Annotated in this window: 54 protein-coding genes (2 of these 54 cut by a window edge); 15 read left to right on the top strand and 39 right to left on the bottom strand. The window is 69.5% G+C overall.

The window, feature by feature from the left end; genetic code table 11:
* The 6 genes from IWH25_RS15210 to IWH25_RS15235 form a co-directional block, all read right to left on the bottom strand.
* A protein-coding gene (locus IWH25_RS15210) for an ATP-binding protein (protein ID WP_203386608.1) crosses the window boundary here: on the bottom strand, window positions 1-197 show its beginning. It extends 2,095 nt beyond the left edge of the window; the window shows 197 of its 2,292 coding nt (coding positions 1-197); it begins with the start codon at window positions 195-197; its stop codon lies beyond the left edge, outside the window.
* Window positions 198-325: 128 nt separating this feature from the next.
* Complete coding sequence (locus tag IWH25_RS15215; RefSeq protein WP_203386609.1) at window positions 326-1,090, bottom strand: DUF2894 domain-containing protein; 765 nt, start codon at window positions 1,088-1,090, stop codon at window positions 326-328.
* Complete coding sequence (locus IWH25_RS15220) at window positions 1,083-1,727, bottom strand: OmpA family protein (protein ID WP_203386610.1); 645 nt, start codon at window positions 1,725-1,727, stop codon at window positions 1,083-1,085. Before IWH25_RS15220 ends, IWH25_RS15215 begins: the two co-directional genes overlap by 8 nt.
* Complete coding sequence (locus IWH25_RS15225) at window positions 1,727-3,913, bottom strand: DUF802 domain-containing protein (protein WP_238998923.1); 2,187 nt, start codon at window positions 3,911-3,913, stop codon at window positions 1,727-1,729. Before IWH25_RS15225 ends, IWH25_RS15220 begins: the two co-directional genes overlap by 1 nt.
* Before the next feature lie 38 nt (window positions 3,914-3,951).
* A complete protein-coding gene (locus IWH25_RS15230; RefSeq protein WP_203386612.1) occupies window positions 3,952-4,725 on the bottom strand; it encodes a DUF3348 family protein in 774 nt (257 codons plus the stop codon).
* 93 nt (window positions 4,726-4,818) lie between these two features.
* On the bottom strand, window positions 4,819-6,705 hold the full coding sequence (locus tag IWH25_RS15235; protein WP_203386613.1) for a sigma-54-dependent Fis family transcriptional regulator: 1,887 nt from the start codon (window positions 6,703-6,705) through the stop codon (window positions 4,819-4,821).
* Window positions 6,706-7,020: 315 nt separating this feature from the next.
* Here IWH25_RS15235 and adh point away from each other — a divergent pair, with 315 nt between their 5' ends.
* The 3 genes from adh (at window position 7,021) to IWH25_RS15250 (ending at window position 9,367) form a co-directional block, all read left to right on the top strand.
* Complete coding sequence (gene adh, locus IWH25_RS15240; RefSeq protein WP_203386614.1) at window positions 7,021-8,541, top strand: aldehyde dehydrogenase; 1,521 nt, start codon at window positions 7,021-7,023, stop codon at window positions 8,539-8,541.
* A 123-nt stretch (window positions 8,542-8,664) separates the two neighbouring features.
* Window positions 8,665-9,024 (top strand): DUF779 domain-containing protein, encoded by a 360-nt coding sequence (locus IWH25_RS15245; protein ID WP_203386615.1) that lies wholly within the window; start codon window positions 8,665-8,667, stop codon window positions 9,022-9,024.
* A gap of 25 nt (window positions 9,025-9,049) precedes the next feature.
* Window positions 9,050-9,367, top strand: a complete 318-nt coding sequence (locus tag IWH25_RS15250) for a c-type cytochrome (RefSeq protein WP_203386616.1) — start codon at window positions 9,050-9,052, stop codon at window positions 9,365-9,367.
* A gap of 80 nt (window positions 9,368-9,447) precedes the next feature.
* On the opposite strand, the gene IWH25_RS15255 is transcribed toward IWH25_RS15250, so the two are convergent.
* Window positions 9,448-9,897: a hypothetical protein gene (locus IWH25_RS15255; protein ID WP_203386617.1), complete on the bottom strand. Its 450-nt coding sequence runs from the start codon at window positions 9,895-9,897 to the stop codon at window positions 9,448-9,450.
* A 226-nt stretch (window positions 9,898-10,123) separates the two neighbouring features.
* Between IWH25_RS15255 and IWH25_RS15260 the strand changes: the two genes are divergently transcribed.
* The 4 genes from IWH25_RS15260 to IWH25_RS15275 all read left to right on the top strand — a co-directional run bounded on the left by IWH25_RS15260 (window position 10,124) and on the right by IWH25_RS15275 (window position 14,700).
* Window positions 10,124-11,119, top strand: coding sequence for a hypothetical protein (locus IWH25_RS15260; RefSeq protein ID WP_203386618.1), 996 nt, complete (start codon window positions 10,124-10,126; stop codon window positions 11,117-11,119).
* Window positions 11,120-11,301: 182 nt separating this feature from the next.
* Window positions 11,302-12,417, top strand: a complete 1,116-nt coding sequence (locus IWH25_RS15265; protein ID WP_203386619.1) for a WD40/YVTN/BNR-like repeat-containing protein — start codon at window positions 11,302-11,304, stop codon at window positions 12,415-12,417.
* Window positions 12,414-12,722: a MoaD/ThiS family protein gene (locus IWH25_RS15270; RefSeq protein WP_203386620.1), complete on the top strand. Its 309-nt coding sequence runs from the start codon at window positions 12,414-12,416 to the stop codon at window positions 12,720-12,722. The genes IWH25_RS15265 and IWH25_RS15270 overlap by 4 nt, the downstream gene beginning before the upstream one ends.
* Before the next feature lie 115 nt (window positions 12,723-12,837).
* Entirely contained in the window at window positions 12,838-14,700 is a 1,863-nt protein-coding gene (locus IWH25_RS15275) for an ATP-binding protein (RefSeq protein ID WP_203386621.1), read from the top strand.
* A gap of 30 nt (window positions 14,701-14,730) precedes the next feature.
* On the opposite strand, the gene IWH25_RS15280 is transcribed toward IWH25_RS15275, so the two are convergent.
* The 4 genes from IWH25_RS15280 to pedF all read right to left on the bottom strand — a co-directional run bounded on the left by IWH25_RS15280 (window position 14,731) and on the right by pedF (window position 17,572).
* The gene (locus IWH25_RS15280) at window positions 14,731-15,276 is read right to left on the bottom strand and encodes a cytochrome b (RefSeq protein ID WP_203386622.1); all 546 of its coding nucleotides are present in this window, start codon (window positions 15,274-15,276) and stop codon (window positions 14,731-14,733) included.
* A gap of 71 nt (window positions 15,277-15,347) precedes the next feature.
* The gene (locus IWH25_RS15285; RefSeq protein WP_203386623.1) at window positions 15,348-16,298 is read right to left on the bottom strand and encodes a cytochrome D1 domain-containing protein; all 951 of its coding nucleotides are present in this window, start codon (window positions 16,296-16,298) and stop codon (window positions 15,348-15,350) included.
* Window positions 16,299-16,308: 10 nt separating this feature from the next.
* Window positions 16,309-17,154, bottom strand: a complete 846-nt coding sequence (locus IWH25_RS15290; RefSeq protein ID WP_203386624.1) for a substrate-binding periplasmic protein — start codon at window positions 17,152-17,154, stop codon at window positions 16,309-16,311.
* A complete protein-coding gene (gene pedF / locus IWH25_RS15295) occupies window positions 17,144-17,572 on the bottom strand; it encodes a cytochrome c-550 PedF (protein ID WP_203386625.1) in 429 nt (142 codons plus the stop codon). Before pedF ends, IWH25_RS15290 begins: the two co-directional genes overlap by 11 nt.
* Before the next feature lie 255 nt (window positions 17,573-17,827).
* Between pedF and IWH25_RS15300 the strand changes: the two genes are divergently transcribed.
* Together IWH25_RS15300 and IWH25_RS15305 are read left to right on the top strand one after the other, a co-directional pair.
* Window positions 17,828-19,828, top strand: a complete 2,001-nt coding sequence (locus tag IWH25_RS15300; RefSeq protein WP_203386626.1) for a sigma-54-dependent Fis family transcriptional regulator — start codon at window positions 17,828-17,830, stop codon at window positions 19,826-19,828.
* Between the two features lie 83 nt (window positions 19,829-19,911).
* Window positions 19,912-20,418 (top strand): DUF3617 domain-containing protein, encoded by a 507-nt coding sequence (locus IWH25_RS15305; protein ID WP_203386627.1) that lies wholly within the window; start codon window positions 19,912-19,914, stop codon window positions 20,416-20,418.
* A gap of 65 nt (window positions 20,419-20,483) precedes the next feature.
* Here IWH25_RS15305 and IWH25_RS15310 read toward each other — a convergent pair whose 3' ends face one another.
* Window positions 20,484-21,311, bottom strand: a complete 828-nt coding sequence (locus IWH25_RS15310) for a crotonase/enoyl-CoA hydratase family protein (RefSeq protein WP_203386628.1) — start codon at window positions 21,309-21,311, stop codon at window positions 20,484-20,486.
* A gap of 143 nt (window positions 21,312-21,454) precedes the next feature.
* Here IWH25_RS15310 and IWH25_RS15315 point away from each other — a divergent pair, with 143 nt between their 5' ends.
* Window positions 21,455-22,207: an SDR family NAD(P)-dependent oxidoreductase gene (locus tag IWH25_RS15315; protein ID WP_203386629.1), complete on the top strand. Its 753-nt coding sequence runs from the start codon at window positions 21,455-21,457 to the stop codon at window positions 22,205-22,207.
* Between the two features lie 71 nt (window positions 22,208-22,278).
* On the opposite strand, the gene IWH25_RS15320 is transcribed toward IWH25_RS15315, so the two are convergent.
* The 10 genes from IWH25_RS15320 to IWH25_RS15365 all read right to left on the bottom strand — a co-directional run bounded on the left by IWH25_RS15320 (window position 22,279) and on the right by IWH25_RS15365 (window position 31,326).
* Window positions 22,279-23,217 carry a hypothetical protein gene (locus tag IWH25_RS15320; protein ID WP_203386630.1) on the bottom strand — a complete coding sequence of 313 codons (939 nt, stop codon included), beginning with the start codon at window positions 23,215-23,217 and terminating at the stop codon, window positions 22,279-22,281.
* Between the two features lie 18 nt (window positions 23,218-23,235).
* A complete protein-coding gene (locus IWH25_RS15325; RefSeq protein ID WP_203386631.1) occupies window positions 23,236-23,646 on the bottom strand; it encodes a DUF3568 family protein in 411 nt (136 codons plus the stop codon).
* Window positions 23,647-23,902: 256 nt separating this feature from the next.
* On the bottom strand, window positions 23,903-24,673 hold the full coding sequence (locus IWH25_RS15330) for a LamB/YcsF family protein (protein ID WP_203386632.1): 771 nt from the start codon (window positions 24,671-24,673) through the stop codon (window positions 23,903-23,905).
* 26 nt (window positions 24,674-24,699) lie between these two features.
* Window positions 24,700-25,752, bottom strand: a complete 1,053-nt coding sequence (locus IWH25_RS15335; protein ID WP_203386633.1) for a 5-oxoprolinase subunit C family protein — start codon at window positions 25,750-25,752, stop codon at window positions 24,700-24,702.
* The gene (gene pxpB / locus IWH25_RS15340; protein ID WP_203386634.1) at window positions 25,749-26,516 is read right to left on the bottom strand and encodes a 5-oxoprolinase subunit PxpB; all 768 of its coding nucleotides are present in this window, start codon (window positions 26,514-26,516) and stop codon (window positions 25,749-25,751) included. Before pxpB ends, IWH25_RS15335 begins: the two co-directional genes overlap by 4 nt.
* Before the next feature lie 44 nt (window positions 26,517-26,560).
* A complete protein-coding gene (locus IWH25_RS15345; protein WP_203386635.1) occupies window positions 26,561-27,307 on the bottom strand; it encodes a hypothetical protein in 747 nt (248 codons plus the stop codon).
* A 12-nt stretch (window positions 27,308-27,319) separates the two neighbouring features.
* On the bottom strand, window positions 27,320-28,612 hold the full coding sequence (locus IWH25_RS15350; protein ID WP_203386636.1) for a TRAP transporter large permease: 1,293 nt from the start codon (window positions 28,610-28,612) through the stop codon (window positions 27,320-27,322).
* 1 nt (window position 28,613) lies between these two features.
* A complete protein-coding gene (locus tag IWH25_RS15355; RefSeq protein ID WP_203386637.1) occupies window positions 28,614-29,276 on the bottom strand; it encodes a TRAP transporter small permease subunit in 663 nt (220 codons plus the stop codon).
* Window positions 29,277-29,391: 115 nt separating this feature from the next.
* Window positions 29,392-30,456: a TRAP transporter substrate-binding protein gene (locus IWH25_RS15360; RefSeq protein ID WP_203386638.1), complete on the bottom strand. Its 1,065-nt coding sequence runs from the start codon at window positions 30,454-30,456 to the stop codon at window positions 29,392-29,394.
* A 45-nt stretch (window positions 30,457-30,501) separates the two neighbouring features.
* Window positions 30,502-31,326: a putative hydro-lyase gene (locus IWH25_RS15365; protein ID WP_203386639.1), complete on the bottom strand. Its 825-nt coding sequence runs from the start codon at window positions 31,324-31,326 to the stop codon at window positions 30,502-30,504.
* 225 nt (window positions 31,327-31,551) lie between these two features.
* Between IWH25_RS15365 and IWH25_RS15370 the strand changes: the two genes are divergently transcribed.
* The gene (locus IWH25_RS15370) at window positions 31,552-32,436 is read left to right on the top strand and encodes a LysR family transcriptional regulator (RefSeq protein ID WP_203386640.1); all 885 of its coding nucleotides are present in this window, start codon (window positions 31,552-31,554) and stop codon (window positions 32,434-32,436) included.
* 67 nt (window positions 32,437-32,503) lie between these two features.
* On the opposite strand, the gene htpG is transcribed toward IWH25_RS15370, so the two are convergent.
* The 7 genes from htpG to ilvA form a co-directional block, all read right to left on the bottom strand.
* Window positions 32,504-34,399 (bottom strand): molecular chaperone HtpG, encoded by a 1,896-nt coding sequence (gene htpG, locus IWH25_RS15375; RefSeq protein ID WP_203386641.1) that lies wholly within the window; start codon window positions 34,397-34,399, stop codon window positions 32,504-32,506.
* Between the two features lie 81 nt (window positions 34,400-34,480).
* Window positions 34,481-35,941 (bottom strand): TrkH family potassium uptake protein, encoded by a 1,461-nt coding sequence (locus IWH25_RS15380; RefSeq protein ID WP_203386642.1) that lies wholly within the window; start codon window positions 35,939-35,941, stop codon window positions 34,481-34,483.
* The gene (trkA, locus tag IWH25_RS15385) at window positions 35,941-37,368 is read right to left on the bottom strand and encodes a Trk system potassium transporter TrkA (RefSeq protein WP_203386643.1); all 1,428 of its coding nucleotides are present in this window, start codon (window positions 37,366-37,368) and stop codon (window positions 35,941-35,943) included. The genes IWH25_RS15380 and trkA overlap by 1 nt, the downstream gene beginning before the upstream one ends.
* 20 nt (window positions 37,369-37,388) lie before the next feature.
* Window positions 37,389-38,063 carry a response regulator gene (locus IWH25_RS15390; RefSeq protein ID WP_238998924.1) on the bottom strand — a complete coding sequence of 225 codons (675 nt, stop codon included), beginning with the start codon at window positions 38,061-38,063 and terminating at the stop codon, window positions 37,389-37,391.
* Between the two features lie 11 nt (window positions 38,064-38,074).
* Window positions 38,075-39,577, bottom strand: a complete 1,503-nt coding sequence (locus IWH25_RS15395) for a DUF4118 domain-containing protein (RefSeq protein WP_203386645.1) — start codon at window positions 39,575-39,577, stop codon at window positions 38,075-38,077.
* Window positions 39,578-39,659: 82 nt separating this feature from the next.
* Complete coding sequence (greB, locus tag IWH25_RS15400; RefSeq protein WP_203386646.1) at window positions 39,660-40,223, bottom strand: transcription elongation factor GreB; 564 nt, start codon at window positions 40,221-40,223, stop codon at window positions 39,660-39,662.
* 250 nt (window positions 40,224-40,473) lie between these two features.
* Window positions 40,474-41,712 carry a threonine ammonia-lyase gene (ilvA, locus tag IWH25_RS15405; protein WP_203386647.1) on the bottom strand — a complete coding sequence of 413 codons (1,239 nt, stop codon included), beginning with the start codon at window positions 41,710-41,712 and terminating at the stop codon, window positions 40,474-40,476.
* A gap of 219 nt (window positions 41,713-41,931) precedes the next feature.
* Here ilvA and IWH25_RS15410 point away from each other — a divergent pair, with 219 nt between their 5' ends.
* Window positions 41,932-43,200 carry a diguanylate cyclase domain-containing protein gene (locus tag IWH25_RS15410; protein ID WP_203386648.1) on the top strand — a complete coding sequence of 423 codons (1,269 nt, stop codon included), beginning with the start codon at window positions 41,932-41,934 and terminating at the stop codon, window positions 43,198-43,200.
* Window positions 43,201-43,255: 55 nt separating this feature from the next.
* Here IWH25_RS15410 and IWH25_RS15415 read toward each other — a convergent pair whose 3' ends face one another.
* Window positions 43,256-43,654, bottom strand: coding sequence for a VOC family protein (locus IWH25_RS15415; protein ID WP_203386649.1), 399 nt, complete (start codon window positions 43,652-43,654; stop codon window positions 43,256-43,258).
* A gap of 271 nt (window positions 43,655-43,925) precedes the next feature.
* Between IWH25_RS15415 and IWH25_RS15420 the strand changes: the two genes are divergently transcribed.
* A complete protein-coding gene (locus IWH25_RS15420; RefSeq protein WP_203386650.1) occupies window positions 43,926-45,962 on the top strand; it encodes a fused MFS/spermidine synthase in 2,037 nt (678 codons plus the stop codon).
* Window positions 45,963-46,108: 146 nt separating this feature from the next.
* On the opposite strand, the gene hybE is transcribed toward IWH25_RS15420, so the two are convergent.
* The 8 genes from hybE to IWH25_RS15460 form a co-directional block, all read right to left on the bottom strand.
* Window positions 46,109-46,708, bottom strand: a complete 600-nt coding sequence (gene hybE / locus IWH25_RS15425; protein ID WP_203386651.1) for a [NiFe]-hydrogenase assembly chaperone HybE — start codon at window positions 46,706-46,708, stop codon at window positions 46,109-46,111.
* A gap of 4 nt (window positions 46,709-46,712) precedes the next feature.
* Window positions 46,713-47,000 carry a HypC/HybG/HupF family hydrogenase formation chaperone gene (locus IWH25_RS15430; RefSeq protein WP_203386652.1) on the bottom strand — a complete coding sequence of 96 codons (288 nt, stop codon included), beginning with the start codon at window positions 46,998-47,000 and terminating at the stop codon, window positions 46,713-46,715.
* The gene (locus tag IWH25_RS15435) at window positions 47,000-47,479 is read right to left on the bottom strand and encodes a HyaD/HybD family hydrogenase maturation endopeptidase (RefSeq protein ID WP_203386653.1); all 480 of its coding nucleotides are present in this window, start codon (window positions 47,477-47,479) and stop codon (window positions 47,000-47,002) included. Before IWH25_RS15435 ends, IWH25_RS15430 begins: the two co-directional genes overlap by 1 nt.
* Before the next feature lie 131 nt (window positions 47,480-47,610).
* Window positions 47,611-49,323, bottom strand: a complete 1,713-nt coding sequence (locus IWH25_RS15440) for a nickel-dependent hydrogenase large subunit (RefSeq protein ID WP_203386654.1) — start codon at window positions 49,321-49,323, stop codon at window positions 47,611-47,613.
* A 21-nt stretch (window positions 49,324-49,344) separates the two neighbouring features.
* The gene (gene hybB, locus IWH25_RS15445) at window positions 49,345-50,523 is read right to left on the bottom strand and encodes a Ni/Fe-hydrogenase cytochrome b subunit (RefSeq protein ID WP_203386655.1); all 1,179 of its coding nucleotides are present in this window, start codon (window positions 50,521-50,523) and stop codon (window positions 49,345-49,347) included.
* A gap of 1 nt (window position 50,524) precedes the next feature.
* Window positions 50,525-51,511: a hydrogenase 2 operon protein HybA gene (gene hybA / locus IWH25_RS15450; protein WP_203386656.1), complete on the bottom strand. Its 987-nt coding sequence runs from the start codon at window positions 51,509-51,511 to the stop codon at window positions 50,525-50,527.
* Window positions 51,512-51,513: 2 nt separating this feature from the next.
* Window positions 51,514-52,689: a hydrogenase small subunit gene (locus tag IWH25_RS15455; protein ID WP_203386657.1), complete on the bottom strand. Its 1,176-nt coding sequence runs from the start codon at window positions 52,687-52,689 to the stop codon at window positions 51,514-51,516.
* A gap of 281 nt (window positions 52,690-52,970) precedes the next feature.
* Window positions 52,971-53,291 (bottom strand): hypothetical protein, encoded by a 321-nt coding sequence (locus tag IWH25_RS15460; RefSeq protein ID WP_203386658.1) that lies wholly within the window; start codon window positions 53,289-53,291, stop codon window positions 52,971-52,973.
* Window positions 53,292-53,522: 231 nt separating this feature from the next.
* On the opposite strand from IWH25_RS15460, the gene IWH25_RS15465 reads away from it, so the two are divergent.
* Both IWH25_RS15465 and IWH25_RS15470 read left to right on the top strand, forming a co-directional pair.
* The gene (locus tag IWH25_RS15465; protein ID WP_203386659.1) at window positions 53,523-53,735 is read left to right on the top strand and encodes a YdcH family protein; all 213 of its coding nucleotides are present in this window, start codon (window positions 53,523-53,525) and stop codon (window positions 53,733-53,735) included.
* A gap of 2 nt (window positions 53,736-53,737) precedes the next feature.
* Window positions 53,738-54,529, top strand: a complete 792-nt coding sequence (locus tag IWH25_RS15470) for an alpha/beta fold hydrolase (protein WP_203386660.1) — start codon at window positions 53,738-53,740, stop codon at window positions 54,527-54,529.
* Window positions 54,530-54,553: 24 nt separating this feature from the next.
* Here IWH25_RS15470 and IWH25_RS15475 read toward each other — a convergent pair whose 3' ends face one another.
* Window positions 54,554-55,110: the 3' portion of an inorganic phosphate transporter gene (locus tag IWH25_RS15475; protein ID WP_203386661.1), read on the bottom strand. The gene runs 451 nt beyond the window's last position; the window shows 557 of its 1,008 coding nt (coding positions 452-1,008); its start codon lies beyond the right edge, outside the window; the stop codon is at window positions 54,554-54,556.

Below are 55,110 nucleotides of genomic sequence, written 5' to 3' on the forward strand. Positions count from 1 at the left end.
GCATCGCGGTTCACGTCCCACAGCGGCGAAGCGAGGCTGCTGGCAAGGCGGCGCACGGTCGCCTGCTGCATCGCGGCGAAGTTCTCGCCCAGCTCGGCCGTCAGCCGGACCTGGCCGAGCAAGCCGAAGGCCGCGAGCGTCGCCGTCGTCAGCGCGACGAAGAGCATGGAAAGGCGGAATTGCAGCGAGCGGGCCATGGCGGGGCGGGCGGTCTCCAGATCGACGTGGCGCCGGGGCCGGCCCCGGCTGCTGCGGCAATTATCGGCGATTCAGCCCTCGCGCGAGCGCATTTTCTCGCGCCCGCCGCGGAGAACGGAGCGGCGCCTCAGCGGCCGGGCTTGGCGCCGCGGCCCTTCCGGCGCTCGCCGTCGCCGACGGCGGCGCCCCGCTCGGCCGGCAGGTCGATCCCGTCCGCCTGCGCCAGCCACAGCAGCGCGTCGGCGTAGGCCATGAAGCGGCTCAGGTAGTCGGGCGACACGTCGCGCATGCGTTCCAGCGCGCGCAGCACGAGCAGGTGCGAGTTGAGCGGGCCGGCATTCTCCGGCGCCTGCGCCAGCGCCTCGGCCAGCTGCTGCTCGACGCTGAGTTTCGACCAGGTGTTGCGGAAATAGCGCAGCGACTTCAGTTCGGCGGGGGCGGCGACGGCGGCGGAATGCGCTTCGGAAGCGGCGCCGGGGTCGGCCGCAGCCGGCGTGTGCTGCGCCAGGCGGGCGGCCAGTCCGGCGAGCGGCGTCGGCACGGCCGGGTCGGCCAGCGCGGCGAGGCGGCGGTGCAGCGCGGCGAAGTCGCCGGCGTCGAACAAGGACTGCAGGGCCGCGGCGGCCTCGGGATGACGCCCGGCTGCCGCGGCCAGCGCAGCGCCGGCGCGATCGCTTGCCGCGTCGAGATGTGCGGCGAAGTCGGCGAGCGCCTGCGCCAGCCGCGCATCGAGCAGGCGGCGCGCGGCGCCCTGCTGCGCCGCGGCGCGGCGGGCCAGCGCTTCGAGGAAGCGGAAGCGGACCGGGTCGGCGCGTCCGGCGCCGCGCGCGCGCAGCGCGGCGAGCGGGTCGTCGGCCGTCGGCGCCGGGACGGCCGCGGCGGACTCAGCCATGGCTGTCCGGTTGTGCGCGGGTGCTCTTCGGCACCGGCGCCATCTCGACGCGCCGGTTCTGCGCGCGCCCCTTGGCATCGGCGTTGGAGGCGACCGGCTGCTCGGCGCCGAAGGCGGCGGCGAAGACCGCGGCGGACGGCATGCCCTCCTCGATCAACGTACGCGTGACGGTCAGCGCGCGCTGCGCGGAGAGCTCCCAGTTGTCGGCGAACTGGTGGTTGCTGTCGCGCACCGGGCGGTCGTCGGTGAAGCCGCTGACCATCAACAGTTCGTCGCGCGCGGCGAGGTAGGCGGCGAGCGGCCCGGCGAGGCTCTTCAACAGCTGCCGGCCTTCCGGCTGCAGCTGGTCGGAATTGAGCGCGAAGAGCACGCTGCCGCTGATGCCGATCCGGCCGTTGTTCAGGGTCACGCGGCCGGAGGCAAGCGGGCCGGCGAGCGCCTTCTCCAGCGCCATGCGCCGCTGTTCCTCCTGCTGCCGCTTGTGGATCTCGGCTTCCAGCGTGCTGACCAGTTCCATCTGCACGCCGAGCACGCCGACCAGGATGATGACGAAGGCGCCGAGCAGACCCGCCATCAGGTCGCCGAAGACGGCCCACACCGGCGCCGTCTGCTCGATGCTGCCGTCGATCTCCTCCATCACGCCACCTCGGCGGCGCGCGCCCTGCCCGAGAGCTGCTGCAGGTCATCGACGACGCGCTGCTGCGACATGATGCTGAGGTCGATCAGCTCGCGCGCCTGCGCCACGTAGTAGGCGAGCTGCTCGTCGCTGCGCGCCAGCGATTTCTCCAGCGCGCCCTCGATGCGGGCGAGGCCGTCGACCATCTTCGCGCTGGTCTCGCCGAACTGCTGCACGGCGCCGGCGAAGGCCTCCGCCAGGCTGGCCACCTCGACCGCGCCGCCGGCCGTCTGCGCGGCGGCCTCGACCAGCTTCGCCGACTCGGCGCCGGCTTCCTCGGCGAAGCGGCTGCCGGTGCGCTCGAGCGCGGCGGCGGCGGTGGCCACCAGCGATTCGATGACGTTGCGCTGTTCGACGGTGGCGGCGTTGATCGCGGCGAGCAGCGTGCCCAGGCCTTCCATGATGCGGCTGCGCTCGTCGAGCAGCGCGTTGTCCTTGGCGACGCTGTCCGAGAGTTGCTGGCGCAGCGCGCCGATCACCTCGGCGGCGACGCGCGGCGCTTCCGCGGCGGTCTGCATCAGGCGGGCGATCTCGTCGATGGTCTTGCCGGCCTGCGCCTCGGCATGCGCGGCGATGCCCTGCGCGGTGCTTTCCAGCGTGCGGCAGATCTGTTGCTGCTGCGCCAGCGTCTGCTCGCCGGCCTGCCGCCACTCGTCGCGCAGCGTCGCGGCCATGCCGTCGAGCGACTGCGCCAGCGCCGCCTGCCGTTCGCCGTCGCGCGCGGCGAGCTCGCCCTGCAGCGCGCGCAGTTCGCCGATCACCGCGGCGGCGGCGCGCGGCGCCTCGGCGGCGTGCTGCGCGAGGCGGGCGATCTCGGCCAGCGTCTGGCCGGCCTGCGCCTGCGCCTCGGCGACGACGCCCTGCGCGCTCGTCTCCAGCGTGCGGCAGATCGCCTGCTGCTGCGCCAGCGACTGCTCGCCAGCCTGCCGCCATTCCTCGCGCAGCGCCGCGGCCATCCCGGCGAGGGACTGCGCCAGTGCCGCCTGGCGCTCGCCGTCGCGCGCGGCGAGGTCCGCCTGCAGCGCCGCCTGCGCGGCGCCGACGCGCTCGACCAGCGCCGTCGAGCGCTGTTCGAAGCCCTGCGCGAAGCCGTCGAGCGCCTGCCCGAGGCGGACGCTCAGCGCCTCGTCGCGCTGCTCGTGGCGAGCGAGCGCGCCGCTCCAGGCAGCGGCGACGGCGGCGGCGTTCGCCTCGACGCGGACGGCGAGGCCGTCGAGCTGGGCGGCGGCGGTCGCCGCCATCCGTTCGTGCAGCATCGTCGTCTCGCGTGCAAGCCCGGCCAGCGTCGCCTCGACCGCCGGCTGGATCGCCGCGCCGGCAACGCGGGCGGCGTCGCCGAGGCTCGCCTGCAGCGAGCGGTCGACCGACCGCGCGAGCTCGCCATAGGCCGCCTGCGCCTCGCGGTGGAAGCGCTCCTGATCGGCGAGCAGGCGTTCGTTGAGCTGCGCGTTCTGCTTCTCCAGCTGCGCCATCAGCGTCGCCAGCTGGCCGGCGACGTCGGGCAGCGACTGGCTCTGCGCCTGCAGCGCCTTGAAGGTTTCCTGGCGTTGGTGCACCAGCGAGAAGGCGCGCAGCTCGCCGGCGATCTTCGCGTCCAGCAGCTGCCCGGCCTGCAGCCGCTCGCGGCGACACAGCGAGGAGATCAGGCCGAGCATCGCCGAGGCGGCGACGCCGGCGACCGAGGTGCCGAAGGCCAGCCCGAGGCCCTTCACCGGCGCCGCCAGCGCGGCGCGGATGGTCGGCAGGTCGGTGGTCGTCTCCAGTGCGAGCACGGCGCCGTTCAGCGTGACGACCATGCCGAGGAAGGTGCCGAGCATGCCGAGCATGACCAGCAGGCCGACCAGGTAGGGCGTCACCGCCGGCCCGGGCAGCCCGGCGCGCTCGCCTTCGACGCGCAGGCGCACCGCATTCTGCAGCGAGGGATGCAGCGGCGCCAGCCAGTCGTCGAGGCGGGCGAGCTGGTCCGGGATCGCGGCGAGCGCCGCGGTCAGCGAAGTCGTCGCGTCGTGGAAGCGCTTCAGCTCGAGCGCGCCGACGACGTAGACGGCACCGATCAGCGCCGTCATCGCCAGCGCCAGCGGATGCGAGCCGAGATAGCCGGCGCCGACCCAGAGGACGGCGACGAGGCCGGCCGCGAAGGCGGCCATGCAGAGATTCCTGTTCATTGTTGCTTCGTTACCTCTCATCAAAACGCTGCCGCGGCGGCATCGCCGCCGCCGGCCTCGACCAGCCCGAGCAGCGGCTGCAGGCGCAACTCCAGCTCGGCGTGCAGCAGCTGGCGCAGGTCGCCGCAGAAGCGCGCCAGCCAGCCGCCGGGCTGCAGCCAGCGCGCCGGGTCGTCGCCCGGCGGCGACGCCGCCACGGCCTGCCGCTGCGCCTCGTGCAGGCGCTTGAAATGCTTCTCGAGCAGGAAGGGCACCGCCCCCAGCTGCTGGCGCTCGCGCTCGGCCAGCGCCTGCTCGAGCGCCGCGTCGAGTGCGGCCAGGCCCGCCAGCGCCGGCGAGCGCGCCGCCAACAGCGCCCGCGCCCGCGCGCGCAGCGGACCGATCGCCGCCTCCATGTCGCGCTGGTGGGCGACGTAGTAGCGGCGGTAGGGCAGGAAATCGGCCGCCGTGGCTAGCGTCGCGCCCGGCCCGGGAACGGGCAGGCGAACGCGCGGCCGGCCGGGCTGGCCGGCGCCGTCGGCGGTGTCGGCGGCGATCGCCGCGGCGAGCGCGGCGCGCACGCGCGCGACCTCGTCCGCCAGCGCGCCGCCCGCCGGCGGACGAGCGCCGGCCGCGTCCGCCGCGCCGGCGGCGAGCGCGCCGGACAGCGCGATGGCGTCGCTGAGCTCCAGCCACTGGCCCAGTCTTTCCGCAAGGAATTGTTTCGACTCGGGAACTTCTGCGATGGTCAGTCCGGCGAGGAAGCGGACGAGCGGCGGACGGTTGAAACCGGTGCGCGGCAGGAATGTATTCATGCCGTGATGTACTGCAAATAACCCTAGAGGGCGCGCAGGCTACACCAAAGTGGCGCTCAGGTCAGCACTTTTTTTCATGCCGAACGCATGAAGTCAGCCGCCGCCGGCCCCGCCGCCGTCCGGCGCCGCGCCGCGCTCGCCGCGGCCCTCGGCCAGCTTGCGGTAGAGCGTGGTGCGCGTGATGCCCAGCTCGCGCGCGGCGGCGGAGATGTTGCCGCCGTGGCGCTCGACGGTTTCCTGGACGAGGCGGATCTGCACGGCGCGCAGCCCGGATTCGCCGTGCCCGCGGCAGCCGGCGTCGAGGAGCTCGGCCGGCAGGAAGTCCGGGGTCAGCAGGCGCTCGTCGCCGAGCAGCGCGACCGCCAGACGCAGCACGTTGCGCAGCTGGCGCAGGTTGCCCGGCCAGTCGTGGCGGCGCAGCAGGTCGAGCGCCGCCGGCGCGACGCGCGGCTCGCGGCCCGGCGCCTCCTCGGCGAGGATGCGCCGCACCACCCGGTCGAAGTCCTGGCGCTCCCTGAGCGGCGGCAGCGACACGGTCATCCCGGACAGGCGGAAGAAGAGGTCGGCGCGGAACTGGCCGTGGTCGACCAGCGCACGCAGCGGCTGGTGGCTGGCGCAGACCAGCGCGAAGTCGACCGGCTCCTCGCCGTGCCCGCCGAGCGGCGCCACGCGCCGCGTCTCGAGCACGCGCAAGAGCACCGCCTGCAGCGCCAGCGGCATGTCGCCGATCTCGTCGAGGAACAGCGTGCCGCCGTCGGCCTCGCGGATCTTGCCGCGCGCGCCGCTGCGCCGGGCGCCGGTGAAGGCGCCCTCGACGTGGCCGAACAGCTCGGCCTCGATCAGCGTCGCCGGGATCGCCGCGCAATTGACCGCGACGAAGGGCGCGGCGCGGCGCGCGCCGCTCTTGTGGAAGGCCTGCGCGAACCATTCCTTGCCGCTGCCGGTCTCGCCCTGGATCAAGAGCGGGATGTCGCATTCGGCGATGCGCTTGGCGCGGCGGATCGCCTCGGCCATGCGCGGGTCCTCGCTGCCCAGCTCGTCGAGCGGGCAGCGGGCGGGCGCGGCCGGCGGCGCGGCGACGGCGAAGCTGCGCACGCCGGCGCGCAGGCCGATGCGCGCGAGCAGTTCGCCGCCGTGCCGCAGGCGCACCGCCAGCGGCTCCTCGCCGCGCCGGCAGGCGTGCTCGAGCAGCGCCGGCCACGGCGTCGCGAACAGCTCGGCGAAGCCGGCGCCGGCCGGCGACCAGCCGGCGGGGCGCCCGAACAGGCGCGGCAGGCGGCGGTTGCCGGCGAGGCAGCGGCCGTCGTCGGCGAGCGCGAGCAGGCCGTCGAGGTGCGAGCCGAGTCCTTCGGCGGTGGCGTGCAGGCGGAGCACGACGGCGGCGTCGGGCAGCGTCTCGAGCAGACGGTTCTCGATGATGCCGGCGTTGATCTCGACCAGCGCCGCGCCGTGCACCTGCGCGACGCGCGCGTCGCCGGAGATGTCGAGCACGCCGAGGACGCCGCCGCCGGGGGCGAGAATCGGCGCCGAGATGCAGGTCAGGAAGCGGTTGCGGTCGAGGAAGTGCTCGCGGCCGACGACGGCGACGGTGCAGCGCTCGACCAGCGCGGTGCCGATCGCGTTGGTGCCCATCTCCGCCTCCGACCAGACGGCGCCCGGCTGCAGGTGGCAGCGCGCGGCGCGGGCGATGAAGTCGGCGTCGCCGACCGCGCGCAGGATCATGCCGGCGTTGTCGGCGAGCAGCACCATCGACGACGAGCGCGCCAGATGCTGGTAGAGCCCCTCGAGCATCGGCTGCGCGTAGGCCACCAGGCGGGCGTTGGCCTCCAGCCGGTCGGCCAGCGTCTTCGGCGGCGTGGCCGGCACCGGCAGCGCCTGCGCGGCGTCGAGGCCGGCGTCGCGGCAGCGCTGCCAGGAGCGGGCGATCAGGTCGCTGGCATCGCCGGCGGGAGCGGGGAGTTCGTCGTCTTCGTTCTTCACGGAGCCCGCCCACGCACATTCCATGCCCGTGAAAAGCCGCTGCCCGCGGGCCTTTGCGATGCGCCGACCGCTCCATCGCGGAGCAGTTGTTGCGCAATTGATCAACAGCGCAACGGCATAAACGCCGGCCGGGGCGCCGCGAATTCCGCCCAATCCCTTGCGCCGCAAGCCTTTGCGGCCGACCGCCCGGGGCCTGGCACGGGCCGTGCCTGCAGAGGCGTGAGTCGTCCGGGTCGTCGCCGGGTGGTAGCGGCGGCGGCTCGGCGACCCTGAACGCGGGTAATGCCCACCATCACAGAGTAACGAGGAGACGACATGCTCTACGCATCCCCCGGCGCCGCCGGCGCCAAGATCGCCTACAAGGCCAAGTACGACAACTTCATCGGCGGCAAGTGGGTCGCCCCGGTCAAGGGCGAATACTTCAACGTGATCACGCCGATCACCGGCAAACCCTACACGATGGCCGCGCGCTCCACCGCCGAGGACGTCGAGCTGGCGCTCGACGCCGCGCACGCCGCCGCCGACAAGTGGGCCCGCACCTCGCCGGCCGAGCGTTCGAACCTGCTCTTGAAGATCGCCGACCGCATCGAGCAGAACCTCGAAGTGCTGGCCTACGCCGAGACCGTCGACAACGGCAAGCCGATGCGCGAGACGCTGAACGCCGACGTGCCGCTGTCCGCCGACCACTTCCGCTACTTCGCCGGCTGCCTGCGCGCGCAGGAAGGCGGCATTTCCGAAATCGACGAGACCACCGTTGCCTATCACTTCCACGAGCCGCTCGGCGTCGTCGGCCAGATCATCCCGTGGAACTTCCCGCTGCTGATGGCCGCGTGGAAGCTCGCCCCGGCGCTCGGCGCCGGCAACTGCGTGGTACTGAAGCCGGCCGAGTCGACCCCGATCTCGATCCTGGTGCTGGTCGAGCTGATCGCCGACCTACTGCCGCCGGGCGTGCTGAACGTGATCAACGGCTTCGGCCGCGAAGCCGGCATGCCGCTCGCGACCTCGAAGCGCATCGCCAAGATCGCCTTCACCGGCTCGACCTCGACCGGCCGCGTGATCGCGCAGGCCGCCGCCAACAACCTGATTCCGGCGACGCTGGAGCTGGGCGGCAAGTCGCCGAACATCTTCTTCGACGACGTGATGGCCGCCGACGACGGCTTCCTCGACAAGGCGGTCGAGGGCCTGGTGCTGTTCGCGTTCAACCAGGGCGAGGTGTGCACCTGCCCGTCGCGCGCGCTGATTTCCGAGAAGATCTACGACAAGTTCATGGAGCGCTGCCTGAAGCGCATCGCCGCGATCAAGCAGGGCAGCCCGCTCGACACCGAGACGATGATCGGCGCGCAGGCGTCGATGGAGCAGATCACCAAGATCAGCTCCTACCTCGACCTCGGCAAGCAGGAAGGCGCCCAGGTACTGATCGGCGGCAACCGCGCCAAGCTGTCCGGCGAGCTGGCCGAGGGCTACTACATCGAGCCGACGGTGTTCAAGGGCCACAACAAGATGCGCATCTTCCAGGAAGAGATCTTCGGGCCGGTGCTGGCCGTGACCACCTTCAAGGACGAGGCGGAAGCGCTGGCGATCGCCAACGACACGCTGTACGGCCTCGGCGCCGGCGTCTGGAGCCGCAACGGCAACGTCGCCTACCGCATGGGCCGCGCGATCAAGGCCGGCCGCGTGTGGACCAACTGCTACCACGCCTACCCGGCGCACGCCGCCTTCGGCGGCTACAAGGAGTCCGGCATCGGCCGCGAGACGCACAAGATGATGCTCGACCACTACCAGCAGACGAAGAACCTGCTGGTCAGCTACAGCGAGCAGAAACTGGGCTTCTTCTGACTTTTGTGCAGCGGGCGGCGGCCCTCGTTGCTGGGGCCGGCCGCCATCTCCTCCTCTTGCTTACTGCGAGCAAGTTCGGGGCGGAAAGCCCGCTTTCCGCCCCCGTTTTTTCCGGAGCCGATCATGGTCGATAAGGTCGTCGCCACGCCCGCCGCGCTGGAACTGATCGAACGCCTGAAGGCGAAGCACGGCCCGCTCTTCTTCCACCAGTCCGGCGGCTGCTGCGACAACAGCGCGGCCAACTGCTACCTGCCCGGCGAACTGACCATCGGCACCGGCGACGAATACCTCGGCGACATCGGCGGCTGCCCGTTCTACATCAGCAAGTCGCAGTACGCCTACTGGAAGCACACGCAGCTGATCATCGACGTGATCGACGGCCACGGCGGCACCTTCTCGCTCGAAGGCCCGGAAGGCAAGGCCTTCCACACCCGCTCGCGGCTCTTTACCGACGCCGAACTCGCCGAGCTCGGCTTCCTCTGACCTCTACCGCAACCAAGGATTTGCCATGCACTACCGTACCGCCCTCCCCCTCCTCCTCGCCGCCGCCGTCGTCGCACTGCCGGCACAGGCGTCCGAAGCGATCGCCAAGAAGGCGCGCTGCATCGCCTGCCACGCGGTCGACAAGAAGATGGTCGGCCCCGCCTACCGCGAAGTCGCCGCCAAGTACCGCGGCGACGCGAGCGCCCCCGCGCGCCTCGCGGACAAGGTGCGCCAGGGCGGCGGTGGCGTCTGGGGGCAGGTGCCGATGATGCCGCACCCGGCCGACAAGATCGGCGACGAGGACCTGAAGGCGGTGATCGCGTGGGTGCTGGCGCTGGAGTGAGCCCGGCGCCGCAGCGGATGTGAGCGGGGGCGCGCCGCTAGCGCAGCGGCGCATGCCCTCCGTTCAACGGTGACAGGAAATCAGGACCCGCTGTAGCGTTCCAGCCATTCGCGGTCGCTCTGCTGCTGACCCATCGGCTTGTCTTCGAGCGTCGTCGGCGTCGTCCGGATCGGACCTTCGGCGCCGCGGACCTTGCCCGAATCATCGAAGGTCTGGCCGGTATACAACTCGAGCGGCTGATCCTGGCGGAAGCTTTCCTGCTTCTTCGGCTTGTCGGCCGACATCGCGCTGTCGTCGCGGATCGGGCCCTGCGCGCCGCTGGCGTCGCTGGTCTTGATCGACTTCACGTCGCCCGGGAAGACGCTCGCCCGCTCGGCCGCGACTTCGTTGGTGTAGGGATCGTTCAGGTAGCCGTTGATGTAGCGGTCGGCCAGTTCATCGGCGGCCTGCGCCGAGACAAACGGTGCCAGCGCACCGGCGACCCCGATCGCGAGGCCGCATACCTGCGTAGAGAAACCTTGTTTTTTCATGACTTTCTCCTTCAGTTGGTTGCCTCCCTGAAAGTGACGGTCATTCGTTCAACGTGACTGTGACTGGCGCTTCGGCGATTGGTTCGGAAAAAATCCGTGCCAGCCGCCGCGCCGGGAACGCGGCCCGCCTGACGACGGTCCACCTGCGAACAGAGGCGTCGGCCGGAAGCAGGCTGCCGGCGCGATCGCCGGGGACAGCCGGCCGCCGAGCCACGGGAGAACGGACATGAAGAGCAAGCGGGAAGAACGGCGCCGCGGCACGCCGCGCGCCTGGATCATGCGCCAGATGCGCCTGCCGCTGATCATCGCCTCGATCGCCTGTTCGCTGGCGCATGCCGACAGCGGCCGGGAAGCGCCGGCGAAGCCGGGCGTCAGCAGCCGCCAGCTGGGGCTGGACATCCGCGTCGAGCCCGGCGGCTGGGGCGACGCGAACCCGCGCATGATCGAAACGGTGCTCTACGCGGTCGCCGACGAGCTGATGTCGCGGATGCCGGAAAAACTGACGGTACCGATCGTCGTCAGCCACACCGACCGCGCGCCGGTCGCGCTGTACGAGCGCGGCTCCGGCGGCGAATACCGCGTGCACCTGCACGCCAAGGGCGAGAAGTGGCACCTGTACGTCTACGAGTTCGCCCACGAGCTGTGCCACATCCTGTCGAACTACGAGCACAACGTCGGCCCGCAGACGGTCAAGCACAACCAGTGGTTCGAGGAAACGCTGTGCGAGACGGCGTCGTTGTTCACGCTGACCAGCCTCGCCAGGAACTGGGAACAGTCGCCGCCGGAACCGCAGTGGGCGGACGAGGCGCGCAAGTTGCGGCGCTTCTTCGACCACCTGATCGCCGAGGGCCATCGCCAGCTGCCGGCGCACGCACCGCTGTCGGCCTGGCTGCACGAGAACGAGGCGGAGCTGCGCGAGAATCCCTATCTGCGGCAGAAGAACGAAGTCCTCGCCAACCTGCTGCTGCCGCTGTTCAGCGCCAATCCGCAGAACTGGGATGCGCTCGGCTACCTCAACCCGAACCCGGCCGACGCGCGCAACACGCTCGAGGAATACCTGCGCAACTGGTACAACAACGCGCCGCTCGAGCACAAGCGCTTCATCGCCAGCGTGCTCGCGCTGCTGTGGGAGCGTGAGGCACCGCCGGCGGTCGCCGACCTCGTCTCGCCGGCGAGCCGCTCGCCGCTCGCCGCGGCGGCCGGCGGCGCGACGCTGCGCTGAGCCACGCTCGCCGCCTCGGGCGCCGCACGCGGCGGCGTCGCTGCGCCGGCCCGCCCTGCCCGCGCCACGTCCATCCCTGCCGCTCCCCGTTCCGGTCGCCGGAACTCGCTTCCCGCCCGGAAGTCCATTCCAGTTCCGAGGCCGCATCCGGCCGATCGTAGAAGAAAACGAAGGAGACGACGATGAGCGGAATCAGGCTGCTGGTCGGCACGCGCAAGGGCGCCTTCATCCTCCGCGCCGACGGCCGGCGCGACCACTGGGAAGTCAGCGGTCCGCACTTCGGCGGCTGGGAGATCTACCACCTGAAGGGCTCGCCGGCCGACCCCAAGCGCATCTACGTATCGCAGACGAGCAGCTGGTTCGGGCAGACGATCCAGCGTTCGGACGACGGCGGAAAAACCTGGAACGCGGTCGGCAACCAGTTCGCCTACGCCGGCGACACCGGCACGCACCAGTGGTACGACGGCTCGTCGCGACCGTGGGAGTTCAAGCGCGTCTGGCACCTCGAACCGGCGCTCGACGACCCGGACACGGTCTATGCCGGGGTCGAGGATGCCGCGCTGTTCCGGAGCGACGACGGCGGCGGCAGCTGGCGGGAATTGCCCGGCCTGCGCGGCCACGGTTCCGGACCGGCCTGGCAGCCGGGCGCCGGCGGCCTGTGCCTGCACACCATCCTGCTCGACCCGAGCGACGCGCAGCGAATCTACGCGGCGATCTCGGCCGCCGGCGCCTTCCGCAGCGACGACGCCGGCGCGACCTGGAAGCCGATCAACCGCGGCCTGCATTCGCTGTACATTCCCGACCCGAACGCCGAGGTCGGCCACTGCGTACACCGCATCGCGCTGCACCGCGACCGGCCGCAGACGCTGTACATGCAGAAGCACTGGGACGTGTTGCGCAGCGACGACGCCGGCGAATCGTGGCGCGAGGTCAGCGGCAACCTGCCCAGCGACTTCGGCTTCGTCATCGACGTGCATGCGCACGAGCCGGAGACCATCTACGTGGTGCCGATCAAGAGCGATTCCGAGCACTACCCGCCGGACGGCCGGCTGCGCGTCTACCGCAGCCGCAGCGGCGGCGACGACTGGCAGGCGCTGACCGACGGCCTGCCGCAACGGGACTGCTACGTGAACGTGCTGCGCGACGCGATGGCCGTGGACACGCTCGACCCCTGCGGCATCTACTTCGGCACCACCGGCGGCCAGGTCTATGCGTCGGCCGACGGCGGCGACCACTGGACGGCGATCGTCCGCGACCTGCCGGCGGTGCTCTCGGTCGAGGCGCAGACGCTGCCGTGATCCGCGTCGTGCTGCCGACGCCGCTGCGCGTCCTGGCGCGGATCGACGGCGAAGCAAGGGAAATCGCACTCGCGCTCGCCGGCCCGCCGACGCTGGCGGCGCTGATCGACGCGCTGGAAGCCCGCCACCCGGCGCTCGCCGGCACGCTGCGCGACCCGGCGACGCACCGGCGGCGGCCGCTGATCCGCTTCTTCGCCGGCGGCCGGGACCTCTCGCACGCGCCGCTCGAGGCGCCGCTGCCGCCGGCGGTGGTCGCCGGCGACGAACCGCTGCTGGTGGTCGCGGCGATCGCCGGCGGTTGTTGAGCCCCCCCCGGCGGCCAGCGCTTCCGCCACGGCACGCCCTTCTGCTAAGCTGGCCATCGCCGGCAGGGTCAAAGGGGGCTGCGCCGGCGAATCCCCGCCGAGGTCGGAGCCGATCGTGAAACTGCCACCGCTGAAACTGCAGCTCGCTGCCTTTCTGGTGCTTTCGCTGGCGGTGCTGTGGGCCGCCACCTGGTACGCGCTGGCGCGCGGCGAGCGCGACGCGATCGAGGCGGCGCGGGCGGAAACGCGCGGCGCCGCGCACGCCTTCGCCGAGCACGCGCGGTCGACGATCCAGCGCATCGACCAGATCCTGACCACGCTCGCGCGCACCTGGGAACGGCAACCCAGCGAATTCGTCGCCGAGATCGACGCGCACCAGCAGAACATCGGCGACATCTCGATCCAGGTAGCGATCGTCGACAAGGACGGCCTGCTCGTCTTCAGCAACCTGATGGCGTCGAAGGAGCGCGTCAGCCTCGCCGACCGCGAGCACATCCGCGTCCATTTCGCTGCCAAAGAGAGCCGGCTGTTCATCAGCCGGCCGGTGCTCGGCCGCGTTTCCGGCCAATGGTCGCTGCAGTTCACGCGGCCACTGCTGCGCGCCGGCGCCTTCAACGGCGTCATCGTCATCTCGGTCAGCCCGGAGCGCTTCAGCCGCTTCTACTCGACGCTGTCGCTGGGTCGGCAGGGCATCACGACGATGGTCCGCGACAGCGGTGAGGTCATGGCAAGGGCGCCGGACTGGAAGGGCCGGATCGGCCAGGTCATCAGCGGCTCGCCGTACCTGAACCCGGAGGCGCCGCTGCAGGGCAACTTCTCGCGCAGTTCGGTACTCGACGGCGTCGAGCGCCTGTACGGCTACCACCGGCTGCCCGAGCACGGCCTGACGCTGGTCACCGGGCTCGCGCTGGACGAAATCCTGGCGCCGGTCCGCGCGCAGCGGCAGCTGCTGCTCGGCATTGCCGGCGCCGGGTCGGCGCTATTCGTGCTGATGGCCTGGCTGCTGCTGCGCGGCCTTGCCGCCCGCGAGCGCTCCGCAGCGGCGCTGCGACGGACGACACAGGAGCTGCAGGAGTACCGCGACCGGCTGGAGGAGCTGGTCGAGGCGCGCACTGCACAACTGAGCCGGACCAACGCCGAGCTGCGCGAGAGCAACCGCCGCCTCGGCGAGACCCAGGGCATGCTGCTGCAGTCCGAGAAGATGGCCTCGCTCGGCCAGCTGGCGGCCGGCGTCGCGCACGAGATCAACAACCCGGTCGGCTTCGTGAACTCGAACCTCGACAGCATGCACGCCTACTTCACCGACCTCGCGCGCCTGCTCGACGCCTACGCGGCAGGCGAGGCCCGCGACGACGGCCCGCGCATCGCCGCGATCAAGCGCGAAATCGACTACGACTTCATCCGCGCCGACCTGACGCAGGTCATCGCCGAGTCGAAGGAAGGCATGGAGCGGGTGAAGAAGATCGTCCGCGACCTCAAGCAGTTCTCGCATGTCGGCTCGACCGAATGGCAACTCGCCGACCTGCACGCGGGCCTCGACAGCACGCTCAACATCGTCAGCCACGAGCTGAAGTACAAGGCCGAGGTGACCCGGGAGTACGGCGCGCTGCCCGCGGTCGAGTGCCTGCCCGGCGAGATCAACCAGGTGTTCATGAACCTGCTGGTCAACGCCGGCCAGGCCATCGAGAAGCGCGGCGAGATCCGCATCCGCACCGGCAGCGACGGCGACACGGTATGGGTCGAGGTCGCCGACACCGGCTGCGGCATCCCGCCGGAAAACCTCTCGCGCATCTTCGACCCCTTCTTCACGACCAAGCCGGTCGGCCAGGGCACCGGACTCGGCCTCTCGCTTTCCTACGCGACGATCAGGAAGCACCGCGGCCGCCTCGACGTCGACAGCGCGGTCGGCCGCGGCACCACCTTCCGCATCACGCTGCCGCAGACCCAGCCGAAGGAAGAAGCTGCGCTGACGTGCTGAGCGCCGACTGCTCCATTCCGGAGCAGTTGCTCAATTTCTGGACAGTCGACCGGGCAGCATGCGCGCCAGCGTGCCGTCGCGGCGCAGCGCGTGACGGAGCGCGGCGGCGACGTGCAGTGCGACCAGCGCCAGCACCGCCCAGCCGGCGACCCAATGCACGCGCTTGAACAACGCGTTCAGCGCCTCGTCCGGGGCGCCGAGGCGCGGCAGTTCGAGGCCGAAGAACTTCATCGCGTACGGCGTGAACGCCGACGCCGCATAGCCGGCCAGCGGCAGCACCAGCAGCAGCACGTAGAGCAGGCGGTGTGCGGCCTGCGCCAGCATCGCCTCGCGCCCGGCGGCCAGCGGCGCCGGCGGCGGCGCCAGGCGGCGGACGACCAGGCGCAGCAGCACCAGGCCGAGGGCGACGATGCCGAGCGACTTGTGCAGCGCATAGGCGGCGCTGCGCTCGGCCCCCTTGGGCAGCTCGACCATGCTCCAGCCGAGCCAGAACAGCCACAGCAGCAGCGCCGCCTGCAGCCAGTGCAGCAGGATCGCCGGCGGCGCATAGCGTTGCCCGGCATTCGTCGCGTTCATCGGGCTACCCTCCTCCGCCCCCGCGCACGGGGGCGATCGCAGTTCGTCGCCGCGCAGGCCGTGCGCCGCGCTCATCGGATGCTGACGCCCCACGGCAGCTCGCCGACCTCGACCTCGGCCAGCTTCTTCATCGCCGCGGTGTCCACCACCGAAACGCTGTTGGAGCGGCCATTGGCGACGTAGAGCTTGCCGCCGTCCGGCGTCAGCGCCATGTTCCACGGGCGCTTGCCGACGGCGACGGTGGCGACGACGGCGTTGCTGGCGGTGTCGATCGCCATCACCGAGCCGTCGCGGCCGTTGGAGACGAAGACGCGGCGGCCGTCGGGATGCATCGCCAGCCCGTTCGGGAACTGGCCGGCGGCGATCGCGGCGAGCACCTTGCGGCCGGCGACGTCGATCGCATAGACCTTGCCGGCGATCTCGCAGGCGACGTAGGCGCGACGTCCGTCGGGAGTGAAGGCGATGCCGCGCGGCCGCTTGCCGACGGCGATGCTGGCCACCTGCCGGCGCGCGGCGACGTCGATCACGTCGACCTGCTCGGCGTCCTCGGCGCTGACGTAGAGCCAGCGGCCATCGGGGGAGAACACCGCGTGCTCGGGGTTGTCGCCCTCGACCTTGATCCGCGCCAGCTCGCGCACGCTGGCGGCGTCGATCAGCACGATGCTGTTGTCGGCCTCGACCGCCGCCGCCAGCAGCTTGCCGTCGGCGGAGACGCTGACGCCTTCCGGCGACTTGCCGAGCGGCAGGCTCTTGACGACGCGCCGCGCGACCGGATCGACCACCAGCAGGCTGCCGCTCTCGGCGTCGGTGAGGTAGAGCAGCTTGCCGTCGGTGGCGTTGCCGCGCGGCCGGCGGCCGGTCGAGATCTCGCCGACGCGCTGGTCGCTGGCGGTGTCGATGATGCTGATGCTGCCCGACTTCTCGTTCGGGACGTAGGCGTGCGGCCCGGCCGCCTCGGCGGAAAGCGCAGCGAAGGCGGCAAACAGCAGCGTGCTCAGGCGATGCAGGCGAAACCGGCGCATGGCGGCCTCCTCAGGCGGGTTGGTAGGTGATGCCGTGGCGCTTGAAGATGGCGGCGACGGTGCCGTCCTGCTTCAGCTCGGCGACGGCGGCGGCGAGCGCCTCGGCGAGCGAGGACTGCTCGGCCTTGACGGCCAGCCCGAGCGGCCAGCCGTCGATCTTCAGCTCGGCGAAGCGCGCGGCGTCGATCGCGAAACGCGTCTCGGCGGTCAGCGCCGCCTCCAGCTCGCCTTGCGGCGCCAGCACCGCCGCCACCTTGCCGGCCTTGAGCCCGGCGGCGGCCTCGGCGACCGAGCGGTAATGCACGATGTTGTCGTGCAGCCGGCCGTTCAGCGCGCCGAGCAGGAAGGCATCGGCCAGCGTCGTCGTCTCGACGCCGACCTTCTCGCGCGTGAAGATTTCCAGCGCCACCGCCGCCGAGCCCGATAGCGCATTCGGGATGCGCGACGGGTCGCGCGCCAGCGCCAGCGATTCGCGGTGGTACGGGGCGAGGATGCGCACCTTGTCGTTGGCGCGCGCGAGGTGCTCGTCGACCGGCACGTGCATCATCACGTCGGCCGGCTGCGTGCCCAGGTAGTGACCCTTCCAGACCATGTTGCGGAGGTCGTCGTTCATGTCCTCGTCGGCGTTGAAGCCGACGATCTCGGGCGCGAGGCCGAGCTTCTCGGCGATGGCGCGGCCGAGGTCGATGTCGATGCCCTTGCCGCGCAGCGCGTACGGCGGGAAATCGTTATAGACGGCGATGCGCAGCCGGCCGCGGCTGCGGATCGTCTCCAGGTCGTCGGCGGCAGCCGGCAGCGCCAGCCACAGCGGCAGCGCAGCCAGCGCGCGCAGGCAGGCACGGCGATCAGTCTTCATGGATGCTCTCCAGCCAGGTACGGATCGCCCACATCGCCTCCTGGCTCAGCGTGCCCTCGAACGGCGGCATGTACACCTTGCCGTCGCGCACCGCGCCCTTGCGGATGCGCTGCATGAAGATCTCGTCGCCCTCTTCGAGCACCGGCAGGAAGCGCAGGTCGGGCGCGATGCCGCCGGAGATGCCGCCCAGCCCGTGGCAGCGCGCGCAGTTCTGGTTGTACGCCGAATCGCCGATGCGCTTCGCGGTGTCGTTCTTGCGGTAGGGATTGGCCGCCAGCCAGTCGGCGCCGAGGTTCTTCAGGCCGGTGGTGTCCACCGCCTGCGGCGTCACGTCGCCGTGCGCGAGGGCCTGTCCGGCGCAGAGACCGAGGATCAGCGCGGTGGCGACGGCACGAAGGGTTCGGTTCGGGTGTTTCACGTTGGCTCCTTTGGTGTTGGCGGTTTCTTCCGCGTTGTCGAGCCCGGTTCAGCAAGGCGTGTGCCAATCGCCGGGAAACCATTGAAAACCGGGTTTTCCGGCCGAATCGCCGACCTTCATCATCTATTACTTATGGCACATGTGTTGCTTTGGTTCGCCCGGCACTGTTCAATTCATTGCTTACAAAATGGGCAGGTGCTACGTTATGGAACACAACAAGAAAAGTCGGAGCGGCGGGGACTGGAGGAGTCGTTGATGGGACAAGCATTGATTTCGGCCGAGCAGCACGGCCGCCAGCTGGCCAAGGCGCGCCAGCTTTTCTTCGACCGCGGCGACCGCCCGGCCGAGCTGATCGATCCGATGGTGCTGCGCTCGTGGGAGCGCTGCCGGCGCTTCGGGCTGAGCGAAGCCGAGGGCCACGTCGGCGGCGAGTCGCTCGACCGCGCGACGCTGCACACCGAACAGGAACGCAACCACCTGCTGCTGCGGCAGAGCCGGCCGATCATGGAACAGCTCTACGAGCAGATCCGCGAATCGGGCAGCATGGTGATCCTCGCCGACCAGAACGGGCTGATCCTCGAATCGGTCGGCGACGCCGACTTCGTCAGCCGCGCCGACCGCGTCGCGCTGATGGCCGGCGCTTCGTGGGACGAGAACCTGCGCGGCACCAACGCGATCGGCACGACGATCGCCGAGGAGGCGCCGTCGGCGATCCTCGGCAGCGAACACTTCCTCGAACACAACGGCTTCCTGACCTGCTGCGCGAGCCCGATCTTCGGCGCCGACGGGCGGCTGATCGGCGTCCTCGACATCTCCAGCGACTACCGCAACCACCAGCGACACACGCTGGGCCTGGTGCGCCTGTCGTCGCAGCTGGTCGAGAAGCGGCTGTTCGAGTCGCAGCATGCGCGCGACATCCTGGTCTGCTTCCACTCGCGCGTCGACTACCTCGGCAGCCCCGGCGAGGGCATGGCCGCGGTCTCGCCCGACGGCCAGGTGCTGGCGATCAACCGCGCCGGGCTGCAGCTGCTCGGCATCCGCCGCGTCGACGCGGTCCGCCGCGACTTCTCGCTGGTCTTCGAGACCACGCTCGCCGGCGTCATCGACCGCGCGCGGCGCGACCCGCAGGCGATCTGCGAGGTGCCGGCCGGCCGCGACCGCACCTTCTTCCTGCGCCTGCGCGGGCAGGCGCCGCTGCCGCGCGCGCTCGGCCGCACCTACGACGACCTGCCGACCGCCGCACCGTCGCGGCGCGAGGCGGCGCGCACGCCGGCGCTGACGCTGGACACGCTGAACACCGGCGACGCCCAGCTGCAGGCGGCGATCGACCGTTCGCGCCGGGTGCTCGGCCGCGACATCCCGATCCTGATCCAGGGCGAATCGGGCGCCGGCAAGGAGATCTTCGCCAAGGCCTTCCACAACAGCGGCCCGCGCCGCGACGGCCCGTTCGTCGCGCTGAACTGCGCGGCGATCCCGGAGAACCTGATCGAATCCGAGCTGTTCGGCTACCAGGGCGGCGCCTTCACCGGCGCGCGCAAGGAAGGCGCGCCGGGCAAGATCCAGCAGGCGCACGGCGGCACGCTGTTCCTCGACGAGATCGGCGACATGCCGCTGCACCTGCAGGCGCGGCTCTTGCGCGTGCTGCAGGAGCGCAGCATCACGCCGCTCGGCAGCACCAAGGCGATCCAGGTCGACATCTCGCTGCTCTGCGCGACGCACCGCCGGCTGCGCGAGGAAGTGGCGCGCGGCAGCTTCCGCGAGGACCTCTACTACCGGCTGAACGGCCTCTGCATCACGCTGCCGGCGCTGCGCGAGCGCGGCGACATCCGCCAGCTGGCGCAGCGGCTGGCCGACCTCGAAGCCGGCCAGCGCGCGCCGGTCGCCTTCTCCGAGCGGGCGATGACGGCGATCGAACGCTATGCGTGGCCGGGCAACATCCGCCAGATGAACAACGTGATCCGCGTCGCCATCGCGCTGCTCGACGAGAACGAAGCGCTGATCACCGAGAGCCACCTGCCGGAGGAACTGTTCGACGCAGCGCCGGCGGCGACGCACGCGGCGCCGGTCGCGGTCCCCGGCGACGCCACCGCCGCCGGCAGCTACGCGCTGCCGCCGCTCGCCGGCGCCAGCCTCGACGAGATCGGCCGCCAGGCGGCGCTGCGCGCGCTCGACGCGGCCGGCGGCAACGTCTCGGCGGCGGCGCGGCAGCTCGGCATCAGCCGCAATACGCTGTACCGCAAGCTCGGGCGGCTGTAGCCGCGGTACGCGCCGCCGGCGGACTTGGCGGCGCGCGCCGGCGGGGCTATGCTGACCGGATCGAACCCGGAAGGAGACCCGCCATGCGCCGCCCCGCCCTCGCCCTCTGTTCCCTCCTCCTCGCCGCCGGCGTCGCCGCCGCGGCCGAGGCGCCCGCCCGCAAGTCCGGCCTGTGGGAGATCACCAACGCCATGGGCGAGCCGATGCCGATGACGCAGACGATGCAGCAGTGCATCGACGAGAAGACCGACAAGCTGACCGAGCAGACCGGCATGCGCGAGGCGCAGCAGCGCTGCTCGAAGAACGAGATCAAGCGCGAGGGCAACAAGGTCGTGTCGGAGTCGGTGTGCAACATCGAGGGGACGACGGCAACGACGCGCGCCGAATTCACCGGCGACTTCAGCAGCAACTACAAGGGCACCGTGAAGACCACCTACAGCCCGCCGATGCAGGGCATGAAGGGCATGCAGATGAACATCTCGGCGCGCTGGCTGGGCCCCTGCCAGGCCGGCCAGAAGCCGGGCGACGTGATGATGCCCGGCGGCATGAAGTTCAACGCCGCCGACATGCAGCGGCAGATGCGCCAGTAGCCGCCGGCGCCGCCAGCGACAAGGGCCGCAGCGTGCGGCCCTTTCCTTTTGGCGCTCCCGCGCCGTCAGTCGGCGAAACGCGGCGGGCGCTTCTGCTGCGCCGCGGTCATCGCCTCGTTCAGGTCGGCCGACATCAGCATCGCCGCGTTCCAGGTGGCGACGTAGTTGAGGCCGTCGGCGACGGAGTGGTCGCGGCCGTAGTTCAGCATCTCCTTGCTGCCGCGGATCGCCAGCGGCGACTTGGCGGCGATCGCCTGCGCGATCTGCATGACGCCGGCGGCGAGTTCCTCCGGCGTCGCGAAGACGCGGTTGACCAGGCCGATGCGCAGCGCCTCGTCGGCGTCGACGTTGCGCCCGGTGTAGGCCAGCTCGCGCGCGACGCCGTCGGCGATCAGCCGCGGCAGGCGCTGCAGCGTGCCGACGTCGGCGACCATGCCGACATCGACCTCGCGCACCGAGAACACTGCATCGGCCGCCGCGTAGCGCATGTCGCAGCAGGTCACCAGGTCGAGCGCGCCGCCGACGCAGGCGCCGTGGATCGCCGCCAGCACCGGCTTGCGGCAGCGCTCGATCGTCGTCAGGCAGTCCTGCAGGTCGAGGATCAGCCGGCGCAGCTGCTCGCGGCTGCGCGCCGGGTCGGCCTGCGCGACCGCCTGCGCGACGCCGCCGAGCATGGCGAGGTCGATGCCGGCGCAGAAGTTGCGGCCGGCGCCGGCGAGCACGACGGCACGCACGGCGGGCGTCTCGTCGGCCCAGCGCAGCGCGCTGCGCAGTTCCTGCCACATCGTTTCGTTGAGGGCGTTCGAGCGCTCGGGACGGTTGAGGCGGATCTCGGCGACGGAATCTTCAACGGCGAGCGCGATTGTCGCCAGCGCGGGTAAGGCGGTTGTCATGGCTGTCTCCTGAAACGGTGTTATTGGTTATCTGCATCACATTGCGATGCAGTTTGACGCCGGTCAATGAAAGTGCGGCGATCCCCCCGGAGAATCGCCGCACTGCCACCGCCGGCAGCCGCCATTATCGTCGAGGACGCAAAATGCAGAACACCCTGAACGGAAAGATCGCCGCCGTCACCGGCGCCAGCAGCGGCATCGGCCGCGCCATCGTCGAGCGCTACGTCGCCGAGGGCGCGCGCGTCGTCGCCTTCGCCCGCCGCGCCGCCGAACTCGACGCGCTCGCCGCCGCCCACCCCGGCCAGGTCGTCCCCGTCGCCGGCGACGTCACCCGCGGCGACGACCTGCAGCGCCTCGTCGAGGCGACGGTCCAGGCTTTCGGCGGCGTCGACATCGTCGTTCCCAACGCCGGCATCGCCCGCGTCGTGTCCTTCGCCGACAGCACGCCGGAGGCCTTCGCCACGCAGTTCTCGGTCAACCTGTTCGGCGCCGTCGACACCGTGCGCCGCTTCCTGCCGCACATCCGCCCGGGCGGCTCGGTGCAGTTCGTCACCACCTTCCTGACCCAGGTCGGCTTCCCCGGGCTGGCCGTCTATAGCGCCAGCAAGGCGGCACTGAAGTCGGTCGCGCAGACGCTCGCCGCCGAACTGGCGCCGCGCGGCATCCGCGTCAATTCGATCGCCCCCGGGCCGATCGGCACGCCGCTGTGGGGCACCGTCGGCCTGCCCGAGGACGTGCTCGCGGCCGTCGCCGGCCAGATCAGCGCCCGCCTGCTGCCCGGCGCCTTCGGCACGCCGGAGGACATCGCCGGAACCTCGGCCTTCCTCGCCTCCGACGCCGCCCGCAACATCTACGGCCAGGAGATCGTCGTCGACGGCGGCTACACCGTCGGCTGAGAACGGCGCTCGCACCAAAAGAAAAAGCCCCGACCGCGTCGGGGCTCTTCAGGTCGCGAACGCGCGGCGAATCAGGGCTTGCCGCCGCCCTTGCCGTGGCCGCCGCCCTGGCCGCCACCGCCGCCCTGACCGGCCGCACCGCCGCCCGCACTGACGACGCCGGCCGACGCACCGCCGGCATTGCCGTGGCCGAGGCCGGAGGCAACACCGCCGCCACCGCCACCGGCCGCGGTCACCACCGACGACTTGCCGTGGCCGTAGGCATTGCCGCCGCCGCCCGCAGTCGCGACGCCGCCCTTGCCGGCCGACGAGCCGCCCGCCGTGGTGACGCCGCCCTTGCCCGCGGACGAACCGCCGGCGGTGGTGACGCCGCTCTTGCCGCGCGCGCTGGTCGCGCCGGCGGCGGTGGTGCCAGCCGCCGTCGTCGTGCTGCCGGCCGCGACCGCCTCGGTGAAGGTCTGCTTGCCGCTCATCACCGGCCCCAGCTTGAAGCCCATCGAGTTGGCGATCTGCCCCCAGCCCATGCCGGACGCACGCATCTGCAGGATGCCCTGCGTCGTCGTCGCGTCGGCGCCGGTGCCGGTGGTGGTGCCCATCAGCGCCCCCTGCAGCTGCGTCGGCGTCGGGTTGGTGATGCCCTGGCTGGCGAGCTGCGCCTCGGCCAGCGACATCGCGATGCGGATGTTGCCGTAGCCCATCGGCTTCGTCGGCGAGGTGAAGGTGGTCGTTTCGCCGACCGTGGTGCCGCCGGTGCCGGTGGACGAACCGGTCAGCGTGATCGCAGAGCCGGTGCGCAGGCCGTTGACCAGCGACGCGGCGTTCTCCTCCGAACCGGCGAAGCCGGAGAAGGTGGACACCAGCTTGCCGGTCGGCGTCGCGGCGGTCGCCGGCGCCGGCGAGGTGGTCGTCTCCGGCGGGGGCGGCGGCGTCTGTGCGGCAGCGAGGCCGGCAGCGCCGATCAGCGCCAGGCCGGCAACGGCGCGGGCGATGGGGAGCAGCGAATGTTTCATGGTCATTCCTCCGTTGGCTTAGCTCGAACCGATGAACTTCTCGGTCTGGTTGATGACTTCGATGGCGGTCGCCGCGTCGACGAGCACGCCGCCGTCCTTCTTGGCGACGACGCGCATGCGCGTCGTCGACGGCGTCAGCGACTCCAGCTCGATCTCGATCGTGCGGTCGGGCACCAGCGCGATGATGCGCTCGCCATTGGCGATCTTCTCGGTGCGTTCGGGCTTGATCGCCATCCGCTCCATCGCCTTCCGGGTCGCCGTGCGCACCTTCGGCAACGGCTCGGTGAAAGTACGGTAGGCGATGCCGCCGAGGTGGTGGCCGGCAGTGACGCCGCCGGCGACGCCGGCCGCGGTCAGCGCCAGCGGCGCGCAGCCGGCGGCAAGTAGCGAGAGGGACAGCAGGGCGATACGGAAATGGCGGATGGGCATGGGAAGGTCCGGAAAGAACGGGTCGACAGGAATCTGCATCAGCGAAAGACTATACATTCTCCGGGGTGAACAACATGCCGGCCACGCCGTGGCCTGACGTCGACCGCACTATCCGCTCCGCCGCCGCGCACTGCAAACTGTCGCCTGCCGGCGACAGGTCCGGAAAACACCCCTTCCTGTCTTTGAACCCCCACCGCCGCGGATGGTTCGCGCCCGCCGCGCGGCGCCGCCCGTCGCCGGCGGCGCGGCGGGTCGGCTACAGCGCCGGGATCGCCACCAGTTCGTAGCCGAGCGCAGTCAGCCCATCGCGCAGGTGGCGGGCGGTGGCCACCGCGTCGGGGCCGTCGCCGTGCACGCAGATGCTGCCGATCGGCGTCGGCAGCCGCTTGCCGCTCTGCGCGACGAGGGCGCCCGCCTCCAGCATGCGCACGACGTGCGCCAGCGCTTCCTCGGCGCCGTGGATCATCGCCCCAGGCCGGCCGCGCGGCACCAGCTGGCCGTCGTCCTGGTAGGCGCGGTCGGCGAACACTTCCTCGACCACGCGCAGGCCGGCGGCGCGGCCGGCCTCGGCCAGCTGCGACAGCGCCGGCGCGAGCAGGATCAGGTCGCGGTCGTAGGCGACGATCGCGCGCGCGACGGTGTCGGCGACCGCGCGCTCGGCGCAGGCGGCGTTGTTCAGCGCGCCGTGCGGCTTGACGTGGGTCAGCGGCCAGCCCTCGCAGCGGCTCATGCCGTCGAGCGCGGCGATCTGGTAGAGCAGCGCCGCCTCCAGCTCGTCCGGCGCCAGCTTCATCGGCCGCCGGCCGAAGCCCTGCAGGTCCGGGTAAGAGGGATGCGCGCCGACGCTGACGCGGTGCTCGCGCGCCAGCCGCAGCGTGTTGCGCATCACCAGCGGGTCGCCGCCGTGGAAGCCGCAGGCGAGGTTGGCCGAGCCGACGATCGCCAGCATCTCGCCGTCGCTGCCCATCGTCCACGCGCCGTAGCTTTCGCCGAGGTCGGCGTTGAGGTTGATCTTCCGTTTCGTCATCTTCGGTCCCCTTGCAGGATGGTCGTTCAGGCCGGCCCGGCGAACGGCTCGTCGCCGCGCAGCATGCCACTGATCAGGTTGTCGCCGTAGAGCGCCGCCTCGTCGACCACACCCGGCGGGCGGAACGACTCGATGCCGCCGACCCAGCGCGCCAGCTCCTCGGCCTCGGCCTGCAGCGCACGCACCGCCTCGGCGTGGCTGACGCTGCGGAAGCGGATCTCGTCGCCCGGCCGCAGCTGGCCGAGGCGGCCGAGGTCGGCGCGGATCACCGTGGCGATCTTCGGATAGCCGCCGGAGGTCTGGCAATCGGCGAGCAGCGCGATCGGCAGCCCGCTCGCCGGCACCTGGATCGCCCCCGGCGTGACGCCATCGGAGACGATCTCGGCGCCGCGCGCGCTGTGCTCGAGCGCCGGCCCGTCGAGGCGCATGCCCATGCGGTCCATGTCGCGGCTGACGCGGTACGGCCGGCCGAGGAAATTGGCCAGCGCGTCCGCCGTGAAGTGGTCGTCCTGCGGCCCGAGGATGACGCGGATCGGGCCGTCGGCGCGCGGCGGCGCTTCGCGCGCGCGGTACTCGAGCCACGGGTCGCCGTGCAGGCGCGCGCAGGGCAGGCGGTCGCCGCGGGCGAGCGCGCGGCCGTGCACGCCGCCGAGCGCGGCGCGCAGGTAGGTCGCGCGGCTGCCGAGCTGCACCGGCACGGCGACGCCGCCGCCGACCGCGACGTAGGCGACGCCGCGGGCGACGCCGCCGACCTGCAGCGTGTCGCCGGGAAACAGCGTCGCCGTATGCCAGGCCGGCACCGGACGCACGCTGCCCCTGGCCGAGATCAGCCTGCCCTCGACCTCGCCGCCGAGCGCGACGCGCACGGTGCCGGACACCGCCTTCAGCGTCGGCCCGGCGAGCGGCACCTCGAGCGCGGCGGCGTCCGCCGCGTTGCCGAGCAGCGCGTTGGCGGCGGCCAGCAGCCACGGGTCGAGCGCGCCGGACAGCGGCACGCCGATGCTGCGGTAGCCGGGACGCCCGCCGTCCTGCACGGTGACGGCGACGCCGGCGTCGACGACCTCGATCAGCCCGCTCATGCGCCCGCCTCCCTGGCCCGCAGCTCGTCCGGATCGAAGTCGCCGCGCGCGCAGCGGGCCTCGATCGCGGCGTAGGCGTCGCGGTCGACCGCCTGCCAGCGCACCCGGTCGCCGGGCGCCAGCAGCGCCGGCCGGGCGCTGCGTGCCGGGTCGAACAGGTGCACCGGCGTCCGCCCCATCAGCCGCCAGCCGCCCGGGCTCTGCCACGGATAGGCGGCGCAGGTACGGCCGGCGATGGCGATCGAGCGCGCCGGCACCACCTTGCGCGGCGTCGCCAGGCGCGGCATGTCGAGCGCCGCGGGCAGGCCGCCGAGGTAGGGGAAGCCGGGCAGGAAGCCGAGCATGTAGACGGTGAATTCGGTTTCGGTCATCAGCCGGACCACCGCGTCCGGCGTCAGCCCCTTGCTCTCGGCAACGGCCGCCAGGTCGGGCGCGAATTCGGCGTCGAAGCAGACCGGGATACGCCAGGCGGCGCCGCTCGCCTGCAGGCTGCCGCTGTCGCCGGCGATCGCCAGCAGGCGCTCGGCGAGCGCCGCGTGGTCCACCCGCGCCGGGTCGAAATGCACGGTCAGCGAACGGAAGGCCGGCACGCACTCGAGCTCGCGCGCCAGCGTGCCGTCCTGCTGCGCGGCGGCAAGCGCGGCGGCGAAGCCGAGGACGCGGGCGTGGATTTCCGGCGCGATGTCGTCGCCGAACTCGACGGTCCACGCCGAGTCGCCGAGCGGCAGCAGGCGGGGCCGGGGATGCAGGGTTTGCGCAGTCATCTTGCTCACTTGTTGTAACGGCTGGACGGCCGACGAAAACGCGCTCATCGCCGGCGCCAGGTCGCCGCCTGCGCCGCCAGGCAGGCAGCGACGGCGAGCGCGAAGGCGCCGGTGCGGCCGATCGCCGGCAGTGCGAGCGCCAGCACGAAGCAGAAGGCGACCATCGCGTAGAAGCCGGTCGGCAGCGCGCGCAGCAGCGCCGCGACGTCGGCGGCGCCGAGGCTGCGGTGGGTAGACACGGCGAGCACCGTGCCGAGCACCGGGAACATCGCGAACAGGCCGCTCCAGGTTTCGCCGAGGGCGTCGGCGGCGACCGTCACCGCCAGCACCAGCACGGCGCCGGCGAGCATGCGGCCGGCCAGCTCGGCCGCCCCCGTCGCCCGCCGCCCGGCGGCCGCCGACAGCGCCGGAAAGGCGCGCGGCGCCAGCGCCAGCGTCGGCAGCGCGATGCCCAGCGCGAGCAGCGGCAACGCCGGCAGCAGCGACAGCGACGCGGCGACCGCCGCCCACGCCGGCAGCGCCAGCAGCAAGGACGGCAGCCAGCCGCGCCGCTGCGCCGCATGCGCATAGACCAGCGCGAAGGCGACCGCGGCGAGCACCGCCGACAGCGCGGCGGCGGCGGCCTGCGCGGCGAAGCGCTCGCCCTGCTCGACCGAGAGGAAGAACAGGATCGGCCCGGTGACCAGCGGCAGGCCGGTCAGCCAGCCGGCGACCGCCGCCCCCCAGCGCCGCCCCGCGAGCGAGACGAGCAGCAGGAAGGTCGGCACCAGCACGAGCTTCAGCGCGAGCATCGCAAGCACTCGCTACTGGCCGCCGACCACCGTCGTCGGCAGCCACATGGCGAGGCCGGGGAACAGCGCGAGCAGCAGCAGCAGGACCATCAGCGCGACGACGAAGGGGCTGGTGCCGGCGATCACGTCGTTGAGCGTGCCGCCCTTGCGTAGGTTCTGCACGACGAACAGGTTCAGCCCGACCGGCGGCGTGATCAGCGCCGCCTCGACGAGCACGACGATGACGACGCCGAACCAGATCGGGTCGAAGCCGAGCGCGAACATCACCGGCGCGACGATCGGGATCGTCGTGATCATCATCGACATCGTCTCCATGAAGCAGCCGAGGACCAGGTAGAAGACGACGACGACCAGCAGCATCATCGCCGGCGACAGGTTGAGCCCCTGCATCGCCTGCGTCATCGCGTCGGTCAGCCCGATCGAGTTGATCACGAAGTTGAGGAACATCGCGGCGACGATGATCAGCATCACCATGCCGGTCGACTTCATCGTCCCTTCCAGGCACTCGCCGAGCATCTTCCAGCTCAGGTGCTTGGTCCACGCGGCGAGCCCGAGCGCGGCGGCGACGCCCAGGGCCGAGGCCTCGGTGGCGGTGGCGATGCCGACGTAGATCGAGCCGACGACGACGAGGAAGATGCCCAAGGGCGGCAGCAGGTCGGGCAGCACCGCGAGGCGCTCGGACCAGCTCACCGGCGTCTTCTCGCCGCCCCACTGCGGGAAGACCAGGCAGCCGATCCAGACGACGCCCATGAACAGGCCGACCAGCACCAGCCCCGGCACGATTCCGGCAAGGTAGAGCTTGGGCACCGAGGTGTTGGTCAGCACGCAGTAGATGATCATGTTCAGCGACGGCGGGATCAGGATGCCGAGCGTGCCGCCGGCGGCCAGCGTGCCGAGGAACAGCCGCTCGTTGTAGCCGAAGCGCTTGGCCTGCGGCAGCGCGACGGTGCCGACGGTGGCGGCGGTGGCGACGCTGGAGCCGGAGGTCGCCGCGAACAGCGCGCAGGAGGCGATGTTGGCGTGCATCAGTCCGCCCGGCAGCCAGGACATCCACTTCACCAGGCCGGCGTACATCTTCTCGGCGATGCCCGAGCGCAGCAGGATCTCGCCGAGCATGATGAAGAACGGCAGGCAGACGAGCAGGAACTCGTTGTTGGCGTTCCACGCCACCTCGCCGAGCGCGCGGGTCAGCGGCAGGAAGGCGTATTTCCAGTCGAGGGCGACACCGAGCAGGCCGAGCGCGGCGCCGACCGGGATGGCCAGCGCCATCAGCGCCAGCAGCATGAGGAGTGCGGTCGCGATCATCTCAGGCTCCCTTGTTCGCGGTGTGGTTGTCGGCGGCCGGCGAGGCAGCGCCGGGCACGACGTGGGCGGCAAGGAACTCGCCCTCGTGCTCCTTGACGTAGGAGGCTTCGGCGCCGGCCTCTTCCTCGATCGTCTTGGCGCCGAGCAGGCGCTTGAACTCGGCGGCGTTCCGCTGCAGCAGCAGCGTCAGCGCGCGCACGAAGAGCACCGCCGCGGTCAGCACCAGCTGGCCGAGGCCCAGCAGCCACAGCCCCTGCGGCACCCACAGCGGCACCTTCAGTTCCGAGTTCGAGCGCGAGCCGAGCTCCCACGAGGTGGCGAAGACCTCGTAGCCGTAGCGCGCCAGCAGCGCGGCGAAGACGCCGAGGCCGAGCACCGCGACCAGGTCGAGGGCGATGCCGAGCTTGCTCGGCAGGTGGATGTAGAGCGCATCGACGCGCACGTTGCCGCGCATCAGCAGCACGTAGGAGAAGGACCAGGTGGTGGCGATCGCCATCGCGTAGCCGGCGAGTTCGTCGGCGCCGCCGAAGGTCACGCTGAACAGCTTGCGCAACACGACGTCTACGGCGACCACCATGGCGCCGACGAACATCAGGCCGCCGCCGCCGCGGACCGACCAGCGGGCGAGCGTCGTGCTCGCCTGGACCAGGGATTGAGTGAGCATGTTGAAGCCTCTTGCCTTGCGGATTCCGGGGAAAAGCCCCTCCCCCTCGCCGCCCCCGGCGACGGGACAGCGACGGCGCCGGTGCGACGAGGACGAGGGTCGGAGGAAAAGCGGATTACTTGCGCGCGGCGAGGCCGACGACCTTGCTCACGGTGGCGTTGTACTCGCCGACGCAGGCGTCGTTGCAGCGCGCCGCCCACTTCGGCAGCATCGCCTCGGCCTCGACCTTGCGCAGCAGCTCGTGGTCGGCCTTCGACGGCTGCACGATGACCAGCTTGCCGGGCGTGCCGCCGCGGCATTCCGCCTTGCCGGCGTTGCACAGGTAGCCCATCTCGGTGACCGACGCGGCCGAGGCCCACAGCGCGCCCTCCAGCGACAGCATCTCCTTGTCGAGGAAGTCGCGCAGCTTCGGATCCATGCCGTTCCACGTCTTCGCATTGACCGCGTAGGCGATCTGCGCCCAGCCGAGCGGCAGCGCCAAGAGGTGCGTGGTGACCTCGTGCCACTTGGCGAGGTTGCCCGACATCGAGCCGGTGATGCCGCAGTCGACGGTCTTGTTCTGCAGCGCCGGCACCACTTCGCCGAAGGCCATCGTCACCGGCGTGCCGCCGAGCGCAGCGACCAGCTCGGACTGCGAGCGGCCGCCGACGCGCACCTTCTTGCCCTTGATGTCGGCCAGCCCCTTGATCTCGCCGTTGCAGTACAGCACCTGCGCCGGGAAGGCGCCGATGCCGATCAGCTCGACCTTGAACTTCTCGCGCAAGAGCTTCTCGTAGTACGGCCGCGTCGCCTGCGTCACCTTGCGCGCGGTCTCGGCGTCGGGCAAGAGGCCGGCGATGTCGATCATCTCGATCGCCGGATCGTCGGCGGCGAGGTAGTACATCGGCACGCCGGCGAACTCCATCACGCCCTGGCCGAGGAGGCGCAGCACCTCGGGCCCCTTCATCCCCATCTGGTCGAAGCCGCGGATCTCGGCGGTGACCGCCCCCTTCGACTGCTCGGGGATGCGCTTGGTCCAGAAGGGCACCTCGAAATCCTTGTACGGGCCAAGGTTGGAGAGCGAGCCGACGATGCGCAGGTGGGTCTTCGGCAGTTCCTGCGCCAGCGCGCCGCCGACGACGGCGAGCGACAGGCAGCCGGCGACGGCGATGCGGGCGATGTTTCGGGTAATGTTTTTCATGGGGTCTCCTCGTGGGTGTGGCGATGGGGTCTGACTACGGGGGTTTCAGTTGCTGGCCAGGTGGTGGTTGAGCAGGTCGGTGACGAGCATCGCGCCCGGCGCGTGGGTGATGCAGAACTCGGGCTTGGCGTGCATCACCACCGCCTGCGGGGTGACGCCGCAGGCCCAGAAGACCGGGATCTCGTCGGCGGCGACGGCGACCGCGTCGCCGAAGTCGGGACGCGACAGGTCGGCGATGCCGATCTGCGCCGGGTCGCCGAGGTGCACCGGCGCGCCGTGCACGGTCGGGAAGCGCGAGGTCACCTGCACCGCGCGGATCGCGTTGGCCGCGGTCATCGGCCGCATCGACACCACCATCGGCCCGGCGAAGGGGCCGGCCGGCCGCGTCGCGATGCTGGTCCGGTACATCGCCACGTTCCTGCCCTCGGCGACGTGGCGCAGCGGGATGCCGGCCTCGAGCAGCCCCTGCTCGAACGAGAACGAGCAGCCGATGACGAAGCTGACCAGGTCGTCGCGCCACAGGTCGGCGACGTCGTGCGGCTCGGCGACCAGCTCGCCGTTCCGCCAGACGCGGTACTGCGGCAGGTCGCGGCGGATGTCGATGCCGGCGCCGAGCTCGGGCAGCGCCGGATCGCCCGGCTCGGACACGGCGAGCAGCGGGCAGGGCTTCGGGTTGCGCTGGCAGAAGCGCAGGAAGTCGCCGGCGAGGTCGGCGGGCAGGATCACCAGGTTGCCCTGCACGTAGCCGGGCGCCAGGCCGCTGGTGTGGCCGCGCCATTCGCCGCTGCGGATCGCGCGGCGCGCGGCGGCGCCGCTGGGGTAGCGCGCGGCGGCTTCGGCCGGGCCCGCGTCGCGATGGACAGTGTTCAATCGATCCTCCTCGTGGCAGTGGATGCGGAAAGCGTTACGTACGCAGTATCGTGAGCGGCGCGACGCGAGACAAACGCAAAATTTTTCTGGCCCGTCATCGATTTTTCTTGTGCCGTCGGCTAGGGTGAATCGTCCCGGCTTTAGTAGACTGGGCCGCCCAGCCCGGGCAGCCGAACGCCCGGCCCTCAGGAATGCCGACCTGGAACCGCCGACCAAGGAGCCCTCGTGAACCTGCGCTTCGTCGAAGCCTTCGTCTGGGTGGCGCGCATGAAGAGCATCACGCGCGCCGCCGAAAAGCTGTGCCTGACGCAGTCCGCCGTCTCCAGCCGGATCACCGCGCTCGAGGAGGAAGTGGGCACGCCGCTGCTCGACCGCCGCGACCGCGTCTTCCGGCTGACCAACGCCGGCACCCGCTTCCTCGACTACGCCGAGCGCTTCCTCGCGCTGCAGCGCGACGTCAAGCGCGAGTTCGGCGTGCCCGAGGCGCTGCCGCTGTCGCTGCGCATCGGCGGCATCGAGACCGCGCTGCACACCTTCCTGATCGACGTCGTGCGGCACCTGAAGGCGCGCAACCCGCAGATCGAGTTCGAACTGACCGTCGAAATGACACCGCTGCTCAACGAGCAGATCCGCCGCGGCGGGCTGGACCTGGTGTTCTCGGCGATGCCGGCGACCGGCAACGGCGTCTTCAGCGAGGCGCTGCCGGTGATGGAGATGGCCTTCGTCGGCCCGGCCGACGCCGCACCGGCGGGTCCGCTGTCGGTCGACGACCTGGTCGCGCACGACATCCTCACCTTCCAGCGCGGCTCGCAGCCGCACGTGGCGCTGATGGACGCGCTGCGCAACGCCGGCGTCGGCCACAAGCACGTGCAGACCATCTCGTCGATCTCGGCGCTGGTCAAACTGGTCGAGAGCGGCTTCGGCCTGGCGACGCTGCCGCGCGCCGCCGCCGAGCAGCTCGCCGCGCAGCACCGCATCGCGGTGCTCGACTGCGAACTGCCGCTGGCGCCGCTGCCGATCTTCGCCAGCTTCTGGAGCTACCCGGCGGCGCCGGCGCTGGAGGCGGCGATCGCCGACGCAATCGTCTACGCCCGCGGCCGGCTGGGCTGAAGCGCCGGCACCAAACAAAACGCCCCGCGGCGGGCGGGGCGTTTCCGTGGCGGCGGAGCGCTCCGGCTTACTTGCCGGCCGACAGCGCCAGCATCAGGTCGTTGATGCGCTTCACAAACCCGGCCGGGTCCTCCAGCGTGCCGCCCTCGGCCAGCGTCGCCTGCTCGAGCAGCAGGTTGGCCCAGTCGGAGAAGCGCGTCTCCTCGTACTTCAGCCGCTGCACGGCGAGGTGGTTCGGGTTGATCTCGAGGATCGGCTTCGAGCCCGGCATCTTCTGGCCGGCGGCCTTCAGGATGCGCGCCAGGTTGCCGCCGAGGTCGTGCTCGTCGGCGACGATGCACGACGGCGAATCGGTCAGGCGGTGCGTGACGCGCACGTCCTTGACCTTGTCGCCGAGCTCGGCCCTGATCTTCCCGACCAGTTCCTTGTACTCGTCGGCGGCCTTCTCGGCCTCCTTCTTCTCGGCTTCGTCTTCCAGCGTGCCGAGGTCGAGGCCGCCCTTGGCCACCGACTGCAGCTGCTTGCCGTCGAACTCGGTCAGGCTGCCGACCACCCATTCGTCGACACGCTCGGAGAGCAGAAGCACCTCGATGCCCTTCTTGCGGAAGATTTCGAGGTGCGGGCTGTTCTTCGCCGCGGTGAAGGTCTCGGCGGTGACGTAGTAGATCTTGTCCTGGCCGTCCTTCATGCGGCTGACGTAGTCGGCCAGCGACACCGTCTCGTCCGCCGTGTCGTTCTTCGTCGAGGCGAAGCGCAGCAGCTTGGCGATGCGCTCCTTGTTGGCGTGGTCCTCGCCGACGCCTTCCTTCAGCACGCGGCCGAATTCCTTCCAGAAGGTGGCGAACTTCTCGGCGTCGTTCTCGGCCAGGTCCTCGATCATGCCGAGCACCTTCTTCACGCAGCCGCCCTTGATCGTGTCGATGTCCTTGCTCTGCTGCAGGATCTCGCGCGAGACGTTGAGCGGCAGGTCGGCCGAATCGACGATGCCGCGCACGAAGCGCAGGTACAGCGGCATCAGCTGCTCGGCGTCGTCCATGATGAAGACGCGCTTGACGTACAGCTTGACGCCGTGGCGGGCGCCGCGCTCGAAGAGGTCGAACGGCGCGCGCGACGGGATGTAGAGGAGCTGCGTGTATTCCTGCTTGCCCTCGACGCGGGCGTGCGTCCACGCCAGCGGGTCCTCGAAGTCGTGCGCGACGTGCTTGTAGAACTCCTTGTACTGCTCTTCGCTGATTTCCGACTTCGGCCGCGCCCACAGCGCGCTCGCCTGGTTGACCGTCTCGTCCTCGTCGGTCTTGACCTGCTCGCCGTCCTTCCATTCTTCCTTCTGCATCAGGATCGGCAGCGTGATGTGGTCGGAGTACTTCTTCAGGATGCTCTTCAGCTTCCAGCCGCCGAGGAATTCGTCCTCGCCGTCGCGCAGGTGCAGGATGACGTCGGTGCCGCGACCTTCCTTCTCGACCATCTCGATCGAGAAGTCGCCCTCGCCGGCCGACTCCCAGCGGATCGCCTGGTCCTTGTTCTGGCCGGCGCGGCGCGAGATCACGGTGACCTTGTCGGCGACGATGAACGACGAGTAGAAACCGACGCCGAACTGGCCGATCAGGTGCGCATCCTTGGCCTGGTCACCGGTCAGCGACGAGAAGAATTCGCGCGTGCCGGACTTGGCGATGGTGCCGAGGTGGGCCACGGCTTCCTCGCGGGAGAGGCCGATGCCGTTGTCGGAGATGGTGATCGTGCGCGCGTCCTTGTCGTAGGCGACGCGGATCTTCAGCTCGGAATCGCTCTCGAACAGGCCCGGGTTGTCGAGCGCCTCGAAGCGCAGCTTGTCGCAGGCATCCGACGCGTTCGAGATCAGTTCCCGGAGGAAGATTTCCTTGTTCGAGTACAGCGAATGGATCATCAAGTGCAGCAGCTGCTTCACCTCGGCCTGGAAGCCGAGGGTTTCCTTGGTCGCGCCCATGCAAAAAACTCCGTTGTGGTTCAATGACCTGCGGAAGATGGGGACGATGCAGCGGATTTCAAGGCCCTGCCGGCGGCAGCCTCAGCGGCGCCAGAAGCTCGGCGTGAACAGGACGAACACCGACAGCACCTCGAGGCGCCCGATCAGCATCGCCGCCGAGCAGACCCAGGTCTGGAAGTCGGTCAGCGCCTGGTAGTTCTGCGCCGGCCCGACGACGTTCAAGCCCGGGCCCATGTTGTTGATGCAGGCGATGATCGCGGTGAACGCCGAGATGTAGTCGAGTCCGCTGGCCATCAGGAAGAAGGACAGTTCGATCACCGTGAATACGTAGAGGAAGATGAAACCGAGCACGGCCCCCGAGACGCCGGGCGGGATCGCCATCCGGCCGACGCGGATGACCGTCACCAGGCTCGGATGGATCAGCCGCTTCAGCTCGAGCTGGGCCTGCTGCGCCAGGATCAGCGCGCGCACCATCTTGATGCCGCCGCCGGTCGAACCGGAACTGACGGTGACGCAGGACAGGAAAAGCATCCACATCGGAACGAAGATCGGCCATTTGTCGAAATCCTGGCTGGCATAGCCGCAGTCGGTGGCGATCGACACCAGGTTGAAGGCGACGTGGCGCAGGCTGCTCGAGAAGTCCGGATAGGTACCCTGCCCGGCGAGGTAGACGGCGCAGATCAGGATGCTGCTGGCGAGCAGCACGGCCACCGCGCGCGCCTCGGCATCCCGGGCATAGGCAGCCAGCGAGCGCTCGCGGAAGGCGAGAAAGTGGGTGGCGAAGTTGAGCGCGGCGAGCACCATGAAGACGATCAGCACCGCCTCGATCAGCGGCGAGTCGAACTGGCCGACGCTCGCGTCGTAGGTCGAGAAGCCGCCCAGCGACAGCGCCGAGAAGGCGTGGCAGACGGCGTCCAGCCAGTCCATTCCGGCCGCCTTGAGGCTGAGGATGCAGGCCAGCGTCAGCGCGGCATAGACCAGCCACAACGCCTTCGCGGTGCCGGCGATGCGCGGCGTCAGCTTGGAATCCTTCATCGGCCCCGGCGTCTCGGCGCGGTACAGCTGCATGCCGCCGACGCCGAGCAGCGGCAGGATGGCGACGGCAAGGACGATGATGCCCATGCCGCCCAGCCAGTTCAGCTCATGACGCCAGAGATTGACCGCCGGCGGCAGGCGCTCCAGCCCGGTGAGCACGGTGGCGCCGGTAGTGGTCAGCCCGGACATGGTCTCGAAGAAGGCGTCGGTGAAACTCAGCCCGTCGATCACCAGCAGCAGCGGCACGGTGGCGATCGCCGCCATCAGCACCCAGGCCAGCGTCACCAGCAAAAAGCCGTCGCGCGGCTTCAGCTCCCGCTTGTGGCGCGAGGTGAGGACCGTCATCAGCGCACCGAAGCAGAACGACACCGCCATCGCATCGACGAAGTCGATCCAGGTGCCGTCGTCGGCAAGCAGCGAGGCGGCGATCGGCATCAAGTAGGTGACGCTGAAGAACATCAGCATCAGGCCGAGGACGTGGAGGACGGGCAGCAGACGGAAGAGCATCAGAGGAACCCCGCGGCAACCTGGAACAGGCGTTCGACTTCCTTGACCTGCCGCTTGTGCGTACAGAAGACGATCACCCGGTCGCCGGACTCGATCACCGTATCGTGGTGCGGAATGATCACCCGCTCGGGATAGGCCTCGCGCAGCACACCGACCTGCGGCATCAACACCCCCAGCTCGGCGCGGCGGACGATGGCGGCGATGCGTGCGCCGCCGATCTTCGGCAACTGATCGATGCGCCGGCCGACAGCCTGCGAGGTCTGCGCATCGCCATGCGCGATCAGCTCCAGCGCCTCGGCGGCGCCTCGGCGCAGGCGGTGCACGCGGGCGACATCGCCGCGACGGACGTGGGTGAGCAGCGTGCCGATCGATACCTGCGCCGGCGACAAAGCGATGTCGATCGGGCCGCCCTGCACCATGTCGGCGTAGGCGCGTCGGTTGATCAGCGCCAGCACGCGCCGGCAGCCGAGCCGCTTGGCCAGCGACGCGGCCATGATGTTGTCTTCGTCGTCGTTGGTCAGCGCGAGGAATACGTCGGTTTCGTCGATGTTCTCCTGCGTCAGCAGGTTCTCGTCGGTGGCGTCGCCGGAGAGTACCAGTGTGCGCGAGAGCTGCATCGCGATCGCCGCCGCCCGCCCCCGATTGCGCTCGATGAGCTTGACCGAGTAGTCACGCTCCAGGCGCTCGGCGACGCGCGCACCGATGTTGCCGCCGCCGGCGATCAGCACGCGCCGCGCCGGCGCCGGCGCCTTGCGCAGTTCGAGCAGCACGCGACGGATCTGCCCGCTGGCCGCAAGCAGGAAAACCTCGTCGCCGGGAGCGACGACGGTATTGCCATCCGGCTCGATCTGCCGGTGGTTGCGGAAGATCGCGGCGATGCGTGCATCGACGCCGGCGGGCAGATGCTCGCGCAGCGTGCGGATCGGCTTGCCGGCGAGCAGGCCGTCGGCGCCGGCGCGCAGGCCGACCAGCACCACGCGCCCGCCGGCGAACTCGACCACCTGCAGCGCCTCGGGAAACTCGATCATCTTCGCGATGTAGTCGGTGACCTCCTGCTCCGGGCAGATCGCGTGGTCGACAGCGAAGTTGTCGTTGGCGAGGATGGCCGGATCGAGGTAGTCGGCGCTGCGGAGGCGCGCGATCCGCGTCGGCACCCGGAACAGGCTGCGGGCGATCTTGCAGGCGACGAGGTTGGTCTGGTCGGACTGGGTGACGGCGACCAGCAGGTCGGCGTCGTCGATGCCCGCCTCGCGCAGCACCGACGGATGCGAGGCGTTACCGGCGACGGTGCGGATATCCAGGCGCTCGGCGAGGAGCGCCAGCGCCTGCGCATCCTGGTCGACGACGGTGATGTCGTTGGCTTCGGAAGCGAGCGCCTCGGCGAGGCTGGTGCCGACCTGACCGGCACCGAGGATCAGGATACGCATGCTGGCTGGGATCTCCGGATTCAGGGCTGGAAGCGGTAACCGACGCCGGTTTCGGTGAGCAGGTAGCGGGGCCGGGTCGGATCGTCCTCCAGCTTCTGCCGCAGGCGGCGGACGTAGATGCGCACGTAGTGCTCCTGCTCGGCGTGGCCGCCGCCCCACACCTCGCGCATCAATACGCGATTGGTCATCACCTTGCCAGCGTTGGCGAGCAGCGTCGCCAGCAGGCGGAACTCGATCTGCGTCAAGTGCACTTCGGCTCCGTCGCGGCGCACCAGGTGGCGGGCGAGGTCGACCTCGATGCCACCGAAACGGTGCACCGGCGTCGATTCGCTACTCTGCGCGAGGCGACGCAGCAACACGCGCATGCGCGCGAGCAGCTCGCCGATGCCGAAGGGCTTGGTCAGGTAGTCGTCGGCGCCGGCATCGAGCGCCTCGATCTTGTCCTGCTCGGCCGAGCGCGCCGAGAGGATCAGGATCGGCAGCGACGACCAGCGGCGCAGCTCGCGGATGAAGTCGACGCCGTTCATGTCCGGCAGACCGAGGTCGAGGATCACCAGCGTCGCCCCGCCGCCGGCGACGGCGTCCAGTCCGGCCCGGCCGCTGCCGGCCTCGACCGGAACGCCGCCCTCCTTGCGCACCGCGTCGCAGACGAAGCGGCGGATCTGCGGCTCGTCCTCAACCACGACGACGCGCACCGCCCCCTCCTTCACGACCACTCCCCATCGACCGCCGGCGGCGTCTCCTGCGGCAGCGTGAAGCGGACGCAGGCCTTGCCCTGGCGATTCTCGGCGACGATGCTGCCGCCGTGCGCGCCGACGATGGCGCGGCAGAGCGCCAGCCCGATGCCGGTGCCGGGCACCGCCGCTTCCTGCTCGCCACGCACGAACAGCTCGAACAGCTGCTCCATCCGGCCGGCGGGGAAGCCGCTGCCCTCGTTGCACACGCCCACTTCCAGACGGCCGTCGTCGACCGCCGCGGCGATCTCGATGACGGCGCCGTCGTCCGAATACTTGGCGGCATTCTCCAGCAGGTTGCAGAAGACGCGCTCGATCAGCACCGCGTCGAAGCTGACCAGCGGCAAGTCGGCCGGCAGGTCGATCAGCAGGCGGCGGCGGGCGAGCAGTTCGCCGAGCAGGCGCGTGCTCGACCCGATGACCTCGTCGAGCGGCTGCCACTGGCGGTTGAGCACCACCCGCCCGGACTGCAGTCGGGCCATTTCGAGCAGGTTGGAGACCATGCGATGCATCGAATAGGCCTGCCCGCGGATGATCTCGGCGGTCTCGCGGACCTCCGCGGGAAGGCCGGTGCGGGTATCCGCGACCGAGTCGGCGAGGCCGACCAGCGTCGTCAGCGGCGTGCGCAGGTCGTGCGAGATCGACGACAGGATCGACGAGCGCAGCTTCTCGGTCTGCGCATCGAGTTCGCTCTGCTGCGCGATGTCGGCGAAATGGATGCGTTCGATGGCGATGCCGACCAGCGAGGCGACCGCGCCGAGCAGCGGGCGCTTCGCCCGCAGCCGGGCGGGCGAAGCCGGTGCCGTTGCAACGAGGACGCCGCGCACGCGTGTGGTGCCGGCGAACGGCAGGAATAGCGCCGACGGCTCGCTGGCGCCGAGCGCCACCGATTCGACCGCCGCGTTCTCCCGGTAGGCCGCCCGTGCCTGCGCGGTCTCATACTCGTCCGGAAGATAGCCGCCATGGTGGCGCAACGCATCCGGCGCCGCCAGCGATTCGGAGACGAGCAGGCCGCCGTGCATGCCGAGGTTGGCGAGGAAACGATCGAGCACTTCCGCAACCTGCGCATAGCTCAGCGTCGCGCCGAGATCACGCGCCAGATCGTAAAGCACGCGCGTTTCCTGCGCGCTCGCTTCCGCCGCCTCGCTACGCTCGCCGAGCTGCGCCGCCAGGTGCGACGTGATCAGCCCGACCGCCAGCATCACGCCAAAGGTGACCAGGTACTGCGCATCGGCGACGGTGAACGAAATGTAGGGCGGGACGAAGAAGAAATCGAAGAGGGCGACGCTGAGCAGCGCGGTCAGCACCGCCGGCCCGCGGCCGAGGCGGACGGCGACGACGAACACCGCGAGCAGGTAGATCATCACGATGTTCGCCTTGTCCAGCTGGCCGCGCAGCGGGAAGGCGACGAGCGTGGTCAGCGCGCAGAGAGCCGGCGCGATTGCATAAGCGACCCAGGTACGACGGTAGGACACGTGCCAACTCTTCGGAGACGGAATCCGCGGAGTGTCCTACAGGCCGTGTAAAAAAGGTGTAAACACCGCGCCGGCGAAGCGCTCAGCCGGCGTCGATGGCCTTGTACTCGACGGCGACGATGTCGATCTCGCGGATGCCGGCCGGGCTCTGGAAGCGCACCGAGTCGCCCTCCTTGGCCTTGATCAGCGCGCGCGCCAACGGCGACACCCAGCTGATGTGGCCGCGGCCGAGGTCGGTCTCGTCGACGCCGACGATGGTGTAGGTGTTCTCGGCGCCGTCCTCGTCGCAGATGGTGACGGTGGCACCGAAGAAGACCTGGTCGCGGTTCGGCTGGCGCAGCGGGTCGACCACCTCGGCAATGTCCAGCCGCTTGGTCAGGAAGCGGATGCGGCGGTCGATCTCGCGCAGCCGGCGCTTGCCGTAGATGTAGTCGCCGTTCTCCGAGCGGTCGCCGTTCGACGCCGCCCAGGCGACGACCTCGACCACGTGCGGGCGCTCGACGCGCAGCAGGTGGTCGAGTTCGGCCTTGAGCCGCGCGTGCCCGCCGGGCGAGATGTAGTTCTTCGCCCCCTGCGGCAGCTGCAGGCCGGCCGGGACCTCGTCCTCGTCGTCGTGGTCGGTTTCGCGGGTAAAAGCCTTGCTCATCGTGCGTGCCGTCGGCGGAAAGGCGCAAATGATAACGGAGGCCGGCGCCGCCTGTCAGGGCGTACCCCAAGAGTACTTCCTCGCAATGTGCGGGGCACATCGCTCAGGGCGCACCCCGAGAGTACTTCCTCGCGATGCGCGAGGCACATCGCTCAGGGCGTACCCCAAGAGCACTTCCTCGCGATGCGCGAGGCACATCGCTCAGGGCGCACCCCGAGAGTACTTCCTCGCAATGTGCGGGGCACATCGCTCAGGGCGCGAGCAGGTTGCGCGCGGCCAGGCCCTGGCGCGCGAAGTGTTCGAGCAGCTCGCGCTGGTGCGTGAAGTCGCGCGTCTCGATCTGCAGGATGATCTCGGTCATCCCCACCGGCACGTGCAGCTCGCCGCGCCGGTGCTCGACGTGGCGCACGTTCATGCCGTGTTCGGCGACCAGCCCGAGCAGCGTGGCCAGCCGGCCCGGACTGTCCGGCGTCAGCACGGCGACGCTCATCAGGCGGCCGCTGGAGGCCAGCCCGTAGTCGATCGAGCGGCCGACCAGCGTCATATCGGCGTTGCCGCCGCTGATCACGATCACCGTCGGCGCCTCCGGCGGCAGCGGGATCAGCCCGCGCATCAGCGCCGCCAGGCCGACCACGCCGGCGCCCTCGCCGATCGTCCGCGTGCGTTCGAGCAGCGTCACCATCGCCTCGGCGATGGCATTGTCGTCGACGGTGACGATCGCATCGACGTGGCGCGCCACCACCTGCCGCGTCAGCAGCCCCGGCAGCTTGACCTTGATGCCGTCGGCGATGGTGTGCGCGTCCGGGGGGATCGCGTCGATGCCGCCGTCGGCGAGGAAGTGGCGCCACGGCGCGACCGCATCGGCCTGGACGCCGACGACGCGGATGTCCGGCCGCTGCAGCTTGGCCGCCAGCGCGATGCCGGAAATCAGCCCGCCGCCGCCGAGCGGGACGACGATCTGCGCGGCCGACGGCAGCGCCTCCAGGATCTCCAGGCCGACGCCGGCTTGGCCGGCGACGATCTCCCAGTCGTCGTAGGGATGGATGAACGCGAGCCCGCGCTCGCGCGCCAGCCGGTCGGTCTCGACGCGCGCCTCCTCGAGATTGCTGCCGAAGAGCACGACCTCGGCACCCAGGCTCTTGCACGACTCGATCTTGGTCAGCGGCGCGTTCGCCGGCATCACCACCGTCGCCGGCAGCCCGGCGACCATCGCCGCGCGCGCCACCCCCTGCGCGTGGTTGCCGGCGGACACCGCGATCACGCCGTTCGCCGCCTGCCCGCTGCGCAGCAGGCAGCCGATCTTGTGGCTGGCGCCGCGCAGCTTGAACGAGCCGGTGCGCTGCAGGTTCTCCAGCTTGATGTGGATCGGCGCGCCGAACTCGCGCGACAGCGGATCGTTGGCCCACAGCGGCGTCTGCAGCACGGCGTCGGCGATGCGCGCACGGGCATCGTGCAGCGCGGCGAGGTCAGGCGCAATTCCGGCATCCATCGTGTTCTCCCAGGGCGAGGTTTTTTTGCATTCTCCGCCAGAAAGCGCGGAAAACGAACCCGGTCCCGGCGACGCGCCGCGGCTCCCCGTCGCTGCCGCAGTAGGCCGCCCGGCAACCGGACGGCGCACGCGGCAGCTTGACGCTGCGGCCGGCGGATGCCGATACTGAAGCCATCAAGCATAAAAAAAAACGGCTCCGCCGAAGGAATCACGCCGCGCATGAACGCATCGCCCACCCCACAGACGCTGCACTTCGAACGGCTCGCGAACGTCGTCGCGCTGCCGATCGGCCGCTGGGACGCGCAAGCGCGGCTCGTCTTCTGCAACACGCCCTATCTGGCCTGGGCGGGACGCAGCCAGGAGGAACTGCTCGGCCGCACGCTCGCCGAACTCTATGGCGATGACGCCTGGGCAGTCGCCCGTCCGGCCTTCGAACGCGCCTTCGGCGGCGAAATCTCCGGCTACGAACGGCTGCTGACGCACCCGCCGCACCCGCAACGCTGGGCGCGCATCCAGGTCTTCCCCGATGTCGCCCCGGACGGCCGGGTGGCCTCCGTGTTCACCATCGCCACCGACATCCACGAGGACATCGTCGAGCGCAACGCGCTGGTCGCCGCCCGCAAGCGGCTCGACCGCTTCACCGACAACATCCCGCTGCCGCTCGTCTACCTCGATACCGGCTGCCGGCTGCGCTTCGTGAACAAGGCGTGGTGCCGGCTGGTCGACATCGCCGCCGGCGACGCGCTCGGGCGCCACGTCAGCGAAGTGCGCGGCGAGGTGAGCTGGCGCGAGCAGCAGCCGTACTACGAACGCGCGCTGGCCGGCCAGCCGGCCGAGTTCTCGCGGCTGGTCCATGGCGTCGTCGACGGCCCGCGCTGGATGCGCACGAGCTACTTCCCCGATTTCGACGACGAAGGAAAGGTCATCGGCGTCTACACCGTCACCACCGACGTGCACGAGCTGACCACCACGCAGGAACAGCTGCGTCGCAGCGCCGAGCGGGACGCCCTCACCGACGCGCTGAGCCGGCACACGATGATGTCGTTCATCGAATGCTCGATCGCCGATCCGAACCAGGAATTCGCGCTGTTCTTCATCGACCTCGACGGCTTCAAGTCGGTCAACGACGAAAAGGGGCATCGCGCCGGCGACCGGCTGCTTGCCGAAATCGCCACGGCACTGCGCGGCGCGGTGCGCACCGAAGATGCGGTCGGCCGCTTCGGCGGCGACGAATTCCTCGTCCTCGCGCGAGTGAAGGGACAGGCCGGCGCACAGGCCCTGGCCGAACACCTGTGCGCCTCGGTCGAAGGCGCCGCGCAAGCCTCGGGCAGTGCGGTCAGCGCCAGCATCGGCTATGCGCTCGCCCCCAGCGACGCCCGCGACCCGCTCGAGCTGCTCCACTACGCCGACGCGGCGATGTACGCCGCCAAGCGCAGCGGCAAGAACCGTGCGATGTCCTGGCGCCAGTCCCAGCTGAATCAGGGGTAGTGCGAGAAAACCCAGGCGCAGGAACGGCAAGCCGCAGACGCTCGAAACGCGGTGCCTAGGCGGCCTCCGGCGCCATGTAGACCAGTTCCCAGAGATGCCCGTCGAGATCCTCGAAACCGTGCCCGTACATGAAGCCGAGGTCCTTCGCCGACTGCGGCGCCCGGCCGCCGGCAGCCAGCGCCTTGGCCACCAGCGCATCGACCTCGGCGCGGCTCGCGCAGGAGAGGCAGACCAGCACCTCGGTCGCCCGCCGCGCGTCGCACAGCGCCTTCGGCGTGAAGGTCTGGAAGAAAGGTTCGACCAGCAGCATGACGAAGATGTCGTCGGCGACGACCATGCAGGTCGCGTTCTCGTCGGTGTATTGCGGATCGAACCCGAAGCCGAGATGCGTGAAGAAATCGACCGCGCGGCCGAGGTCGCGGACCGGCAGGTTGACGAAGATCTGTCTGGCCATGGCTGCTCCGGTTTTTTTGTTTCTGGAGAAGCTACGACAGCTGGGGGGCGGGAAGGTGCCTTATGCCAGCTCCGAGTACATCGCGGTCTTCTACAACCGGAAGCGGCAGCATTCGACACTCGGCTATAGAGCGCCGGTTCGGTTCCAGGAGAGCTGGATCAGCGAGCGGCATCAGGAAAAACTGGTAGCATGAAATTCATGCCTTTGGCAGACGAAGACGAAAAACCGAGGGAACCTCGATCGTTCATGCGGAAGACGAGCAAGGATTTGCATGCATCAGACTAGTTCCCAGTGGTTATTTGCAGGCACTATCTTCGCTAGCGCCTTCTCGTTGTTTTTGGTGCAGCCCCTGGTTGCCAAGCAGATCCTTCCCTGGTTTGGGGGAACGGCTGCCGTTTGGGCGATCTGTATGGTGTTTTTCCAGATGACGCTCCTTGCCGGCTACGCATATTCCGATGCTCTGGCCAACCGCCTTACACCGCGATTGCAACTCGCCCTTCACGCCGCCCTGCTCGTTGCCAGTTTGCTGTTTGTGCCCATCATTGCGAGCCCCAGCTGGAAGCCGACAGGGACGGAAGAGCCAACGTTGCTGATTATCGGACTATTGATCGCCACAATCGGTCTGCCCTATTTCCTTCTCTCGACCACGGGCCCCCTGGTCCAGTCCTGGGTGGCACGTGTGGACATCGGAAGCCACGTTTACCGCCTTTTTTCATTATCGAACGTGGCATCACTGGTGGCCCTGATCAGCTATCCCTTCTTGATAGAAACACAAGCCTCCTTGCAGCAGCAGGCGTACGGATGGTCGACGCTCTATGCTGCCTTCGTCGTGCTCTGTATCGCCTCGGGTAGCTATTTCGTGAGGCACGCCCATGCCCTGCCAAAATCGACGCACCAGCAATGCCATATACCGGAAGGTGATTGGGAACCGGTTTGGCGGGATTACCTGTTGTGGCTGGCTCCTGCAGCCATGGCTTCATGGTTGCTCGTGGCCATTACCAACCACATTACGCAGAATGTCGCAGCCATCCCTTTTCTCTGGATTCTCCCCCTGACGCTCTACCTGCTGACATTTGCGCTTTGTTTCGAGAGTGACTACTGGTACCGCCGGAAAATTTTCGTTCCAACCGGCGGAATATTGCTAGGGGTGAGTGCCTATGGCTTGCAGGACAGCGATATCGGCATCAACGTCAAGGTCGCCATTCCGCTTTACGCAGCCTGCCTGTTCGTCCTTTGCATGTTTCTACATGGCGAACTGGCACGCCTGCGCCCGAACATCCGTTACTTGACGCGCTATTACCTGATGCTTTCCGTGGGCGGCGCATTGGGTGGCACTCTCGTCGGGCTTGTCGCTCCCAAGGTATTCCCCGCCTACTATGAACTTGGACTCGGCTTTACCATCACCGCGATATTGGCAGTGGTGATGTTTCGTCGAAATCCTTTCGTTATGCCATTGGCGGTATTTCTATCCTTGTGGTGTGCTTTCTTCCTGTATGAGCAGGCGAAGGATGATCTTTCCTCTGCTCGCCGCCTGCAGCGCAACTTTTACGGGACGCTCTATACGGTCGATTCACGGGATGACGAACTGAACGACACGGTTCGCGAGCTGTATCACGGCTCGATCAAGCATGGCCAACAATATCTTTCGGAGGAACGCCGAAGAGAACCGACCGCCTATTACGGGCGCACATCCGGGGTTGGCATGGCGATCAATGCCACCCGACGGCCAGGGCAGAAAGTCGGAATGATCGGCTTGGGAGCCGGAACGCTTGCGGTGTATGGGCAGGAAGGCGATAGCTACCGAATGTATGAGATCAACCCTGACGTGATCGAATTCGCCCGGTCAGAATTCACCTTCCTGTCCGATAGCAAGGCGGCAGTCGACACGGTACTCGGCGATGCAAGGCTGTCGATGGAAAGGGAAAGTCCGCAAATGTTCGATGTGCTTGCGGTAGATGCTTTCTCTGGCGATTCGGTGCCTGTCCATCTTCTCACCATCGAATCGATGGGCGTTTACCTGCGCCACATGAGGCAGGACGGCATGATTGCCTTCCACGTCACCAACCGATTCTTGAACCTGCCGCCAGCGGTGGAGTCCATTGCCAGGGCACACGGTTTGCATGTTGCCCATATACGGGATGAAAACGACAGTCCGCTGTTGAGGAATACCGACTGGGTATTGGTCGCCAAAGATCCTGCGGTTCTTGCCAAGGGCGGAATTCAACACCGAGCGAAACCAATTCAGCCCATTCCGGGGCTGAAACCCTGGACCGATGATTTCAACAACTTGTTCGCCATCTTGAAGTAACCAATCGCCCACTACCGGGAATTGCACACCCCGCCGGCGGGAACCGGTATCAACTGTCCACATTCAAGGTGGCAAAGAGGCGGAAAAGGCAGCCTCCCTACGGGCAACGCCACAATCGACCGGCGGCAAGCTGCCGAACGGTGCGGTCAGCCGCGCTGGCCCGCGAGCCGGCGCAGGAAGGCGCGGCGCGGCGGCACCGAAGGGTCGGGGGATGGGGCTGGCGGCAGAACGTCGGAGGATGCCGCAGGCATGGCCGATGGCGGCGCTTCAACCGACGCGGCCGCCGGCGTAAACAGCGTCTCCAGCGCATCCATCGCCATCCGCAGCGCCACGTCCTGCGACTGGAGCGCGGTCACCGGCGCCAGCAGCGGGCAGTGGAGCGCGGCCGGGATTTCGGCGCCGAGGTCGTAGTCGGCGATGAATTCGAGTTCGCCGACCGGGAACGGCAGCTTCACCCGCTCGCCGGCACCGAGGTCCTGCCACAATTCGCCGCCGCCGGGCAGCACGCAGAGGTTCACGAACCACGGCGTGATCACGGCGCCGACCCAGTCGCCGCGGTGGCGGCGGAAGCCGGCGATGTCGACCTCCAGCGCGCGGTTGACGAAGTCGAGGTCGCGCATCGTCGTTTCCCAGATGCGCCGGTACATGGCGAGGACCTGCGGCGCCGGGTTGTCGGCGTGCGGGATCGCCGGCGCGGCCGGGCGCTCGGCGCGGTAGAGCGGCTTGCGGATGCGTTCGTCGACCATGCGCTCAGTGCCGCGTGAGGTCGGGGAAGTGACGGCCCGGGTCGTAGTCGCCGTGCAGCGATTCGTCGAGGGCGGCGAGCGCGTCCTCGATCAGCAGGCGGTTCTCCTCGTCGACCGTTTCCTTGGCCAGCCCGAGCGAGGCGAGGATCCAGGTACCGACCGGCTGCGCGCCGATCAGCATCATGTTCACGCGTTCGCGCCGCAGGCTGTCGCCCTCGCCGCGCTCGACCCAGGCGAAGTCGCCGTCCGGGTCGTCCCACTCGACGACGCGCATCGGGATCGACAGGCACATCAGGCTTTCTCCACGACCTTGACGCCGACCCGGGCGAGCTCCTCGACGACCAGCGCCAGCACCTCGGGGATCGTCGCTGCCACTTCCGGCGTCAGCTCGATGCCGGTGTCGAGGTCCTTCGGCTGGATGCCGATCAGCGCCAGCCGCTGCGGGAAGCGCTCGCGCAGCGTCAGCGCCGCGAGCACGTCGGAGATGCCGATCTGGTGCGGCGAGATCTTGGTGCGGAAGAAGGCCGGCACCTCGTCGTCGATGCGGCGGATGACGGTCGCCGGCGGCTGGCCGACGCGCACGCAGTCGACGATCACCAGCTGGTCGAGGTCTTCCAGCGATTCGAGCAGCTCCATGCCGGCGGTGCCGCCGTCGATCACGTTCACCTCGGGCGGCAGCCGGTAGCGCTGCTGCAGCGCCTCGACGGCGCGGACGCCGATGGCTTCGTCGGTCAGCAGCGTGTTGCCGACTCCCAGCACGACGACTTTCATATCACTCCAAAAAAAGCGGCGCGAGACAGCGGATAGTCTCGCGCCGAACGGGGTAGACAACCTTGCGCCAGGTCAAGAACCCGCTCAGGCGCACTCCAAGAGTACTTGTTCGCGAAGGCTTTCGCCTTCGCTCAGGCGGCCTTCACCTTGACGATCTCGGTGTGCTCCTCGTCGATCACGTGGATCGCGCAGGCGATGCACGGATCGAACGAATGCACGGTGCGCAGCACCTCCAGCGGCTTCTCCGGGTCGGCGATCGGGTTGCCGACCAGGCAGGCCTCGTAGGCGCCGGGCGCGTCCTTCTCGTTCCTCGGCGCGGCGTTCCAGGTCGAGGGCACGACGCACTGATAGTTCTTGATCTTGCCGTCCTGGATCACCACCCAGTGCGACAGCACGCCGCGCGGCGCCTCGTGGAAGCCGACGCCCATCTGCTCGCCCTTGGGGAAGACCGGCTTGTTGAAGGTCTTCAGGTCGCCCTTGCCCATGTTGGCGAGCAGCAGGTCCCACTGCTTGACCAGCTCGTCCTGGACCACCGCGCAGCGCACCGCGCGCGCGGCATGGCGGCCGATCGTCGAGTGCAGCGCGTCGATGCCGACCTTGGTCTTGGCGATGTTCGAGACGAGGTCGAGCGCCGCCGTCGCGTACTTCTTCGTCGGCTCGTGGCCGGCGGCGAACATCGTCAGCACGTTGGCCAGCGGGCCGACCTGCATCGGCTTGCCATAGAAGGACGGCGACTTCAGCCAGGAGTACTTGCCGTCGTCCTGGAAGTCGGTGTACTTCGGCGTCGTCTCGCCCTTGTACGGGTGCAGCGACTTGTCGTTGCCGGACGAGTAGTCGTACCACGAGTGCTTGACCGCCTCGGAAACGCCGTCGGCGAAGTACTTGTCGTCGAAGGTCTTGATCGCCTTGAAGGTCGACACGTCGCCGTTGGCGATGTGGCCGCCGGGCATCGCGAACTGCGTGCCCTTGCCGTCGAGCGGCACGTCCGGCACCGACAGGTAGTCGACGATGCCGCGGCCGTGCGTCGTCCAGTCGGCGTAGAAGGCGCCGATCGCGGCGACGTCGACCAGATAGACGTTCTTCACGAAGTCATCGAGCTTGTCGATCCATTCCTTGACCGCGAGCAGGCGTTCGACCGTCAGCACCGACTGCGAATCGAGCGCCAGCGGGTTGGCGACGCCGCCGACGGCGACGTTCTGGATGTGCGGCGACTTCGAGCCGAGCACGGTGACGATCTTGTTCGCGTAGCGCTGCACTTCCAGCGCCTGCAGGTAATGCACGACGGCGAGCAGGTTCACTTCCGGCGGCAGCTTCATCGCCGGGTGGCCCCAATAGCCGTTGGTGAAGATGCCGAGCTGGCCGCTGGCGACGAAGCCCTTGATCTTGTCCTGCACCTTCTTGAATTCCTGCACGCTGTTGCCGCTCCACGACGAGAGGCTCTGCGCCAGGCTGGCCGCCTTCGCCGGGTCGGCCTTGGTGGCGCTGACCACGTCCACCCAGTCGAGCGCCGACAGGTGGTAGAAGTGCACGATGTGGTCGTGGATCGCGTGCGCCAGCATGATCAGGTTGCGGATGTACTGCGCGTTGACCGGGATCTCGAGCTTCAGCGCGTTCTCGACCGCGCGCACCGAGGCGATCGCATGCACCGTCGTGCACACGCCGCAGATGCGCTGCGTGATCGCCCACGCGTCGCGCGGATCGCGGCCGATCAGGATGTTCTCGACGCCGCGCCACATCTGGCCGGACGACCAGGCCTTCTTGACCTTGCCGCCGTCGACCTCGACGTCGACGCGCAGGTGGCCCTCGATGCGGGTGACCGGATCAATCGTGACTCGCTTGGACATTGTTATAACCTCCGAAAAACCTTAGTGGGCGACCTGCGTCTCTTCGCGCGGCAGGACCGGGAAGCGGCGGGTGATGATGATGTAGGCGAGGACCTCGATCGCGAACATGCCGATCGTGACCATCAGCTCGGGCACCGACGGGAAGTAGGTCCAGCCGGGGTCGACGCCGGTGCCGGTGTCGTAGCCGATGAGGAAGGCGTTGAAGCGGAGCATGACGCCGGCGAACATGATGGCGACGCCGGCGAGGAACAATTTGGCCGGATTGCGCCGCGCCGACGCGGAACCGATGATCGCGAACGGCGCCAGGAAGGCGATCGTCTCGACCCAGAAGGCGAGCGCCGTGAGCTTCGGCTGGAAGGCCAGCGGCAGCGCGCCGCGCACCAGCAGGTCGCCGAAGCGGACGACGAGGTAGACCGCGAGCACGCCGAGCATGATCTTCGCCAGCGGTTCGAGCAGGTGCATCTCGATCTTGCGCCGGTAGCCCGAGGCGGCGAGGCAGGACTCGAAGAGCACCACGCCGTAGCCAAGGATGATCGCGGTGAGCAGGAAGTGCAGCGGGATCAGCTTGGTCTGCCACAGCGGGTTGATCTGCACGCCCATGACCACGATCATCGTGCCCAGCGAGGACTGGTGCATCATCGGCAGCACGGTGCCGAGCGCGACGAGGAAGAAGAGCACCTTGTTCAGCTTGCGCTTCGCCTCCTTCATCCCCCACTTCTCGAAGAAGGTCGGCGCGAACTCCAGCCACATGACGACGATGTACGCCGAGATGCACACCGCGACCTCGAACATCACCGAGTTCGGGTTGGCGTAGCCGGGCGTGAAGATGTGCCAGAAATTCCACCAGCGGCCGAGGTCGAAGATGACGCCGATACCGGCCAGCGAGTACCCGAACAGGCTGGCCAGCAGCGCCGGCCGCACCAGCGGGTGGTATTCGCCCTTGTTGAAGATGTAGACCAGCATCGCCACCGAGAAGCCGCCGCAGGCGAAGGCGGAGCCGATGACGACGTCGACGACGATCCAGAGGCCCCATGGATAGCCGTCGTTGAGGTTGGTGACGGCGCCCAGCCCGAAGAGGAAGCGGACGACGAGGATCGCGACCAGGATCGCGATCAGCACGCCGCAGACCAGCGTCACGCCGTTGAACAGCTTGCCGCCGACCGGCGCCGGCGCATGATGCTGCGGATGATTCCCGGCCATCTCAGTTCCCCCCCTTTTCGTCGTCGGCGTCCGGCTTGATGTTGCGCTTGGCGACGAAAGTCATCGCGCCGAGCACGGCGAGCGGCATCGCCAGCCCGCCGTAGAGCGTGTGCTGGATCGACTCGGAATGCGCCGCCGCGGCTTCCGGCGGCAGGCTGGGCATGCCGACCTTCTCGAACGGCACCCCCGAGAGCTTGAGCACCTGCGTGCCGCCGTACTCGGTCTCGCCGTAGACATGCTGCTGGTAGGTGCCGACGACGTTCTCGTAGCTCTGGTCCGGCCCGCCCAGCTTGCCGCGCGGGAAGGTGGCGAAGGTGCCGGGCTTCAGCGCCAGGCGGCGCTTGGCTTCGGCGAGCAGGTCGCTGGTCTTGCCGTAGAGCGTCGCACCGGTCGGGCAGACCTCGGCACAGGCCGAGTAGCGGCCGTCCTTGTAGCGGTGGCGGCACAGTTCGCACTTGCCGATCTTGCCGGTAGGCGAGTCGTACTGGTACTTGGGGATACCGAACGGGCAGGCGGCGACGCAGTAGCGGCAGCCGATGCAGGCGTCGGCGTTGTACTCGACGATGCCGTTCTCCGGATTCTTGACCATCGCCGACACCGGGCAGGCCGAGACGCACGAGGGGTCGGCGCAGTGCATGCACGAGGTCTTCATGAAGGCGTAGCCGTTCTCCTCGGCGTCCTTCGTCTCCATCGTGCCGCTGCGGTACATCTTGATCAGGTTGAAGGTGCGGCCGCTGGTGTCGAGCGGCGTGTCCCACAGCTGGTCGAGCGTCGAGAACTCGGCCGGATTGTCGTTGGCCTGCTTGCAGGCGGCGACGCAGGCCTTGCAGCCGACGCACAGCGTCGCGTCGTAGAGCAGGCCGAGCGCCTCGGGCGGGCGCTGACGCGTCTCGCGCGCGACGGCCGGCGTGCTGGTGACGGCGCTCGCCGCCACCGCCGCACCGCTCGCGGCGACGACCCCCTTCAGGAAATTGCGACGGGTGCTCATCGTTACACCTGTTCCTTCTCGCCGGCCTTCTTCGCCGCTTCCATCTCCTCGGCCTGGTGCGAGAGGCCGAGGTTGCGGGCGACCATCGCGCCGGCGCCGGCAGCGGCGCCGGCCACCGCAGCGAGCACGGCGGCGGCACCGAGCGTCGCGCCGGTGCCCTTCTCCTCGACGATGCGCGGGTACTGCAGCGGCGGTTCGATGTTCTTCAGCTTGGCCGGCAGATGGATCGGCTTCTGGAAGCCGACGCCCTGCTCGGTGCAGCCGATGCACGGATGGCCGCAGCCGACCGGCCAGGTGCCGCCGCCGGCGTCGCCGAAGAGCACGGTCGGGCAGTTGGCATAGGTCTCCGGCCCCTTGCAGCCGAGCTTGTACAGGCAGTAGCCCTTGCGGTGGCCGTCGTCGCCGAACTCCATGGCGAAGCGGCCGGCGTCGAAGTGCGCGCGGCGCTCGCAGTTCTCGTGGATCAGCCGCGAGTAGGCGAACTTCGGCCGGCCGAGCGCGTCGATCTCGGGCAGCGTGCCGAAGGTCAGGAAATGCACGACCGTTGACAGGAAGTTGTACGGGTTCGGCGGACAGCCGGGGATCGTCACCACCGGCTTGTCGGTGATGATCTTGTTGGCGCCGACGGCGCCGGTCGGGTTCGGGTCGGTCGAGGGCATGCCGCCCCACGACGCGCAGGAACCGATCGCGATCACCGCCGCGGCGTCCTTCGCGCATTCCTTCGTCAGCTCGATCGCCGTCTTGCCGCCGATCTTGCAGTAGATGCCACCGTCCTTGGTCGGGATCGCGCCCTCGATCACCAGCACGTACTTGCCGGCGTTGGCCTTCATCGCCGCTTCGCGCGCCGCCTCGATCTGGTGGCCGGCGGCGGCGAACAGCGTCTCGTGGTAGTCGAGCGAGATGACGTCGAGGATCAGCTTCTCCAGCGTCGGGTGCTCGGCGCGCAGCATCGACTCGGTACAGCCGGTGCATTCCTGGAAGTGCAGCCAGATCACCGACGGCCGCTTCTTCGCCGCCACCGCCTCGGCGACGGCCGCGTCGGCGCCCTGCGGCAGCCCCAGCGTCGTCGCCAGCGCCGCGCAGAACTGCAGGAACTCGCGCCGCGACATCTGCAGGCGCTCGGCCGCTGCCGCGATCTTCTCGTTCATTTCCAGCGACAACAGACTGGTATTCGCCATAACCTCACCCTTCTTCCGAAAGCACCCGGCAGCGGCCGGGAGATCATTTGTTCACGCCCGCGGCGTCCCCTGTCGGCACGGCAGATACAAGATCCATGCCAAACAGGAATAGGCTTTCAGAACAGCGACTTGGAGAGAACCGAGGAGGCCGATGCGCAAGACGCGCTTACAGCGTCAGGCGAAAGTGGAAAGCAGGTTTCCAGGCGGGAAACGGCGGCGGCAAGCGCCAAAGAAAAAGCGGCGCGGACAAGCGTCCGCGCCGCCTCGGGGAACGGCGTGCGTCAGTAGCTGATGCTGAAATTGACGGCGTCGACACGGATCGTGTCGCGGCCGAGCGCGAGCGCCGCCTGGCGCGCGAAATCGTGCGCCCAGTCCTTGCCGGCGGCGAAGCGCGCCTCGCCGCCGCCGCGGGCGACGCCGAGGATCTTGTCGATGATCAGCACCTTGCCGACCGGATTGCTCGGCTCGCACTCGAGATCGGCGAATTCCTTGTCGAACCAGCGGCGCGCCTCCTCGGCGCTGCGCCCGGCGAGATCGGCGTCGGACATCTTGAATTCGTATTCCTTGTCCTTGCCAAAGACCACAATCACTTGATAGAGCATCTGCCTCCTCCAGCTGTTATGACGTGCGACCGGCCCATTCTAGCCGTTTTTCCCCCGCCTGGCCGACTCGATCGCGGCGCGCCCGGCATTTCGCCGCGACGCTACCCGCCTGCATCATACCCTGCGCCGCCGCCGATGAGGATAGGCGGCCGGCGCGTTGTCTTTCGCCGGCGGGGCGACTACCATTGCTGGCATTTTGATCAGCGGGACGCGTTTGCCGCGACCACCGAGATGACGCTCAGCGACGAAGAAATCGCCGAAATCCGCGGCCAGCTCTACGAGCTGCAGGTCGAGCACCGCGACCTCGACCTGGTGATCGAACACCTCACCGCCAACCCGCCGCCCGACCAGCTGCTGATCCGCCGCCTGAAGAAACGCAAGCTGCAGCTGAAGGACCGCATCACCCTGCTCGAGCGCTTGCTCGTCCCCGACATTCCCGCCTGACGATGAAGACGACGATCGACGGCCTGGCGTGCCATATCGCCACCGCCGGGCCTGCACCCGCCCCCGGCAAACCGGCGCTGCTGCTGGTGCACGGCGCCGCCAACGACCACGCCGCGTGGCACGACGTGATGCCGCAGCTGGCCGCGCGCGGCCTTTCGGTGTTCGCCCCCGACCTGCCCGGCCACGGCCAGTCGGCTGGCACCCCGCTGGCTTCGATCGGCGCGCTCGCCGACTGGCTGCTGGCACTGCTCGGCAAGCTCGAACTCGACGGCGCGACGGTCGCCGGCCATTCGATGGGATCGCTGGTCGCGCTGGAAGCGGCGGCGCGCGGCGGCGCCCGCATCGGCCGCCTGGCGCTGCTCGGCGCGTCCGTGCCGATGCCGGTCTCCGGCGCGCTGCTCGAGGCGGCGCGGGCGACGCCCGACGCCGCCTGCCGGATGGTCGCCTTGTGGTCGCACACGCCGTCGTTCTTCGTCGCCGGCAACGGCGGCGGCCACGGCGTCTGGGGGCCGGGCAAGACGCTCGCGGTGATGCGGCGCAACGCCGGCACGCTGGCCACCGACCTCGCCAACTGCAACGATTATGGCAACGGCCTCGCCGCCGCGGCGGCGGTCGCCGGCCCGACGCTGCTGCTGCTCGGCAAGCGCGACCGGATGACGCCGCTGCGCGCGGTGCAGCCGCTGCAGGACGCGCTGCGCCAGGCGACGCGGCGCGAGCTGGACGACTGCGGGCACGCGATGATGGTGGAGCGGCCGCAGGCGGTCGCCGCGGCACTGGCGGAATTCGCGGCCTAGGCTATCCGCCGCGGCCGCGGCCGGTCAGAGGATGAACGTCCCCAGCCACCAGAACAGCGCCGCGATCAGCGCGCTGGCGGGAATGGTCAGCACCCAGGCCCAGACGATGCCGCCGGCGATGCCCCAGCGCACCGCCGACATCTTCTGCGACGAGCCGACGCCGACGATGGCGCCGGTGATGGTGTGCGTGGTCGACACCGGGATGCCGAGGCCGGTCGCCAGGAACAGCGTGATGGCGCCGCCGGTCTCGGCGCAGAAGCCGCCGACCGGCTTCAGCTTGGTGATCTTCTGGCCCATCGTCTTGACGATGCGCCAGCCGCCGAACAGCGTGCCGAGGCCGATCGCGATGTAGCAGACGGCGATCACCCAGGTCGGGATCGGGTCCTTGGCGGTGGTCATGCCGGCGGCGATCAGCAGCATCCAGATGATGCCCATCGTCTTCTGCGCATCGTTGCCGCCGTGGCCGAGGCTGTACAGCGACGCCGAGACCAGCTGCAGGCGGCGGAACCACTTGTCCACGCGCCGCGGCGTCGTCCGCCGCAGCACCCAGGAGACGAGCACCATCAATAACGCGCCGAGCA

The organism is Azospira restricta (genome assembly GCF_016858125.1).
In the GTDB taxonomy this organism is placed as follows: Bacteria; Pseudomonadota; Gammaproteobacteria; order Burkholderiales; family Rhodocyclaceae; genus Proximibacter; species Proximibacter restrictus.

Coding starts and splice junctions, on each gene's coding strand:
- IWH25_RS15325 (WP_203386631.1), bottom strand. CDS start 23,646: ATGCCCATCCGCCATTTCCGTATCGCCCTGCTGTCCCTCTCGCTACTT.
- IWH25_RS15430 (WP_203386652.1), bottom strand. CDS start 47,000: ATGTGCCTGTCGATCCCGATGCGCGTCGTCGAGTGGGACGACCCGGAC.
- IWH25_RS15265 (WP_203386619.1), top strand. CDS start 11,302: ATGAGCGGAATCAGGCTGCTGGTCGGCACGCGCAAGGGCGCCTTCATC.
- IWH25_RS15460 (WP_203386658.1), bottom strand. CDS start 53,291: ATGCTCTATCAAGTGATTGTGGTCTTTGGCAAGGACAAGGAATACGAA.
- IWH25_RS15330 (WP_203386632.1), bottom strand. CDS start 24,673: ATGACGAAACGGAAGATCAACCTCAACGCCGACCTCGGCGAAAGCTAC.
- IWH25_RS15215 (WP_203386609.1), bottom strand. CDS start 1,090: ATGGCTGAGTCCGCCGCGGCCGTCCCGGCGCCGACGGCCGACGACCCG.
- IWH25_RS15220 (WP_203386610.1), bottom strand. CDS start 1,727: ATGGAGGAGATCGACGGCAGCATCGAGCAGACGGCGCCGGTGTGGGCC.
- IWH25_RS15440 (WP_203386654.1), bottom strand. CDS start 49,323: ATGTCCAAGCGAGTCACGATTGATCCGGTCACCCGCATCGAGGGCCAC.
- IWH25_RS15245 (WP_203386615.1), top strand. CDS start 8,665: ATGGTCGATAAGGTCGTCGCCACGCCCGCCGCGCTGGAACTGATCGAA.
- hybA (WP_203386656.1), bottom strand. CDS start 51,511: ATGAGCACCCGTCGCAATTTCCTGAAGGGGGTCGTCGCCGCGAGCGGT.
- IWH25_RS15415 (WP_203386649.1), bottom strand. CDS start 43,654: ATGGCCAGACAGATCTTCGTCAACCTGCCGGTCCGCGACCTCGGCCGC.
- IWH25_RS15230 (WP_203386612.1), bottom strand. CDS start 4,725: ATGAATACATTCCTGCCGCGCACCGGTTTCAACCGTCCGCCGCTCGTC.
- trkA (WP_203386643.1), bottom strand. CDS start 37,368: ATGCGTATCCTGATCCTCGGTGCCGGTCAGGTCGGCACCAGCCTCGCC.
- IWH25_RS15290 (WP_203386624.1), bottom strand. CDS start 17,154: ATGAAGACTGATCGCCGTGCCTGCCTGCGCGCGCTGGCTGCGCTGCCG.
- hybB (WP_203386655.1), bottom strand. CDS start 50,523: ATGGCCGGGAATCATCCGCAGCATCATGCGCCGGCGCCGGTCGGCGGC.
- IWH25_RS15225 (WP_238998923.1), bottom strand. CDS start 3,913: ATGGCCGCCTTCGCGGCCGGCCTCGTCGCCGTCCTCTGGGTCGGCGCC.
- IWH25_RS15455 (WP_203386657.1), bottom strand. CDS start 52,689: ATGGCGAATACCAGTCTGTTGTCGCTGGAAATGAACGAGAAGATCGCG.
- IWH25_RS15420 (WP_203386650.1), top strand. CDS start 43,926: ATGCATCAGACTAGTTCCCAGTGGTTATTTGCAGGCACTATCTTCGCT.
- IWH25_RS15285 (WP_203386623.1), bottom strand. CDS start 16,298: ATGCGCCGGTTTCGCCTGCATCGCCTGAGCACGCTGCTGTTTGCCGCC.
- IWH25_RS15335 (WP_203386633.1), bottom strand. CDS start 25,752: ATGAGCGGGCTGATCGAGGTCGTCGACGCCGGCGTCGCCGTCACCGTG.
- pxpB (WP_203386634.1), bottom strand. CDS start 26,516: ATGACTGCGCAAACCCTGCATCCCCGGCCCCGCCTGCTGCCGCTCGGC.
- IWH25_RS15300 (WP_203386626.1), top strand. CDS start 17,828: ATGGGACAAGCATTGATTTCGGCCGAGCAGCACGGCCGCCAGCTGGCC.
- IWH25_RS15250 (WP_203386616.1), top strand. CDS start 9,050: ATGCACTACCGTACCGCCCTCCCCCTCCTCCTCGCCGCCGCCGTCGTC.
- IWH25_RS15260 (WP_203386618.1), top strand. CDS start 10,124: ATGAAGAGCAAGCGGGAAGAACGGCGCCGCGGCACGCCGCGCGCCTGG.
- IWH25_RS15350 (WP_203386636.1), bottom strand. CDS start 28,612: ATGATCGCGACCGCACTCCTCATGCTGCTGGCGCTGATGGCGCTGGCC.
- hybE (WP_203386651.1), bottom strand. CDS start 46,708: ATGGTCGACGAACGCATCCGCAAGCCGCTCTACCGCGCCGAGCGCCCG.
- IWH25_RS15355 (WP_203386637.1), bottom strand. CDS start 29,276: ATGCTCACTCAATCCCTGGTCCAGGCGAGCACGACGCTCGCCCGCTGG.
- IWH25_RS15435 (WP_203386653.1), bottom strand. CDS start 47,479: ATGAAAGTCGTCGTGCTGGGAGTCGGCAACACGCTGCTGACCGACGAA.
- IWH25_RS15315 (WP_203386629.1), top strand. CDS start 21,455: ATGCAGAACACCCTGAACGGAAAGATCGCCGCCGTCACCGGCGCCAGC.
- IWH25_RS15345 (WP_203386635.1), bottom strand. CDS start 27,307: ATGCTCGCGCTGAAGCTCGTGCTGGTGCCGACCTTCCTGCTGCTCGTC.
- htpG (WP_203386641.1), bottom strand. CDS start 34,399: ATGGGCGCGACCAAGGAAACCCTCGGCTTCCAGGCCGAGGTGAAGCAG.
- adh (WP_203386614.1), top strand. CDS start 7,021: ATGCTCTACGCATCCCCCGGCGCCGCCGGCGCCAAGATCGCCTACAAG.
- IWH25_RS15465 (WP_203386659.1), top strand. CDS start 53,523: ATGACGCTCAGCGACGAAGAAATCGCCGAAATCCGCGGCCAGCTCTAC.
- IWH25_RS15310 (WP_203386628.1), bottom strand. CDS start 21,311: ATGACAACCGCCTTACCCGCGCTGGCGACAATCGCGCTCGCCGTTGAA.
- greB (WP_203386646.1), bottom strand. CDS start 40,223: ATGAGCAAGGCTTTTACCCGCGAAACCGACCACGACGACGAGGACGAG.
- ilvA (WP_203386647.1), bottom strand. CDS start 41,712: ATGGATGCCGGAATTGCGCCTGACCTCGCCGCGCTGCACGATGCCCGT.
- IWH25_RS15280 (WP_203386622.1), bottom strand. CDS start 15,276: ATGAACGCGACGAATGCCGGGCAACGCTATGCGCCGCCGGCGATCCTG.
- IWH25_RS15320 (WP_203386630.1), bottom strand. CDS start 23,217: ATGAAACATTCGCTGCTCCCCATCGCCCGCGCCGTTGCCGGCCTGGCG.
- IWH25_RS15360 (WP_203386638.1), bottom strand. CDS start 30,456: ATGAAAAACATTACCCGAAACATCGCCCGCATCGCCGTCGCCGGCTGC.
- IWH25_RS15410 (WP_203386648.1), top strand. CDS start 41,932: ATGAACGCATCGCCCACCCCACAGACGCTGCACTTCGAACGGCTCGCG.
- IWH25_RS15470 (WP_203386660.1), top strand. CDS start 53,738: ATGAAGACGACGATCGACGGCCTGGCGTGCCATATCGCCACCGCCGGG.
- IWH25_RS15380 (WP_203386642.1), bottom strand. CDS start 35,941: ATGCTCTTCCGTCTGCTGCCCGTCCTCCACGTCCTCGGCCTGATGCTG.
- IWH25_RS15305 (WP_203386627.1), top strand. CDS start 19,912: ATGCGCCGCCCCGCCCTCGCCCTCTGTTCCCTCCTCCTCGCCGCCGGC.
- IWH25_RS15255 (WP_203386617.1), bottom strand. CDS start 9,897: ATGAAAAAACAAGGTTTCTCTACGCAGGTATGCGGCCTCGCGATCGGG.